This window comes from Pseudarthrobacter sp. 902506025 (genome assembly GCF_040702325.1).
Classification (GTDB): Bacteria; Actinomycetota; Actinomycetes; order Actinomycetales; family Micrococcaceae; genus Arthrobacter.
The window spans coordinates 1-56,492 of the sequence record NZ_JBFBKW010000010.1 but is presented as its reverse complement, the minus strand read 5'-3'; the positions used below and the strand labels follow the sequence as shown (position 1 = coordinate 56,492).

51 protein-coding genes and 2 pseudogenes (1 of these 53 running past the window's edge) are annotated in these 56,492 nt (G+C 67.1%); 26 read left to right on the top strand and 27 right to left on the bottom strand.

Features of this window, described 5'->3' with window-relative positions:
* Both AB0280_RS16880 and AB0280_RS16875 read left to right on the top strand, forming a co-directional pair.
* Positions 1-1,267 carry the 3' portion of an FAD-dependent oxidoreductase gene (locus AB0280_RS16880; protein WP_366367946.1) on the top strand. The gene continues 512 nt to the left of window position 1, outside the view, so the window shows 1,267 of its 1,779 coding nt (coding positions 513-1,779); the start codon falls outside the window, past its left edge; the stop codon is at positions 1,265-1,267.
* 4 nt (positions 1,268-1,271) lie between these two features.
* A complete protein-coding gene (locus tag AB0280_RS16875) occupies positions 1,272-1,751 on the top strand; it encodes a nucleoside deaminase (protein WP_366367944.1) in 480 nt (159 codons plus the stop codon).
* A gap of 27 nt (positions 1,752-1,778) precedes the next feature.
* Here AB0280_RS16875 and AB0280_RS16870 read toward each other — a convergent pair whose 3' ends face one another.
* The 4 genes from AB0280_RS16870 to AB0280_RS16855 form a co-directional block, all read right to left on the bottom strand.
* Positions 1,779-2,081, bottom strand: a complete 303-nt coding sequence (locus AB0280_RS16870; RefSeq protein WP_224025337.1) for a YciI-like protein — start codon at positions 2,079-2,081, stop codon at positions 1,779-1,781.
* A 131-nt stretch (positions 2,082-2,212) separates the two neighbouring features.
* Positions 2,213-3,505, bottom strand: coding sequence for an ArgE/DapE family deacylase (locus tag AB0280_RS16865; RefSeq protein WP_224025338.1), 1,293 nt, complete (start codon positions 3,503-3,505; stop codon positions 2,213-2,215).
* Positions 3,506-3,610: 105 nt separating this feature from the next.
* A complete protein-coding gene (locus AB0280_RS16860; RefSeq protein WP_366367942.1) occupies positions 3,611-4,942 on the bottom strand; it encodes an MFS transporter in 1,332 nt (443 codons plus the stop codon).
* Positions 4,943-5,111: 169 nt separating this feature from the next.
* A complete protein-coding gene (locus AB0280_RS16855; protein WP_366367940.1) occupies positions 5,112-6,305 on the bottom strand; it encodes a helix-turn-helix domain-containing protein in 1,194 nt (397 codons plus the stop codon).
* Positions 6,306-6,463: 158 nt separating this feature from the next.
* On the opposite strand from AB0280_RS16855, the gene AB0280_RS16850 reads away from it, so the two are divergent.
* Entirely contained in the window at positions 6,464-8,158 is a 1,695-nt protein-coding gene (locus AB0280_RS16850; protein WP_366367938.1) for an amidohydrolase, read from the top strand.
* Positions 8,155-9,408: a M20 family metallo-hydrolase gene (locus AB0280_RS16845; RefSeq protein ID WP_366367936.1), complete on the top strand. Its 1,254-nt coding sequence runs from the start codon at positions 8,155-8,157 to the stop codon at positions 9,406-9,408. The genes AB0280_RS16850 and AB0280_RS16845 overlap by 4 nt, the downstream gene beginning before the upstream one ends.
* A gap of 7 nt (positions 9,409-9,415) precedes the next feature.
* On the opposite strand, the gene AB0280_RS16840 is transcribed toward AB0280_RS16845, so the two are convergent.
* The 4 genes from AB0280_RS16840 to AB0280_RS16825 all read right to left on the bottom strand — a co-directional run bounded on the left by AB0280_RS16840 (position 9,416) and on the right by AB0280_RS16825 (position 13,518).
* The gene (locus AB0280_RS16840) at positions 9,416-10,204 is read right to left on the bottom strand and encodes a DeoR/GlpR family DNA-binding transcription regulator (RefSeq protein WP_366367934.1); all 789 of its coding nucleotides are present in this window, start codon (positions 10,202-10,204) and stop codon (positions 9,416-9,418) included.
* Positions 10,205-10,322: 118 nt separating this feature from the next.
* Positions 10,323-11,327, bottom strand: coding sequence for a 4-hydroxythreonine-4-phosphate dehydrogenase PdxA (pdxA, locus tag AB0280_RS16835; RefSeq protein ID WP_224025344.1), 1,005 nt, complete (start codon positions 11,325-11,327; stop codon positions 10,323-10,325).
* A complete protein-coding gene (locus AB0280_RS16830; protein ID WP_366367933.1) occupies positions 11,327-12,532 on the bottom strand; it encodes a four-carbon acid sugar kinase family protein in 1,206 nt (401 codons plus the stop codon). Before AB0280_RS16830 ends, pdxA begins: the two co-directional genes overlap by 1 nt.
* On the bottom strand, positions 12,529-13,518 hold the full coding sequence (locus tag AB0280_RS16825) for a 2-keto-3-deoxygluconate permease (RefSeq protein ID WP_307488641.1): 990 nt from the start codon (positions 13,516-13,518) through the stop codon (positions 12,529-12,531). Before AB0280_RS16825 ends, AB0280_RS16830 begins: the two co-directional genes overlap by 4 nt.
* Positions 13,519-13,704: 186 nt before the next feature.
* On the opposite strand from AB0280_RS16825, the gene AB0280_RS16820 reads away from it, so the two are divergent.
* Together AB0280_RS16820 and AB0280_RS16815 are read left to right on the top strand one after the other, a co-directional pair.
* On the top strand, positions 13,705-14,370 hold the full coding sequence (locus tag AB0280_RS16820) for a DUF3841 domain-containing protein (RefSeq protein ID WP_224025347.1): 666 nt from the start codon (positions 13,705-13,707) through the stop codon (positions 14,368-14,370).
* Between the two features lie 351 nt (positions 14,371-14,721).
* Positions 14,722-15,564 carry an esterase/lipase family protein gene (locus AB0280_RS16815; protein ID WP_366367931.1) on the top strand — a complete coding sequence of 281 codons (843 nt, stop codon included), beginning with the start codon at positions 14,722-14,724 and terminating at the stop codon, positions 15,562-15,564.
* Between the two features lie 84 nt (positions 15,565-15,648).
* Here the strand turns inward: AB0280_RS16815 and AB0280_RS16810 are convergent, their stop codons facing one another.
* Complete coding sequence (locus AB0280_RS16810; RefSeq protein WP_366367929.1) at positions 15,649-16,869, bottom strand: MFS transporter; 1,221 nt, start codon at positions 16,867-16,869, stop codon at positions 15,649-15,651.
* Positions 16,870-17,088: 219 nt separating this feature from the next.
* Between AB0280_RS16810 and AB0280_RS16805 the strand changes: the two genes are divergently transcribed.
* From AB0280_RS16805 to AB0280_RS16795, 3 genes are all read left to right on the top strand, one after another.
* Positions 17,089-18,354, top strand: a complete 1,266-nt coding sequence (locus AB0280_RS16805) for a S8 family serine peptidase (RefSeq protein ID WP_366367927.1) — start codon at positions 17,089-17,091, stop codon at positions 18,352-18,354.
* Between the two features lie 230 nt (positions 18,355-18,584).
* Positions 18,585-19,430 (top strand): hypothetical protein, encoded by an 846-nt coding sequence (locus tag AB0280_RS16800; RefSeq protein ID WP_307488637.1) that lies wholly within the window; start codon positions 18,585-18,587, stop codon positions 19,428-19,430.
* A 96-nt stretch (positions 19,431-19,526) separates the two neighbouring features.
* Positions 19,527-20,786: a S8 family serine peptidase gene (locus tag AB0280_RS16795; RefSeq protein WP_366367925.1), complete on the top strand. Its 1,260-nt coding sequence runs from the start codon at positions 19,527-19,529 to the stop codon at positions 20,784-20,786.
* 27 nt (positions 20,787-20,813) lie between these two features.
* Here the strand turns inward: AB0280_RS16795 and AB0280_RS16790 are convergent, their stop codons facing one another.
* Positions 20,814-23,042 (bottom strand): PKD domain-containing protein, encoded by a 2,229-nt coding sequence (locus AB0280_RS16790; protein ID WP_366367923.1) that lies wholly within the window; start codon positions 23,040-23,042, stop codon positions 20,814-20,816.
* A 355-nt stretch (positions 23,043-23,397) separates the two neighbouring features.
* A pseudogene (locus tag AB0280_RS16785) lies at positions 23,398-24,987 on the bottom strand (alkaline phosphatase D family protein).
* A gap of 188 nt (positions 24,988-25,175) precedes the next feature.
* Between AB0280_RS16785 and AB0280_RS16780 the strand changes: the two are divergent.
* Positions 25,176-25,958 (top strand): SDR family oxidoreductase, encoded by a 783-nt coding sequence (locus AB0280_RS16780; protein WP_366367922.1) that lies wholly within the window; start codon positions 25,176-25,178, stop codon positions 25,956-25,958.
* 16 nt (positions 25,959-25,974) lie between these two features.
* Here AB0280_RS16780 and AB0280_RS16775 read toward each other — a convergent pair whose 3' ends face one another.
* Both AB0280_RS16775 and AB0280_RS16770 read right to left on the bottom strand, forming a co-directional pair.
* Entirely contained in the window at positions 25,975-27,960 is a 1,986-nt protein-coding gene (locus AB0280_RS16775; RefSeq protein ID WP_366367921.1) for a S8 family serine peptidase, read from the bottom strand.
* Between the two features lie 329 nt (positions 27,961-28,289).
* The gene (locus AB0280_RS16770) at positions 28,290-29,609 is read right to left on the bottom strand and encodes a GAF domain-containing protein (protein WP_366367919.1); all 1,320 of its coding nucleotides are present in this window, start codon (positions 29,607-29,609) and stop codon (positions 28,290-28,292) included.
* A 142-nt stretch (positions 29,610-29,751) separates the two neighbouring features.
* Here AB0280_RS16770 and AB0280_RS16765 point away from each other — a divergent pair, with 142 nt between their 5' ends.
* Together AB0280_RS16765 and AB0280_RS16760 are read left to right on the top strand one after the other, a co-directional pair.
* The gene (locus tag AB0280_RS16765) at positions 29,752-31,542 is read left to right on the top strand and encodes an NAD(P)/FAD-dependent oxidoreductase (RefSeq protein ID WP_366367918.1); all 1,791 of its coding nucleotides are present in this window, start codon (positions 29,752-29,754) and stop codon (positions 31,540-31,542) included.
* Between the two features lie 24 nt (positions 31,543-31,566).
* A complete protein-coding gene (locus AB0280_RS16760) occupies positions 31,567-32,622 on the top strand; it encodes a 2,3-butanediol dehydrogenase (RefSeq protein ID WP_366367916.1) in 1,056 nt (351 codons plus the stop codon).
* Positions 32,623-32,703: 81 nt separating this feature from the next.
* Here the strand turns inward: AB0280_RS16760 and AB0280_RS16755 are convergent, their stop codons facing one another.
* Positions 32,704-33,111: a hypothetical protein gene (locus tag AB0280_RS16755; protein WP_366367914.1), complete on the bottom strand. Its 408-nt coding sequence runs from the start codon at positions 33,109-33,111 to the stop codon at positions 32,704-32,706.
* Positions 33,112-33,436: 325 nt separating this feature from the next.
* Complete coding sequence (locus AB0280_RS16750) at positions 33,437-33,739, bottom strand: hypothetical protein (protein WP_366367912.1); 303 nt, start codon at positions 33,737-33,739, stop codon at positions 33,437-33,439.
* A 46-nt stretch (positions 33,740-33,785) separates the two neighbouring features.
* Between AB0280_RS16750 and AB0280_RS16745 the strand changes: the two genes are divergently transcribed.
* From AB0280_RS16745 to AB0280_RS16730, 4 genes are all read left to right on the top strand, one after another.
* A complete protein-coding gene (locus AB0280_RS16745) occupies positions 33,786-34,166 on the top strand; it encodes a hypothetical protein (protein WP_366367911.1) in 381 nt (126 codons plus the stop codon).
* A gap of 45 nt (positions 34,167-34,211) precedes the next feature.
* Entirely contained in the window at positions 34,212-34,853 is a 642-nt protein-coding gene (locus AB0280_RS16740; protein WP_366367909.1) for a class I SAM-dependent methyltransferase, read from the top strand.
* A 70-nt stretch (positions 34,854-34,923) separates the two neighbouring features.
* Positions 34,924-37,650, top strand: coding sequence for a magnesium-translocating P-type ATPase (gene mgtA / locus AB0280_RS16735; RefSeq protein WP_366367908.1), 2,727 nt, complete (start codon positions 34,924-34,926; stop codon positions 37,648-37,650).
* A gap of 116 nt (positions 37,651-37,766) precedes the next feature.
* A complete protein-coding gene (locus AB0280_RS16730; RefSeq protein ID WP_307488625.1) occupies positions 37,767-39,446 on the top strand; it encodes a GAF domain-containing sensor histidine kinase in 1,680 nt (559 codons plus the stop codon).
* A 75-nt stretch (positions 39,447-39,521) separates the two neighbouring features.
* Here the strand turns inward: AB0280_RS16730 and AB0280_RS16725 are convergent, their stop codons facing one another.
* From AB0280_RS16725 to AB0280_RS16715, 3 genes are all read right to left on the bottom strand, one after another.
* On the bottom strand, positions 39,522-40,208 hold the full coding sequence (locus AB0280_RS16725) for a response regulator transcription factor (protein ID WP_366367906.1): 687 nt from the start codon (positions 40,206-40,208) through the stop codon (positions 39,522-39,524).
* 91 nt (positions 40,209-40,299) lie between these two features.
* Positions 40,300-40,614 carry a hypothetical protein gene (locus tag AB0280_RS16720; protein WP_307488624.1) on the bottom strand — a complete coding sequence of 105 codons (315 nt, stop codon included), beginning with the start codon at positions 40,612-40,614 and terminating at the stop codon, positions 40,300-40,302.
* 33 nt (positions 40,615-40,647) lie between these two features.
* On the bottom strand, positions 40,648-41,187 hold the full coding sequence (locus AB0280_RS16715; RefSeq protein ID WP_275180477.1) for a hypothetical protein: 540 nt from the start codon (positions 41,185-41,187) through the stop codon (positions 40,648-40,650).
* 319 nt (positions 41,188-41,506) lie between these two features.
* Between AB0280_RS16715 and AB0280_RS16710 the strand changes: the two genes are divergently transcribed.
* On the top strand, positions 41,507-42,208 hold the full coding sequence (locus AB0280_RS16710; RefSeq protein ID WP_307488623.1) for a hypothetical protein: 702 nt from the start codon (positions 41,507-41,509) through the stop codon (positions 42,206-42,208).
* Here AB0280_RS16710 and AB0280_RS16705 read toward each other — a convergent pair.
* The 4 genes and pseudogenes from AB0280_RS16705 to AB0280_RS16690 all read right to left on the bottom strand — a co-directional run bounded on the left by AB0280_RS16705 (position 42,135) and on the right by AB0280_RS16690 (position 44,130).
* A complete protein-coding gene (locus AB0280_RS16705; RefSeq protein ID WP_307488622.1) occupies positions 42,135-42,527 on the bottom strand; it encodes a hypothetical protein in 393 nt (130 codons plus the stop codon). The two genes, AB0280_RS16710 and AB0280_RS16705, sit on opposite strands and share 74 nt — an antisense overlap.
* Before the next feature lie 41 nt (positions 42,528-42,568).
* A pseudogene (locus AB0280_RS16700) lies at positions 42,569-42,835 on the bottom strand (tellurite resistance/C4-dicarboxylate transporter family protein); the annotation flags it as partial.
* Between the two features lie 78 nt (positions 42,836-42,913).
* Complete coding sequence (locus tag AB0280_RS16695) at positions 42,914-43,678, bottom strand: alpha/beta fold hydrolase (protein ID WP_307488621.1); 765 nt, start codon at positions 43,676-43,678, stop codon at positions 42,914-42,916.
* 41 nt (positions 43,679-43,719) lie between these two features.
* On the bottom strand, positions 43,720-44,130 hold the full coding sequence (locus AB0280_RS16690) for a TfoX/Sxy family protein (protein WP_307488620.1): 411 nt from the start codon (positions 44,128-44,130) through the stop codon (positions 43,720-43,722).
* A gap of 236 nt (positions 44,131-44,366) precedes the next feature.
* Between AB0280_RS16690 and AB0280_RS16685 the strand changes: the two genes are divergently transcribed.
* From AB0280_RS16685 to AB0280_RS16660, 6 genes are all read left to right on the top strand, one after another.
* Positions 44,367-44,852 carry a hypothetical protein gene (locus tag AB0280_RS16685; protein ID WP_366367902.1) on the top strand — a complete coding sequence of 162 codons (486 nt, stop codon included), beginning with the start codon at positions 44,367-44,369 and terminating at the stop codon, positions 44,850-44,852.
* A gap of 10 nt (positions 44,853-44,862) precedes the next feature.
* A complete protein-coding gene (locus tag AB0280_RS16680) occupies positions 44,863-46,089 on the top strand; it encodes an NRAMP family divalent metal transporter (RefSeq protein ID WP_366367901.1) in 1,227 nt (408 codons plus the stop codon).
* Positions 46,086-46,496, top strand: a complete 411-nt coding sequence (locus AB0280_RS16675; RefSeq protein WP_224025375.1) for a hypothetical protein — start codon at positions 46,086-46,088, stop codon at positions 46,494-46,496. The genes AB0280_RS16680 and AB0280_RS16675 overlap by 4 nt, the downstream gene beginning before the upstream one ends.
* Complete coding sequence (locus AB0280_RS16670) at positions 46,483-46,830, top strand: PRC-barrel domain-containing protein (RefSeq protein ID WP_366367899.1); 348 nt, start codon at positions 46,483-46,485, stop codon at positions 46,828-46,830. Before AB0280_RS16675 ends, AB0280_RS16670 begins: the two co-directional genes overlap by 14 nt.
* 203 nt (positions 46,831-47,033) lie before the next feature.
* On the top strand, positions 47,034-47,237 hold the full coding sequence (locus AB0280_RS16665) for a cold-shock protein (protein WP_015936345.1): 204 nt from the start codon (positions 47,034-47,036) through the stop codon (positions 47,235-47,237).
* Between the two features lie 408 nt (positions 47,238-47,645).
* Positions 47,646-48,599, top strand: a complete 954-nt coding sequence (locus AB0280_RS16660; RefSeq protein WP_366367898.1) for a plastocyanin/azurin family copper-binding protein — start codon at positions 47,646-47,648, stop codon at positions 48,597-48,599.
* A 65-nt stretch (positions 48,600-48,664) separates the two neighbouring features.
* Here the strand turns inward: AB0280_RS16660 and AB0280_RS16655 are convergent, their stop codons facing one another.
* Positions 48,665-49,399, bottom strand: a complete 735-nt coding sequence (locus AB0280_RS16655) for a FadR/GntR family transcriptional regulator (protein ID WP_159632624.1) — start codon at positions 49,397-49,399, stop codon at positions 48,665-48,667.
* Positions 49,400-49,589: 190 nt separating this feature from the next.
* Here AB0280_RS16655 and AB0280_RS16650 point away from each other — a divergent pair, with 190 nt between their 5' ends.
* From AB0280_RS16650 to AB0280_RS16640, 3 genes are all read left to right on the top strand, one after another.
* Complete coding sequence (locus AB0280_RS16650) at positions 49,590-50,135, top strand: gluconokinase (RefSeq protein WP_366367897.1); 546 nt, start codon at positions 49,590-49,592, stop codon at positions 50,133-50,135.
* 36 nt (positions 50,136-50,171) lie between these two features.
* Positions 50,172-51,575, top strand: a complete 1,404-nt coding sequence (locus AB0280_RS16645) for a GntP family permease (RefSeq protein ID WP_366367896.1) — start codon at positions 50,172-50,174, stop codon at positions 51,573-51,575.
* A gap of 116 nt (positions 51,576-51,691) precedes the next feature.
* Positions 51,692-52,519, top strand: coding sequence for an SDR family NAD(P)-dependent oxidoreductase (locus AB0280_RS16640; RefSeq protein WP_366367895.1), 828 nt, complete (start codon positions 51,692-51,694; stop codon positions 52,517-52,519).
* A gap of 120 nt (positions 52,520-52,639) precedes the next feature.
* On the opposite strand, the gene AB0280_RS16635 is transcribed toward AB0280_RS16640, so the two are convergent.
* From AB0280_RS16635 to AB0280_RS16620, 4 genes are all read right to left on the bottom strand, one after another.
* Complete coding sequence (locus AB0280_RS16635; RefSeq protein WP_366367893.1) at positions 52,640-53,029, bottom strand: hypothetical protein; 390 nt, start codon at positions 53,027-53,029, stop codon at positions 52,640-52,642.
* A 347-nt stretch (positions 53,030-53,376) separates the two neighbouring features.
* Entirely contained in the window at positions 53,377-55,077 is a 1,701-nt protein-coding gene (locus AB0280_RS16630; RefSeq protein ID WP_366367892.1) for a phospholipase C, read from the bottom strand.
* Between the two features lie 72 nt (positions 55,078-55,149).
* Positions 55,150-56,169, bottom strand: coding sequence for a DUF6454 family protein (locus AB0280_RS16625; RefSeq protein WP_366367890.1), 1,020 nt, complete (start codon positions 56,167-56,169; stop codon positions 55,150-55,152).
* Between the two features lie 140 nt (positions 56,170-56,309).
* The coding region (locus AB0280_RS16620; protein WP_366367888.1) for an integrase core domain-containing protein at positions 56,310-56,492 on the bottom strand (183 nt) is incomplete at its 5' end.

The following is a 56,492-nucleotide window of genomic DNA, read 5'->3' as shown; positions in this document are numbered from 1 at the left end:
GGGCATGGGCATCATGGCGGGACCGGACCTGTCCAAGTTCCTCTCCGCCTCGCAGGGGGACATCCGGGGGATCTTCCACGCCGGCTGGCGGGTGGGATTCCACCTCCTGGATCTCCTTGCCTACCGGCGCAACATGCAGCTGGTCAACGGCACCGCGCTCACCGGCCGGCTGCTCAAATCGGCGGACGACCTGGGCGTGGACATCCGCGTCTCCACCCCGGCCCGGCACCTGCTCACCGATGAGTCCGGGAAGGTGACGGGCGCCGTCGTAAGCTCCCCGCACGGCGAAATCCGGATCACTGCCTCCCGCGGCGTCGTCCTGGCCGCCGGGGGCTTTCCCAATGACGTCGCCCGCCGCAAAGCCCTTTTCCCCAAAACCCCGACCGGCCGGGAGCACTGGACCCTGGCGCCCAAGGAAACCACCGGGGACGGCATCACCATGGCCCAGGCGGTGGGTGCCCGCTTCGAGACCGGGGTGGCGTCCCCGGCCGCGTGGTGCCCGGTGTCGCTGGTCCCGTACCGGAACGGACGCACCGGCACCTTCCCGCACATCATGGACCGGGCCAAGCCGGGCAGCATCGGGGTGCGGCGGGACGGCAAGCGGTTCGTCAACGAGGCCAACGGCTACTACGACTATGTGGAAGGCCTGCTGGCTGCCACCCCCGAGGGCGAACCCGCAGAAGCATGGCAGATCGCCGACGCCCCATTCGTGCGCAAGTACCCGCTGGGCATGGCCAAACCGCTGCCGGTGCCGCTGTTCCCGTACCTGCGCAGCGGATACCTGAAAAAGGGCAAGACCATCGAGGAACTTGCCGTGGCCTGTGGCATCGACCCGCAGGCCCTGGCCAGGACCGTTGCGGACTTCAACGACAACGCACGCAGGGGGGTCGACCCGGACTTCAACCGCGGCGCCACCGAGTTCAACAAGTACGGCGGTGACCCCGGGAACACCCCCAACCCCTCGCTGCGTCCGCTGGAGAAGGGGCCGTTCTACGCGGTGAAAATCGTCCCGGGATCCTTCGGCACCTTTGCGGGGCTGGCGGCCGATGCCCGGGCGCGCGTCCTGGATACTGACGGGCACCCCATCGAGGGCCTCTATGTCGCCGGCAACGACCAGGCCTCGGTCATGGGCGGACACTACCCGGCCGGCGGGATCAACCTTGGCCCTGCCCTGACGTTCGGTTACATCGCCGGACGCGACCTTGCCCGCGCCACCCACTATGAGGACGACGGCGCCCCCGCGCAGAATCAGCCCGTGCAACAATGACGCCATGACCCACGAGCAGCCTCACGCCCTTGCGCCGGAACTGGACAGCGCCGACCTTCCCGCATTCGAAGCCGCCTACCAGGCAGCGCAAAAAGGCCTGGCCGAAGGTGGCATCCCCATCGGGGCTTCGATCGCGCGGGGCGGCGTGGTGTTTGCGAGCGGACACAACCAACGGGTCCAGAACGCGGATCCGATCGCGCACGGGGAAATGTCCGCACTGCGCAGCGCCGGACGGCAGAGGAGCTACCGGGACACCACGCTGTACACCACCCTGGCCCCGTGTGCCATGTGCGCCGGAACCATCATCCAGTTCAAGATTCCCCGCGTTGTGGTGGGGGAGGCGAGGACGTTCGACGGCGAACTGGAGCTTTTGCGGTCACGCGGGGTCGAGGTGGTGGTCCTGGATGATCAGCGGTGCGTGGACATGATGGCTGCGTTCCAGGCCGACAAGCCGGAGCTGTGGGCGGAGGACATTGCCGAGTAGCGCCGGTCCCGCGCTGGTGTGCGGTGGCTACGGGTGAACCGGTGTGGCGGCCTCGTTGCCCAGCACCGTGGTCCACGGGCTGGCACTCCAGGACGTCACCACGCCGTTGATGACGTAGGGGTCTGCGGCTGCGAAGGCTTTTGCGGCCTCGAGCGGGTTCTCGCCGGTGAAGATCAGCAACCCTTTGAAGGGGCCTTCGCCGATTGCGCCGCCGAGCAGGAGCTCGCCGCGTTCCACCGCCTCCCACCCCGCCCTGAGGTGGTCTGAGCGGTACTGCCCGCGGCTTTCGAGGTAGTCGTCCGCGTAGGTGTATTCAAGTACGGCGTGCATGCGTGTCTCCAGTCCGGTTAGTGGTTTCGTTCGCTGTAGAAGCAGCGTACCCACCGTGTGATGGCCGGAAACCGTGGCACCTCAGCCAAGACGGCGGAGCTTGTGGAGGCGGATGCTGTCGCCGTCGTGGTTCAACGCTCCCGAGGCGGGCCCGGCTTCTCGTCAATACCGCACCAGCCGGCAATGAACAGGGCGATGCTCTTGGTGATCCGGCGGATGGATTCGACCGAGACCCGCTCGTCGAACCCGTGGATTGCCTCAGAAACCGGGCCGTACACCAGCGCCGGCGTATCGGCATAGAGGGCGAAGACCCTGCCATCGAGGTAGCCCGGTGTGGTGAAGCTTTCCAGTTCCCGGCCGAAGACCTGCGAATGCGTGCGCTCGAGCATGGCCTCCGCCTCGCTCCCGGGCTCCAGCACATAGCCCTCCGAGAAGAAGCCTGTCTTCACGCCTACCGCATTAATCGGCGACGGACCGCGGCCCAAGGAAGTCAGGCACTCCTGGAGTTCGGACCAGGCCTGCTCCGCGCTGATGCCGGGGTAGATCGCCGCCCGCACATCGAACTCACACCAGGCCGGGACGCTGGAAGGCCAGTCGCCGCCCGCGATTCCACCGAAGTTGAAGTTGATGGGGTGGTCCAGGCCTTCGAAGTAGCGGTGCTGTCCGCGGTCCGCGTTCCACTTTTCCTCGACCTCGCGCAGCGCCGAGATCGCCGTATACGCCGCATCGATGGCGTTGAAGCCGGTGCCCATCTCGCGCGGATGAGTCGGGTTGCCGGTCACCCTGACTTTGAACCAGAGCACGCCTACATTGGCGCGCACCAGCATGTCCTCCTCGGGCTCGGGGATGATGACGGCGTCGGCCCGGTAGCCGCGCAGATGGGCGGACAGCGAGCCGTTGCCTGTGCATTCCTCCTCGATGACGGACTGGAAGTGGATGCGGCCAGCGGGCTCAAACCCTGCGGCACGGACGGCGTCAAAGGCGAAGAGGTTGGCAGCCAGGCCTGCCTTCATGTCGCCGGCGCCGCGGCCGTGCATCCATCCGTCGATGATCGGGGCATCCCAGGGGTAGCGGGACCAGGCCTCGGAGGGGCCTTCGGGGACCACATCGATGTGTCCGTTGAGGATGAGGGACCGACTGCGCTCGGTGGCCGGGCGGTATGTGCCCACCACGTTTGTCATCCCTTCATAGGACACCGTCACAGGCCCGAAGCCCTCATGGGCAGACAAGCCCTCGGCGTCCAGCTCCCACCGGTCCATTTCCAGGCCACGGCCGGCCATGGCCGCGAACATCAGGTCCTGGGCGCTCCCCTCCCGGGTGCGCAGCGACGGGTGTTTGACCAGGTCCTGGGTGAAGGACAGCTGCGCATCAAAGGCGGCGTCTACGGCGTCCAGGATCCGAAGGGTCTGGTCGTCACTAAGCATGTTCGTCTCCTAACAAACGGGGAGCCGTCCGCCGGACGGCTCCCCGAAGTGGTGGTGAGTTTCGACAGAGGGTGTAACGCGGTCTCCTGGCGGCGGCCGCGGTGCCTAGCTTTCGGCGACGAGCTTCTTGTCCTGGACGCGCAGGCGCTCACCCAGGAACCCACCAACTGCCGTGAGCAGGGAGATGATCGCCAGGATCAGGGCCGCGCCCCAGGACTGGTTGCCGGAGACACCCAGCATGGCGGTGGCCAGCAGCGGCATGAACCCACTGGTGGCACCGGCGATGTTGTAGCCCAGAGCCACACCGGAGTAGCGCAGCTTGGCCGGGAACAGGTCGGTCAGCAGGGCGCCGTTGACGGCGTAGGCCACCGCAATGAGCATGATACCGACGGTGATGGCCAGCGTGATCATCAGCGGGGATTTGGTGTCGATCATCGCGAAGAGGGGGAACGCGGCGACGGCGCTGACGATGCCGCCCCACATGGTGACCTTGCCAGGCCCGATCTTCTCGGCCAGCCGGCCCATGAGGAAAGTAACGCCGATCTGGGCTACCGCGGCAACCAGAGTCGCGTTGACCATGACGTTCCGGTCCACCTTGAGCGTGTTCGAACCGTAGCTGACGGCGAAGGTGGTGATCATGTAGAAACCGCCGACGCCGAGCAGCGCGGCGAGAACTGCCACGACCAGGCGGCCGCCGGCGTGGCGGAACACCTCGAAGGCCGGGACCTTGGCCGTTTCGCCCTGGGCAAGCAGGTCCTTGAAGATGGGGGATTCCTCCACCTTGAGCCGGATCCAGAGCGCGATGCCCAGCATGGGGAAGGCGATCAGGAATGGAATGCGCCAGCCCCAGGCGTCAAAGGCCTCGGACGGGAACAGCAGGACCAGCGAGAACGCGCCGGAGGCCAGCAGCGTCGCCACCGGAGAGCCGACCTGTACCAGCGCGGCGTACCGGCCGCGCTTCTCGACGGGTGCGTGCTCGACCGCCATAGTCACGGCGCCGCCCCATTCGCCGCCGACAGCCAGGCCCTGCACCAGGCGCAATACCGCCAGCATGATTGGTGCAGCCAGGCCGATGCTGCCGAAGTCCGGCAACAGGCCGATGAACGCCGTCGCCGCGCCGATCATGACGATGGTCGTGAGCAGGGCCGGCCGGCGTCCATAACGGTCACCGATATAGCCGAAGATCATGGCTCCGATCGGGCGGGCGGCGAAGCCGACGCCGAACGTGGCAAAAGAGGCCAGCAGAGCCGCGGTGGGGTCCATGTTGGTGAAGAAGAGCCGGTTGAAGACCAGGGCCGCGGCCGTGCCGAAGAGGTAGTAGTCGTACCATTCCAGCGCGGTCCCGACGAAGGCGGCACGGGCAATCTTTCCTGCGTCTTTGCCTGAGATTACCGGAGGAGCACCTACGGTGGAGGGGAGTGAATTTGAGGTGGTCACTGCGTGGGCCCTTTCGAGCGGGTTGAGTTTTGCGTCCCGGGTCCCGCGGCGGACGAAAGGCGATTGCCTGCACTGCTGCGGTGATTATTCGAGATTAGGTCAGTGATAAAGCCCTAAACAATGACAATATCCACCCACTTTTCCTCCGCCCGTTGGGCATCTTCACAAATCAGCTGGCAAACTCCTTATAGCGGCTAAGGGCGACGAGGGCCCGCGCGGCCTCTGCCGGCACGGTGAGGTCAAGGCCTATGACCTCATGCAGGCTATGCAGGCGGTTGACCACGGTGTTGCGGTGGCAGAACAACTCCTCCGACGTCTCCTTGATGGACCCCGTCCGCCCGTAGCTGCGCGCCACCTCCAGCAGGCGCTGACGTTCAAGAGGCGTGCACTTATCCAGTGCTTGCTTAATGGGTGAGGAGAAGCCCGGGAACTTCTGCTCCAGGAGGCCGCTCGCGATCCCCATCCATGCGTCCTCGAGTGTCGCCAGTCCTGTGCCCCGGCGCTTTTGCTGCGCCAGCACGAGGGCCGATGCTGCGGCGGACGGGACAGCATCCAGCCCGTCGACATCGGGTACGTACCCGGCAGGAAAGCCGGGTCCTTCCTCTTGCCAGGTTCGCCCCTTGCGTTGCTGCCTGAAGAGATACAGGACTCCAGTATTCTCGTACACATAAGTGCGGTGGTCCGACTCGAACTGCTGCAGGGCCTGGGCCACGGCGTCCAATGTAACCGCGAGCACTTCGAAGGTTCCTGTGGCCTGCACCCCGAGGGCCGCCGCAAGGTCCTGCACTCCGCGGGAGCCGCCCAGTTCAGCGTTGAACAGCCGGGAAAGCAAGCGCTGGCGGTACAGCTGCTTGTTCCGGGTCAGCCGGGCCTCTTCCTCGGCATACGCCTGCTGGATGCTGCTGACATAGCCTTCGACGGCGTCCAGGACCCGGTCCATGTTGGCCACCAGGACGCCGATCCCTTTGTCCCGGGCAACACGTTCCAACCCCTTCCACAGAACGCGGAAGTCGTTGCGGATGGCTTCAAGGAATGCGTCCAGAGGGACGCCTTGGCGGGCCCGGCGGGCTGCCACTTCACGGGGGAGGGCCTGCAGGTCCGGTGGGAGTTCCAATCCGGCCATTTGGTAGAGGAACATGTCCATGGTGTCCGCGGCGGTGCGGTAGACGTCCTCCTCGGGAACCAGGGCCTCACCATAGGAAATGGCGGAGAAGCGCTCGAGGAAGTCGTCCACCAGCAGGGACCGTTCCTTCCACAGACTCTCCAGCAGCTCTGTCCATTCCGGCTCTGTGGGCCGGCCTGGACGGAACTCCCTTATAGCCGAGGCGGAGAAGCGCGGGGTGCCCTGGTCAAGTGCTGTCATGGATCAATTTTATGCAAAAGCCTAAGCGATGCGCTAGAAACGGCGTTCGATGTCCATTGAAGGCAGCATTATTACAGCGTTGAATAGAGCGTAGTCCATCTCCCAGGCCTTGGTCCCAACCCCTCCGCCACATCCGGGGACCCTATCAAAGAGGATTTATGCCCGCCGATCTCCTGATTCGAAACGCACGCATCCTGACCCAGGATGCTTCCTGCCCCGCCGCGACAAGCCTGCTCATCCACGACGGCAAAATCCTCGAGGTGGATCCCGGCGCCGACCTGGCGGCCCTGGCTGTCCGCACCATCGATGCCGCCGGGACCACGATTGTCCCCGGGTTCAACGACGTCCATGCACACAGCGTGTGGTTCGGCCTCGGCCTGATGGAGGCAAATGCAGGGGCAGCGGCAAGCTTGGACGAGGTCTACCGGATCATCGCCGACGCCGCCGCGGGGATGGCCCCCGGAGAATGGGTGGTGGCCTCCGGCTACAGCCCGCTGCTTCTCGGCGGGCAACAACCGGACCGCGACCGGCTGGATGAGGCTGCCGGGGGGCGTCCGGTGTGGATCAAGCACTCCTCGGGCCACGCCTGCACACTCAATGGCGTGGCGCTGGAGCTCGTATCAGCCCGGGCCGATCTCTCCGCCCCGATTGACGGCGGGGCCGTCGTCGTGGGCGACGACGGCCGCCCGACCGGGCTGCTTGAGGAAAATGCCATGCGGCTGGTGCAGGACATCCTCCTGCCGTATCCGCTGGAGACCATTGCGCACGCGCTGGATCTGGCGACGTCGCACTACCTCGCCGAAGGTATTACGAGCGTTACGGATGCGGGCATCGCCGGCGGCTGGATTGGCTATTCGCCCCGCGAGTTCGCGGCCTACCAGAACGCCCGCGACAAGGGTCTTCTCAGCGTCAGGATGCAGCCGATGCTGGTCATGGATGCCCTCCACAACGTGGCGGGCCACGCCAACGATCCAGCCTCCAGGAGCCTGGACGCCGGAATCCGCACAGGATTGGGCGACGACTGGCTGCGGCTGGGACCGGTGAAGATCTTCAGCGACGGTTCGCTCCTGGGCAGCACGGCCTACATGACCGAGGACTACGTCGGCTGCACCCACAACCACGGCTACCTGCAAATGGACGCGGACCAGCTGCGGGAATCAGCGCTCGAGGCGTACCGGGCGGGCTGGGCAATTGCGATGCATGCCATCGGCGACCACGCCATCGACCATGCGATCGACATCATCACGGAGGCGCAGGAGACCTTTGGGATCAACTTACAGCCCAACCGGATTGAGCACGGCGGGGTGGTCCGCCCCGATCAGCTCGACCGGATTGCCGCGGCCGGCATTGTGTTGGTGCCGCAGCCGCACTTCATCACCGAGTTCGGCGACGGCATGGCCCAACTGCTGGGCCCCAAGCGCACCAATTGGTCCTACCCCGCCAAGAGCCTGCTGGAACGCGGTGTCACGCTGCCGGGAAGCTCGGACCGTCCCGTCTCCAACGGCAGGCCCCTGGACGTCATGCAGTCCTTCGTGGAGCGGCTGACCCCGTCAGGACAGGTCTACGGCCCGGACGAAAGGATCACCGCGGCTGAGGCCCTGGCCGCCTACACCACGGGATCAGCAGCCGCCACGGGCACCGGCCACATCAAGGGGCGCCTGGCCCCGGGGTACCTGGCCGACCTGGTGTTCCTGGACCAGGACCCCACCGCAGTGGCCCCCTCGGACATCGCCGCCACGCGGGTACTGGCCACCATGGTGGGTGGTCAAATCCGCTTCGGCAAGGAAAACCTACCGGCGCCGGTCCGCACCGCAGACCTTGAGGCAGCCCTGACAGGGAAGGAAACCCCATGAGCACCACCGACGACCAATTCCTCGCCGATTTCGCCACGATGTCCGGCTTCGGCGCGACGCCCGGCGGAGGAGTGGACAGGCAGGCCGGCACGGCGGCTGACCATGCCACCCGGGCCTGGTTCAGCCAATGGCTGGCCCGGCACGGCTATACCGAATCAGTTGACGAGGCAGGCAACCAGTTCGGTACCATGGAGCTGGTCCCCGGTGCCCCGTACGTGCTGGCGGGATCCCACCTGGATTCCCAGCCGCTGGCCGGACGGTACGACGGAGCCTACGGAGTGCTCGCAGCGGCGCATGCCGGCGCCCGCGTAGCTTCGGAAGCCCGGGACGGAAAGCTTGAGCCCACCTGCAACCTGGCCGTTGTGAATTGGTTCAACGAGGAAGGCAGCCGCTTCGCGCCCAGCATGATGGGAAGCGCAGTCTTCACCGGGAAACTTCCGCTGGGTGACGCGCTGGCTACTGCCGACTCGGCCGGCACCACCGTGGCTCAGGCACTGGCCGCAGGGCAAGGCGCCCAGGACGGGAACGCTCCGGTCCTCGCACAAGTTGCCCGCTACGCCGAGATCCACATCGAGCAGGGTAAGGAGCTGGAGGAGAGCGGTACCGAGGTAGGCATCGTGGACAGGACCTGGGCCGCCAGCAAGTACCGTGTCACGGTGGACGGAGCGCAGTCGCACACGGGCGCCACCCGCATGGAAGACCGCCGCGACGCCCTCTTCGGGGCCGCGCTGGTGATCGCCGCCGCGCGTGAACTGGCCGCGGAGTTCGAGCCAGGGCTGCTGCACACGTCCGTCTCCGAGCTGCATGTCCTGCCGAACTCGCCGGTCACCATAGCCCGGCAGGTGGTAATGAACCTGGACCTGCGCTCCCCGGACGAGTCCGTGCTGGGCCTCGCCATGGAACGCCTGGGAAAGAGGATCATCGACGCCGAGGCAGACTCACGCACTGAGATCCGCCTGGACCTCACCCACAACTGGGGAGTGGTGTCCTACCAGCCCAAAGGAGTGGACCTGGGCCGGGCAAGCGCAGAGAGCCTGGACTACAGCCACAGGAACGTGATGACCGTCGCCGGGCACGATTCGACCAACATGAAGGACGTAGTCCCCACCGTCATGCTCTTCGTTCCCAGCGTCGAAGGCATCTCGCACAACGAGGCCGAGTACACGCTCGACGACGATGCCCTGCGCGGCGTCGAACTGCTCACCGACGTCCTGCGGCGCCTCGTCCGGGGCGAACTGGAAGAGAACTAGCAGCGCGTCAGCCCGCGCTTGCCGCGGGCGTAACCGCTGCCACCTCAACCTCAACCCCGGCATCCCGGAACTTCTGCACCTGGGCGGGGTCGGCGCCGTCGTCCGTTACCAAAGTCCACGGCAAAGCCAAACGCGCCCAGGCGTGGAAGGGCCGCAGCCCCAACTTCGAGGAGTCGGCCAGAACGTAAACGGCACGGCCGCGCCGGGCCATCAGCTCCTTGAGCCGAGTTTGGGCATGGTCGGCTTCGCAGATGCCGTCCTCGGCGGTGACGGCGTCGGCGCCCAGGAACACCCGGTCAAAGCTCATCCGCTCCAGCGCCGCCTCGGCCAGCGGCCCCACGAAACTCTGGGAGACGCCACGGAGCCGGCCGCCCAGGCAGTCCACCTCGATGCCCTCCGAATCGGCCAGCTCCTGCAGTGTGTTGATGCCCGGCGTGGTCACGGACAGCCGATCGAACCCGCGCAGCTCGTGCGCCAGGGCACCCGCGGTGGAGCCGGCGTCGAGCAGGATGTTCTCACCCGGCTGGATTACGGACGCAGCCCAGCGGGCGATCGCATGCTTCTGCTCGAACGCCTCCCCGGTGCGCTGCCGCAGCGACGCCTCCGGGTGCGCGCCCATGGCCATCGCCCCGCCGTACGTCCGGGCCAGCCGGCCCTGCGAGTTCAGCAGCGCCAGGTCGCGGCGGATGGTGGACGCGGTCACCTCGAACTTGGCCGAGAGTTCCTCCACGGAGGCCAGGCCGGTGGTCACGGCAAGGTGGTAGATCTCCTCGCGCCGCGCGTTTGCGCTGAGCATTCCCGGTCTCCTTCCCGTGGGCATGGCGGTGGCAGTGCTACCCATGCTAGTGCTCGGCAGGGACGGCAACGGCCGGCCAACGCTTGCACGCTGACCGGCCGTCCTGTTCGTGCAGGAGCTAGAGGGCTTCGTCCCGTGCCGGTGCCAGGTCAACAGCTTGCCGCAGGGCCTCGAGCAGCGACTCGTGGTCCGCAATGTTCTTGCCGGCGATGTCAAAGGCCGTGCCGTGGTCAACGGACGTCCGCACCACGGGGAGCCCCACGGTGATGTTGACGCCGTTCTCCAGGCCAAGGACCTTCACGGGGCCGTGGCCCTGGTCGTGGTACTGGGCCACCACCAGGTCGAAGTCGCCGCGGCCGGCCAGGAAGAACAGGGTGTCCGCCGGGAGGGGACCGAAGGCGTTAATCCCTTCCGCCTGCGCTTTCTCGATGCCCGGCTGGATCTTCTCCGCCTCCTCGCCGTAGCCGAACAGCCCGTTCTCACCGGCATGCGGGTTGATGGCGCACACAGCGATCCGCGGGTTCTCGATGCCGGAGGTGCGCAGCAGTTCATACCCGCGCTTGATGGTCCGGTAGACCAGGTCCCCGTTGATCTTGGCGATGGCGTCGATGAGCCCGATGTGGGTGGTCACGTGGATGACGCGCATCTTCGGCGCGGTCAGCATCATGGACACTTCCTCGGTGCCGGTCAGTTCGGCGAGGAGCTCGGTGTGGCCGGGGAACTTGTGCCCGGCTGCGTGCAGAGCCGCCTTGTTAAGGGGGCCTGTGCAGATGGCGTCAACCTTACGGTCCATCGCCAGCTGCACGGCCTTCTCGATGAAGAGGTACGAACCGTGCCCGGCCGCGGCGGACAGCTCGCCCCAGGCGAGGTCCTCCGGGATGCAGTCGATGTCGAGGACGTCGATGGTGCCTTCCTGGAACAGCGCGTCCGACGGCTCGGCCACCTTCCGCAGGGCCAGCGGGCTGGCGACGATGTCCGCGGCGAGCTGCAGCCGGCGAAGATCGCCGATGACCAGCATCCGCGCCTTGGACCGGAGTTCGCTGTCCGCCAGGGCCTTGACGATGATTTCCGGGCCAATGCCGGCGGCGTCCCCCATGGTGATGGCTACGATCGGGCGTCCCATTACTTGGTACTCATTTCAGTCGTTGTGCTAGAGAAAAACTGTGTGGTCCTGGCCAGCGTGCCGGCATCGCCGAAGGCGCCGGCCTTGGTGACCAGGAGGGGGAGGGGCGCGGGCAGCAGGCTCATCACGACGCCGGGCTCAACCTCGCCCAGGACGGTAAAGCTGCCGACGCCGAGCGCCTTGAGGACCGCCGTCGCAGTCTCCCCGCCCGTCAGGATCAGGGCTTCGCAGTTCCCGATGCCGCCGGCAGTGGCCCTCGCCAGCGCTTCGGCCACGACCAAGGCCTGCGATTTGTCCACGGCACCCATCGGATTTGGCGTCAGCACGACGTCGGTCCGCAGCATCGCGGCCGCTACGTTCCGGGCAACCGTCGGGTCCTCCAGCGCCTGGTGGTCCAGCGTGATGTGCTCGGCACCTGCGGCGACAAGGGCCTCGGTCTGCTGCCGGGCGAGGCCGGAATAGCTGCCGATCACGGTCAGCGTCCGCTGTACGTGCTGTGCGTGGTCACGAAGGACATCGCGTCCTTCCTCGCGTGCGGCAACGTGGCCGGCCAGCCCGCCGGAACCCACCAGGAGGGCAGGAAAGTCCAGCAGGGCTGCCGCGGCGGCGATCTGCTGAAGGTCATCGTCAGAGACCGCGTCAAGTACGACGGCGTCAGTCCCGCGGTCCCGAAGGTCCTGCAGGTGCGCCGCCAGGTCCTCCGGGGTGCGTGCCGTTTCCCGGCCCACCAGTTCAGCGGAAAGACCTCCGGCGGCAACTGCTGCCGCCACGTCGCCGTCGAACCGTCCCTGCGCGTTCTGCGCACCGTTGACATGGACCATGCCGCGCAGGGTGGTCCTTCCCGTGGCCGGAAAGGCAGGGGCCACCAGGGCCAGGCCCCTGCCGCGGCCGTTACTGACGCTGGCCAGCGCTGCGGCAATCTCCGGGCCGAGGTTGCCGCGGAGCAGCGAGTCAATCTTCTTGAAGACCTGCCGGTCCTGCCCAAGGGCCTGTGCCACCGCGGCAGCCACGGCGGAGGCAGCCTCCTCCGCCGCAAGGTAGCGGCTCTCGGTGTTGACCGACAGGATGTCCGCCTCCGGCCACGTGGAGGCCAGGTCAAGGATCACGCAACTGCTGTGGGTGGGTCCGTAGGCTGCGGCGGCATCTGCCGCTCCCGTCAGGTCGTCGGCGATGATTGCCCAGCGCTTGGCTGCGGTGGCGTTCATACTGCTGGGGACACCTCGCGGGTTTCCACGGTCTGCTTGGCCTTCAGGCGCTTAGCGTACCAAGCGACCATGAGGGGGCAGCCGATGGCGGTGACCACCACGGAAGCTGCCACCAGCACGGTGGCGGGGCCGGCTGCGGCAGAGTAGGCCGGGTTGGCGGCGGCCACCAGCATGGGAACGGTGGCGGCGTTGCCGGCAGTGGTTGCTGCCGCGAGGCCGGCGATGCCCGAGCCGCCGGTCAGCTTGTCAGCGAAGAAGAGCACGGCGCCGCCGGCGATGAGCACGAACAGGCCCAGGCCGACGCCCAGCAGTCCGGCGTTGAGCACCTGGCCCAGGTTCAGGCCGAAGCCGAGGGCCAGGGCGAAGAACGGAATCAGCACCGGTGCCGCGGAGGAGAGGAACTTGCGCATGGCCGGGTCCAGGGCGCCCAGGATCGCACCGAGGAGCAGCGGGATGACGGCGCCCACCAGGGCCTGCCACGGGAAAGCTGAGAGACCGGCGACGCCGAGGGTCACCATGGTCAGGAAGGGCCCGGATTCAAGGGTCATCACGGAGTACGCCGCAACGTCCTTGGGCTTGCCGTACTGGCCCATGAGTGCCATGTACATGCCGCCGTTGGTGTCGTTGAGGGCGGCCAGGATGGCCAGGACCGAGAGGCCCGAGAGCAGTCCGCCGTCGATGGGAAGTTCACCCATGAACCTGCCGGCGATGACGCCGATGATGATGGCGAACAGGACCTTGCTGCCGAACAGCACGCCGCCCTTTTTCAGGATGTACGGGGTGGCTTTGATATCGATGCTCGCGCCCATGCAGACATAGAAGACCGCAAGGATGGTGGTGCCGCCGGTGAAGAGCGCGCCCGTGAAGGAGCCGAAGAACTTGGCGGAATCCGGGGCGAAGGTGCCGAGGACGGCGCCGATGAGCAGGGGGATCAGCATCATGCCGCCAGGAACCTTTTCCATAGTGGCCTTGATTGGGACAGACATAAAGCAACCTCATTGTTGTTTGGGGAGGGGGAGGTCGGGCGGGCCGCCCAAAAGCATGATGTAGATCATAGGCACTGCTGCGTGATTAGCGCAAGGCTACTTGCGCGAAACGCGCAATCCGGATGATTGGCGCACAATCTGGCCTCGCGCCGTCGCAATGTCAGGGGCAGCTTTTACGCTCTGCCTGTGCCGAAATTTCCTGTTGCCCGTTCCCGCGCTGACCGTGCAGTGCCGGCCGGCCGGGTGGGCTATGACCTGACCGCCAGCCGTCTCCTGCTCCACACCTTCCAGACCGAGGATGCTTTCGAGGAGCTCCTTTCGACCGGGCAGCTCCTTCCGGACCCAGATCTGGCGGAGCCGCTGTTCGCCGACGCCTATGCCTGGATGTTCCGGGAGATGGACCGCCGCCTTCCCACCAGCGGCGACGGCGCCCTTTGGTTCTGGGCGCGCACTACCCGTGAATACCTGGTTGACAGCTGCAGGCGCAACCGGGGAGACGTCCTGCTCACGTGCCGGATTCCGCGGGAACGGATGCTGCTCTCGCACCACTGGGACTGGCATTGCGCCCTCAGCGGCATTCCGCACGTGCTGGAACTGCCCGGTGAAAGCGATGATGACTACGAGGCACGGCGGGACCGGATCTGGGACGAAGTCGAAGACCGGAAGGGCGCAGCCGGTGTGCTTGGAAAGGGATTCCGGGACTGGCCCGAGGACGTGCGCAGGGATCTCGAACGGAGCTGGGAGCAGTTCCTCGACCCGTCAACCTACGGCAGGTGGGACACCGTGCAGGCAACGGCGCATGCTCTGTACGCCGAGGACGTCGTCAGTGCCGTGCGGCTGGACCCGCGGTAGGAGCCCGTCCGGTGCGCGAGTTCCCAAGGCACGCCTGAGCGCGGGCCGCGGGAAACCGGCGTCGTCGGCGTCACTGGGCGAAACTGCACGTTCGTGCAAACGCCTGTGGTCGCTTGGCCCGCCGCTGGCATGCCCCCATTTAGCTACTCACCAGTAACAATACGCGTGCTGTGGGTCACAGTTGCCGCGGAGGCTGCTGCTGGTAAGCCCGGGTTTTGGCCGCACGTTCGTGCACTTCCGCTGCGCAGGAGCAGCACCACTGCCAGCATGGAAAACCTCGGCCGGACCTGATGGACACCCCCAAGACCATCAGCCCGGCTTCCCCATAGACAGATGAACAAAGAGGTTTCCATGTCCTTGCTTAGCCGAGCCCTGTCCGTTGCCGCCGCAGCCGTCCTGAACTCATCCCTGATGGCCGCCCCCGCCCAGGCCGTCGACATCTCCCCGCCCGGGGCCAACGACTGGTCCTGCAAACCTTCAGCCGAGCATCCTTACCCGGTGGTGTTGGTTCCCGGAACGTTCGAGAGCATGGAGAAGAACTGGTCCACGCTCTCGCCGGACCTCAAGAGCCGGGGCTACTGCGTCTTCGCCCTCAACTACGGTGCCACCAACGGCGTTTACGCCACGGCCCCGGTCAAGGATTCGGCGAATGAACTTGCCCCGTTCGTGGACGCTGTCCGCTCCGCTACCGGCGCCAAGCAGGTGGACCTGGTGGGCCACAGCCAGGGCGGCATGATGCCCCGCTATTACATGGGCTTCCTGGGTGGCGCCAAGTACGTCCACCAGCTTGTCGGCATCGCACCGTCCAATCACGGCACCGAAGGCGTGATCCTTCCGCCGCCGGATCTGGTGCCCACGCCCGACTACACCGCCGCCGGATGCGCCGCGTGCGCAGACCAGCAGGCCGGTTCGCCGTTCATGCAGGAGCTGAACTCGATCGGCGATACCGTCGCGGGCCCTGCCTACACGGTCATTTCCACCACCCATGATGAAGTGGTCATCCCGTACAACAGCCAGTTCCTGAGCGGCAGCGCCCGGCAGGTCACCAACATCACTATCCAGGACAAGTGCCCGGCCGACGTCATCGAACACGACCAGGCGCCCAATGATCCCGTGGTGCACCAGCTGGTGGCCAATGCCCTGGCCCAGGCGTCCGGCCCGGCGGATCCCGCCTACCAGCCCGCCTGCATTTAGGCGTAAAGACGTACGACGGCGGGAGGCCGGCTCTGAAAGCCGGCCTCCCGCCGTCGTGGTGTCTAAAGCCCCGGCCGCGTTTGCTTAGCCGGCGTGTTCCGGCGCCGGGTTCCGCGTGGAAATGACCTGGGGTACGGTCACGAGCGCCACGACGGCCAAGGCGCCGGCGGCGGCGAAAGCGTAGAAGCCCCACGGGTACGCGATGCCCGCGGCCACCAGTCCGCCGGTCACGGCCGGTCCGGCGATGGCACCTACGCGGCCCACACCCGCGGCGAAGCCGAGGGCAGTGGCGCGCAGTCGCGCCGGGAACAGCTGGCTGACCCAGGCGTACACGAGCACCTGGGAGCTGAAGACGAACACTCCCGTGACGAAGACCAGGGCGTTGAGCAGGATGGCGTTGTCAACCTTGACGCTGAGGAGGGCAAGGCAGACCGCGGACAGGCCAAACCAGAGCAGCACGATCCGCTTGGTTCCGTGCTTGTCCGCCAGGATGCCGGCGATGATCAGGCCGGCCACGGCGCCTAGGTTCAGCACCAGGAGCAGCGAGATGCCTGCGCTGACGGGATAGCCGGCGGACGCCATGAGCTGCGGCAGCCAGGTGTTCAGGCCGTACACCAGCAGGAGCCCCATGAACGAGGCCGCAGCGATGGCCAAGGCCACCAGTGGGTACGGCTTCTTCGCCAGGTCGCGGACACTGCCCTGCTCCTGCTTCTTGGCCTCCCGTTCTGCCGGCAGGGTCTCGGGGAGCTTGAACCAGAGGAGGGGCACCAAGGCCAGGCCCGCAATGCCGCCCACCACGAACATGGTGCGCCAGTCCGGGATGACCATCAGCGCCAGGAAGGCCGTGGCCACTGCGCCCGCGTGGTAGCCGGTCATGGTCCGGGTGGTCGACTTGCCCGCGGAGCCGGCGGGGGCGTAATCGTTCATGTAGGCCAGGGCAACCGGGAGGCAGGCGCCAAGCCCCAGGCCGGCCAGCAGCCGGAACGTGCTGAACACTGCCACGTTGGGCGCCCAAATCACCGCGATGGTGAAGATGGAGAACCACAGGACACAGGCAACCAGCAGCTTGCGGTGCCCGAACCGGTCCGACAGCGGGGCAATGAACAGTGCGCCGAGCCCGACGCCGACGAGGGAGATGGTGGCGGCCAGCGTGGCGCCGACCGCGTCGAAGCCAAGCTCGCCGGTTTTGATGAGTGTGGGAATGACGGTGCCGAGCACCACCAGGTCGAAGCCGTCCAGGACCATGGCCAGCCAGCAAAGCCAGACCGGCCAGCGTGACGCGCGGGTGGAAGGAGACGTAGTCATGTAATCCTCTTTGATCAGGGAAGCGGGAGCGGCACGCCGCGATGCGAGCCCGGTCACCAGGGGGAGTGATCCACGGCATGCTTTCTCATGGGAGGCTACCGCGAAGTTCATTAAACGTACAAATGTTCGATCAGCGAACATGCCGGGCGAAACTCCTCTTGCCAGAGTTGCTTGTGGCAAGGCCTGTTCAGGTGTGGCCTGTGGGGCGCAAGATAAGCCATGAAAAAGATGCTTACCGCAGGCCTGGCTGCGATGGTCCTGGTCCTCGGCGCAGTCACGGCGGCTGCCCCGGGGAACGCCGCCCCGCCGTCCTCGCCCGTACCGGGACAAATCCTGGTCAAATTCCGGGACAACAGCGCCGCTGCCGGGGTCCTGGGCCAGCACGGGCTCACCGACGGGCCGGCGATAGGCAGCACCGGCGCCCACCTCATCACAGTGCCGGCGGGCAGGGAACTGCAGCTCGTGGCGGCGCTGGGCCGCAGCTCCGCTGTTGAGTACGCCGAACCGGACGAACTGGTTACTGCCGCCACGGCAGACCCGTACTTCGACCGGCAGTACGCCCTGCAGAACACGGGCCAATCCTTCACGAACACCGACGGAACGGTAACCGTCGCCGCGGGCACCACGGACGCCGATGTGGACGCCGTCGAGGCGTGGAACGTCACTATGGGAACCGGCGTCCGGGTGGCCATCATCGATTCGGGGGTTGCCGTCAACCACGAGGACATCTCATCCAAAGTGGTGGACCGGGCAAACTTCAGCGACACCCAGATCCTCGCCCCGGAGGATTACGACCAGTACGGCCACGGCACCCACGTGGCCGGCATCGTGGCGGCCACGGCGGACAACTCCCTGGGCGTGGCAGGTGTGTGCCCGGGCTGTTCCATCCTGGACGCCAAGGTCCTCAACAGCAGCGGGTCCGGCTCTTCCTCGGGCATTGCCAAGGGCATCGACTGGGCTGTCGGCAAGGGTGCCAAGGTCATCAACATGAGCCTGGGCCAGCGGGTGTCGTCACGGACCCTCGAAGCTGCCGTGAACAACGCCTGGAACCAGGGAGTGGTGATCGTAGCCGCGGCCCGCAACGCCGGTACCCAGGCCCAGGTCTACCCGGGCGCCTATCTGAACGTCATAGCGGTAGCAGCAACCGATAACAATGACGCCAAGGCGTCCTTCTCCACGTACGGCAAGTGGGTGGACGTCGCTGCCCCGGGGGTCCGGGTCTACTCGACCCTCCCGACCTACACGTCCGTCCTTGGTACGCAGAACAAGCTTTCGCCCGGCTACGACATCCTCAGCGGCACGTCAATGGCCTCACCCATCGTCGCCGCCACTGCCGCGCTTGTGTGGAGCACCCCATCGGGCACGTCAAACGCATCCGTCCGCGCCAAGGTGGAATCCTCAGCTGATCCCATCACCGGCACGGGTTCCTACTGGGCGCACGGCCGGGTGAACGCCTGCAAAGCAGTGGGCGCCGCGGGTTGTTGAGCGTGGCAGGCGGGGGTGCGGTCCCGCCGTCGTCCTCCCGCCGTCCGGTCCTGATTCCCGAAGGAGGCAACGGGATGCAGCCAGCGCTCCCTCGATCCAGGCGCTTTCGGCGTGCAGCAGCAACGGGCGCCGCCCTGCTGGCGCTCTGTGCCACGGGCTGCACCGGCACACCGTCTCCACCGGGCAGCGCGTCACCGGCGCCGGATATCCATATCGCCGCTGTGGGCGATATGAACCCCCCTGCGAACACTGACCCGGACAGCCCATCCGGCCGGAACGGTGCGGCGATCACCAAGCTGGTCAGGACCAACGATATTGACGCGTTCCTGGGGCTCGGGGACTTCCAGTACAGCACCGGACGCTGCGAGGACTACGTGAACTTCTGGAAACCGCTGTGGGGCGGCACCCTGCCCAGGATGTACTGGGTGTCCGGCCCGAACCACGACTGGGAACCCGGCCGCAACGAAGACCTGGACAACTTCATGAACGGCCAATGCCCGGGGTCCCCGGACAAGGCGGCCATCAACGAGGAACGCGGGTTCATCGCGAACGGCCAGCCGTACTCCAGGGATTTCGGGAAATGGCACTTCGCGTTCCTGCCCTCCGCGCTGTGGCGGTACGACACCGCGGAGGCCAAGGCCGCGACCGGCTGGCTGGACAAGGATCTTGCTGCTGCGGAGGCGGCGGGCCAGCACCTGGCAGTCGTGTACCACGAGCCGTACTTCACGTCGGAGACGAGCGAGCACCGGCGGACTGCCGCCCAGAAGCCGTGGATTGATGTGATGTGGAAGCACCGCGTCCGGCTGACCCTGTCCGGTTCGCAGCACAATTACGAGCGGTCCTGCCCCGTCAACAAGGCAGACCAGTGCGTCGATGAGGGGATGACCGCGTTCCAGGTTTCGACGGGAGGCATAGACCTGCGTCCTTTCACCAGCAGTCCGCCGTACATCGCAAAGCGGTTCAGCGACACCCACGGGTTCCTGCGGCTGACGCTTCATGCCGACGGTTCATTCGACTGGAACTTCGTGGCAACCACGGGGTCAGGGGAGGATTCGGGCACCCGCTCCGCGCCGTGACCACGCCTGGTGATCCTGCCCGGGAAGCGCGGCGGAGACCATCTTTGGGGCTTTTACCCCTAGCCGGACCGCCCGGCCCGGGCAAAGATAGCCGGCATGAGAAAACTATTCGCCGCCGGTCTCATGGCAGCAGCCATGGTGCTTGGTCCTGTCCCGCTGGCCCTTCCCGCCACCGCCGCGCAGGGTGCGCCTGCCGCGCCGGGGCACATCATCGTCAAGTTCCGCGACGCCGGTGCTGCCGCCAACGTCCTCCAGCGGCACGGACTCGCTGGTGGGTCCAGCATCGGCGGCACGGGCGCCCAGCTGGTCAGCGTTGCCGCGGGCGGCGAAACGCAGCTCATCGACGCACTAAGCGGGGATCCCGCCGTCGAATACGCCGAACCGGACCAGCCGGTGGGTGCCGCCACCTCTGACCAATATTTCCCCCGCCAGTACGCCCTGCAGAATGACGGCCAGTCGTTCACCAACACCGCCGGCGACATCACGGTTCCTGCCGGCACCAAGGACGCTGATGTGGACGCCGTCGAGGCGTGGAACACCACTTCCGGCAACGGCACCAAAGTCGCCGTCCTGGATTCCGGCGTCGCCAGCGACAACCCGGACATTGCCCCCAAGGTGGTGGCCCGCGCCAACTTCAGCAGCTCAGCCACCAGGGCCGGCGACCCCGTCGCGGAGGACTACTACGGCCACGGCACCCATGTGGCCGGCAACGTCGCCGCCACCGGTAACAACACCATCGGGGTGGCCGGCGTCTGCCCGGGCTGCACCATCCTGGCCGGCAAGGTCCTCAACGACAGTGGCGTGGGGTCCAGCTCCAGTCTGGCAAGCGGCATCGACTGGGCGGTCAGCAACGGTGCCAGGGTGATCAACATGAGCCTGGGAGTGCGGGCCTCGCGCACCCTGGAAGCCGCCGTCAACAACGCCTGGAACAAGGGGGTGGTCCTGGTGGCTGCGGCGGGCAACGGCGGCAACCAGACCAAGATCTATCCGGGCGCCTACCCCAACGTCATCGCCGTCGGAGCCACCGACAACAACGACGCCAAAGCCTCGTTCTCCACTTACGGCGCCAGCTGGGTGGACATCGCCGCGCCCGGCGTGAACGTCTACTCCACGTTCCCCAACCACCCGTTCGTCCTGGCAACACAGAACAACCGTTCGCAGGGCTATGACGTGGGCAATGGCAGTTCGATGTCCTCAGCCATCGTGGCCGCTGCCGCCGCCCTCGCCTGGAGCGCACACCCTGGCGCGACGAACGCGTCCATCCGGGCAGACGTGGAATCCACTGCCGACGATGTTCCCGGTACCGGCACCTACTGGGCATACGGCAGGGTCAACGCGGCCGCCGCCGTGAAGTAGCCCGGTGAAGCAGCCCGCGGCCGGAGACTAGCCCGCGGGCTTCAGGGCGGCCTGCCAGGCGGCAACCGCACGCGCCCCGCCCAGGGTCCAGGTGGCCGTCCCGACTGAACCTGCCGTGCCCTGGACCTTGTCCGCGAGCTCGGCGATCTGGCCACCGGCGGCCTGCCAGCGCTGGGTCCAGCCGCTGGGTGCCGACGACACTATCGGGGATGCGCAGTCGCAGCCCACGCCGCCGATCAGCATGGCACCGTTGGTGGCGGTTGTGACGCTTGGGGCGGTGATGCTGGTGGCGGTGTACGTGGCGTCCACGGCCGTCGCGACCGGGCTGTCAAGCGGCGCGGTGTTGTTCACGCCCCGGTAGCCGGTGATGCCGCCGCCCCACTTCACGGCGGTGCCGAGGGTCCACGAGTAGCTGGCAGGATCCGAGGCGCCCACCACGTGGTAGTAGACGAAGACCTTGGCACCGGAGGTGGACGAGCTGTTGATGCCGAGGCCGTTGACCAGCGGAGTCCAGCCCGCCGGGACGGATGCCATGGCCGGGTTCAGGTCCGCCGTGATGGCGGCGACCAGGACGTCGCCGGGCGCAGTACCGGCGGGAGCGCTGATGGAGACGGCGGAGGCAGCTGTTCCGGCGTAGGTGGTCACTGAGCCGACGGCGGTGATGCCGGCGGACGCTGTGGCTGCACTGACGGTGACGGTGGTGCTCGCCGAGCTGGAACCGGCGCTGTTGGTGGCGGTGAGCTTCACGGCGTAGGTACCGGCTGCCGCGTAGCTGTGGGTGGGATTCTGCGCCGTGGACGTGCCGCCGTCGCCGAACTCCCAGGCCCAGGACGTGGGCGTGCCGGTGGACGTGTCGGTGAAGGCGACGTTCAGCGGCGCGTTCCCGGAGGCGGGAGAGGCCGAGAAGGACGCCACCGGCGCTGTTACGGCCGGCCCCAGCGGACGGTCCGAGTACCAGTAGCGTTTGGCCACGTCGTCGCTGGCCATGACCACGATGCCCGTGGAGCTGTCCACCCCCCGCTTGGTGGTGGTCACATTGTTCATGCTGGACGACGAGGCGCTCTGGATGACGGGAGTCCCGCGGCCGGTGCCGAAGACCGGGTTGTCCATGGACGCCGTCTTCTCGTAGATGCTGCCGGCAACCCCCGAGTACGCGCAGCCGCTGACCGAGGTGGGCGGGGCGGTCTGGAACGCATGGACCAGGTTGTTCTGGGTGTCCAGGACAATCTGCGGCCTGCTGACGCAGTCACCGGTGGTGGAAATGGTCGATTGTGTGAAGGATCCCGTGCCCGGTTTGAAGACGAGCAGCAAAAGCTGCGGAAGGGTGGGATCACTGGAGATGTCGTTCAGGCTGGTTTTCACCGCGGCGAAGACCCGGCCGCTGGTATCCGACTGCAGGGACTTGATGTTCAGGTGGTCATCGGCCTGCCCCTGGCCGCGGATGGCCGGCTGGAAGTTCCAGGACGACGACGCGGTGGGGGAGGTCCCGTCCGTGCGCGAGGCCCACCATACCGAGCCGGTGAGCTGGTCGCTCCACATCACGCCGATCTTGTTCTTGTTGTAGGACACCACGGCGGAGATGTCGTCCGGTGCCGGGTGCGGGTTGGAGACCGGGAGGACGAACGGCGCAGCCCAGCTGGAACCACCGGGCGCCGAGTTGTTGACGTAGACCGTGTTGGTGAATCCGCTGGTGCTGTTGCCGGCCACCTGCGTCCACGTGGCCCAGATGGCGCCGGTGCTGTCCTCATCGATGGTCATCGATTCGCTGCTGTTGTTGGTGATGACCGTGGGGAACCCGGCGTCCAGCGTGTACTTCCCGCCGGCGTAGCTGTACCGGTAAAGGTAGGCGGGCTGTCCGGCGGCAGAGGGCACCGGGTTGGCGTCGGTGGAGACCGTGACCACGTGCGAGGCGATATAGAGGTGGCTGCCGTCCCACATGGTGTCCGCCAGGGTGCTGCCGCGGGTGTCATTGACCACGCCCGTGTTCACCCAGGCGGCGGTGGGGCGGTCCAGCCGATAGATGCTCCACGCGCTGCCGCTGGTCCACATGTCCGCCCACCAGGAGCCGTCATTCCACCAGAGCTTGCTCTGCGGCTTGTCCGACGTCGGCGGATTGGCGACGCCTGAATAGGTGATGCTGGGGGTGCCGTAGACGGAGTCGGCGGATGCCGGGGGAGACGCGACGAGGGCCATTCCGGCGACCAGTGCCAGGACCACCGCGTGCCGTAACCACCTGGGGGAAACTGCGATCTTCATGGCCGGCTCCTGGGCGCTGATGCTTTAGGCAGATTCTCTTTTCCGCTGAGGTCGTATTCGCCGGCCCAGCCCGGCGCGGACCCCCTGGGGGAACACGAAGGTACCCCTAGGGGACTAAGAGTAGGCTCCATTAGGTACCCCTACAAGGACACTCGGTACCTGTTTTTGTTGCCTGGGGCTACGGGTTATTCACCTGCCGGACTCTGCCACCAGGTGACTGTTGGGCGACACCGCCGGCTCATCATCGACGCGTTTGCGTCACTCTTGGCTTCGAGAGGAGCAGGAAACCCCGCAAATGAAGGGTGCTGCACCAGCAAGAGGCCCATAAGTCACGCAAACGCGTCCCCGCGGAAGGTCAGGCGCGCGGCTGCAGCCCCGGGACGCCGTCGCGGATCTCGAAGGAGGCCTTCGTGGAAACTGGGGCGCCCGGCGTCGTGACATGGTCCAGCACCCTGAAGTCCGCGGTCATGGCGTCCCTGGTGATGCGCGTGTTCACGTAGCCGCGGTTGTCGTTGTAGAACTTCAGGTGCGGGTTCCAGGCCATGGTGGCGTCCGTGGTGGAGCCGGTGCCGTCGCCGGTGGACGTGATGGAGGTGCAGACGAGCTCCGAGCCCACCACCGGGGAGGCAGGATCCTTGTAGTCCACCTTGACGTCGTTGGCCCAGTTGCGGTGCACATCGCCAGTGAGCACGACGGCGTTCCGGACGTTTGCGTCCACCCAGCCCTGGGTGATGCGGCGGCGGGAGGCTGCGTACCCGTCCCAGCCGTCCATGGACACGTCGTCGATCTCCGGTGCCTTGTTGCGGTCCCGCTCGGCGAAGAAGACCTGCTGGCCCAGGATGTCCCACCGCTGCGTGGAATTCCTGAATCCGTCCAGCAGCCACTTCTCCTGCTCGGCGCCGGTGATGGTCCGGTCCTCCGCCAGCCGCTCCGCCACGTTCTTCTTCCAGCCGTCGCCGGCCAGCTGGTCGTCGCGGTACTGCCGGGTGTCCATCATGTGGAAGTTGGCCAGCTGGCCCCACTGGATCCTCCGGTAGATCTTCATGTCCGGGCCGGACGGGAGCGACGACGGGCGGAGCGGCATGTTTTCGTAGTAGGCCTGGAACGCGGCGGCGCGGCGCTGCCGGAAGTGCTCGGTGCTGTCGTTGAGCTGGCCGGCGTCGTTGTTTTCGGGCACGTCGTCCGCCCAGTTGTTGTCCACCTCGTGGTCATCCCAGACCACTGCCCAGGGTGCGATGGCGTGCGCGGCCTGCAGGTCGGCGTCGGCCTTGTACTGGGCGTGCCGCTGCCGGTAGGTCTCCAGCGTGACGGTCTCGGGGCCCTCGTGGTCCCGCGGGTTGCCGCCGCCGATCACGTAGCTGCCCTTCTTGTACTCGTAGAGGTAGTCGCCAAGGTGCAGCACCAGGTCAGGGTGGTCTTCCGCGAGGCGGCGGTAGGCGGTGAAGTAGCCGTGCTCGTACTGGGCGCAGCTGGCGAACGCCATCGCCAAGGAGGCGGGTGTCTCGTGCAGCGCGGGGCTGGTCAGGGTCCGGCCCACGGGACTCACGTGCCGGCCGGCGCGGAACCGGTAAAAGTACTCGCGGCCTGCCTTCAGGCCCCGCAGTTCCACGTGCACCGAGTGCGCGGCCTCAGGACGGGCCTGTTCCACGCCGCGGGCCACCACGTTCCGCATGCCCTGGTCCTCGGCCACCTCCTACAGCACCGCCACAGGCCGCGACGGCATGCCGCCCAGCCCGTCCTCCGCCACGGGGTTCAGCGCCAGGCGCGTCCAGAGCACGAAGCCATCCGGCCACGGCTCGCCGGAGGCAATGCCGAGCATGAAGGGATCGGTGCGGAGGCCGGCGTCGTCAGCGGTGGAAACGGCGACGGCGGCATTCGGCAGGGCGGCGACCAGGCCGGCTCCAAGGCCGGCGGAGATGAGGGTTCTGCGGGAGATGTTGTCCATGGCTCCCACGCTATTTCCAGCCGTTGTACAGGTTTTGAGGAGGATATGAATGTGCGGTTAACGGCGTGACAAGGCTTGTTAATCGTGCCTTGCGCCCGCGGTGGACGGGCCTTTGGACTCTGGATTCCGCAGGGCCTGCCGGGCAGAGTTGGGGCCGACCCGTCCGGCCAGGGAAAGAAGGCACCACCATGCCCCGCACGTCCGTTATCACCGGTGCCGCGTCCGGCATCGGCAAGGCAACCAAGGAACTGCTCGAGCAGCGGGGCGAACGCGTGATCGGAGTGGACCTCCATGATGCGGAGGTGGTGGCTGACCTCTCCACCGCGGAGGGCCGCGCCGGCCTGGTGGACGCGGTACGAAAAGTCGGCGGCGGCAGGATCGATGCCATCTATGCGAATGCAGGCCTTGATACGCCGGTTCCCGCCACCGTGGCCGTCAACTTCTTTGGAGCGGTTGCCACCCTTGAAGGGCTCCGGCCGCTGCTGGCTGGGTCGGAGGCACCCCGCGCCGTGGTGGTCTCCTCCATGGCGGCCCTCTTTGCAACGGACGATGAGCTGGTGGCGCTGCTCACCGCCGGGGACGAGCCCGGTTCCTTGGCCCGGGCCGGGGTCCTGGCCAAGGAACCAGCCACCACCGGCGGCCTCATTTACTGCTCCACGAAGCTGGCACTGTCGCGGTGGGTCCGCCGGCAGGCTTCCACTGCAGCTTGGGCGGGGGCCGGGATCCCGCTGAACGCCGTGGCGCCCGGTGTCATCGCCACCCCCATGACCGCCGAGCTGATCGATACCGAAGAGGAGCGTGAGGCGCTGCTGACACAGGTCCCGATGCCGCTGAACGGCATCGCGGACGCCATCGTGGTGGCCCGCCTGCTGGCCTGGCTCAACAGCGCCGAGAACACGCACCTGTGCGGTCAGATTGTCTACGTTGACGGCGGCAGCGACGCTGTCCTTCGCGGGGACTCCGTCTGGTGACGGATGGGGCCGGCCCCTAGCTGATGGCGGTCATCACGTTCCAGCCCGGGCCCACGTTGATGCGCCAGCCGAAGAGGCCGTTGCCCTGGCCGGGGTAGGTCCAGAGGGTGCCGTCGGTGTCGCGGGCGACGAGGTCGGGTTTGCCGTCCCCGGTGAGGTCGCCTGCCGCGCTGATGGCGGTCATGACGTTCCAGCCGGGGCCTACGTTGATGCGCCATCCGAAGAGGCCGTTGCCGAGGCCGGGGTAGGTCCAGAGGGTGCCGTCGGTGTCGCGGGCGACGAGGTCGGGTTTGCCGTCCCCGGTGAGGTCGCCTGCTGCGCTGATGGCGGTCATGACGTTCCAGCCGTCGCCGACCTTGATCCTCCATCCGAAGAGGCCGTTGCCGAGGCCGGGGTAGGTCCAGAGGGTCCCGTTGGTGTCTCGGGCAACCAGGTCCGGTTTGCCATCTCCGGTGAGGTCGCCTGCTGCGCTGATGGCGGTCATGACGTTCCAGCCGTCGCCGACCTTGATCCGCCACCCGAACAGGCCGTTGCCGAGCCCCGGGTAGGTCCAGAGAGTCCCGTTGGTGTCGCGGGCAATGAGGTCAGGCTGCCCGTCTCCCGTGAGGTCGCCTGCTGCGCTGACCGCCGTCATGACGTTCCAGCCGTCGCCCACCTTGATGCGCCAGCCGAAGAGGCCGTTGCCCTGGCCCGGGTAAGTCCACAGGCTCCCGTTGCCGTCCTGTGCCAGGAGGTCTGCCTTGCCGTCACTGGTGAAGTCCCTCGCCACCGGAGCCGCGGCCGGGCCGGTAAAGAGCAGGCGGTTGGGGGTGCCTGTTGACACGTTGGTGACAGTGCCCTGGGTGGCGGCGGACGTAAGTTCCGCTGCCACCGCAGCCGGCGTCTGCTGCGGGTTCCGCGACAGGGAAAGCGCCGCAGCACCGGCAACGTGCGGAGACGCCATGGACGTGCCGCTCAAGGTCGCTACCGAGGTGGTGGAGGTGTCCCAGTCGGACTGGATGCCCACGCCCGGCGCGTACAGGTCAACGCAGCTCCCGTAGTTCGAGAAGCCTGCCTGCCGGTCCGAGGAATCGGTGGCGGCGACGGTCAGGGCCTCGGCCACCCGTGCCGGGGAGGTGGTGCAAGCGTCCACCGCGGCGTTTCCGGCAGCCACCACGGCTGTGACGCCGTCATTGATGATTCCCCTGATGGCGTCATCCAGCGTGGTGCTGGTGGGGCCGCCAATGCTGAGGTTGGCCACCGCGGGCGTGCCGGCGGCATGCTGGGACGCGATCCAGTCGAGCCCCGCGATGACGTCCGAGTCATACCCGGACCCGTCGCAGCCGAGTACCCGTACCGGAACCACGCTGGCTGATTTGGCCACCCCGAAGGTCTTTCCGGCGATGATGCCGGCGACATGCGTGCCGTGGCCGTTGCAGTCGCTGCTGCCCTTGCCGTCGGCGATGGCCGTCCAGCCTGCGGCCACCCGGCCGCCAAAGTCCGTGTTTTCCGCCAGGACTCCGGTGTCGATGACGTAGGCGCTGACGCCCGCGCCACTGGCAGTGGGCGTGAAGGTGTTCGAGAGCGGGAGCGCCCGCTGGTCGATCCTGTCCAGGCCCCAGGGCGGTGACTGCTGGGTGTCGGAAACCGAAACGGGCGAATCCGGCTCAATCAGGGAGATCCGGGGTGAATGTGCCAGGGCAGCCGCCTGCGCTTTGGTGGCGGTGATGGCCGCTCCCCGGACCGCTGCGGAGAACGTCCTGCCGACGCGGACCCCCTGGGACCGAAGGGACTGCGCCTCCGTTGCCACGTCCGAGCCCTTGGTGAAACTGACCAGGTAGCGGCCCTCGTCACCGGCCAAGGGGCCGGCCGCCTGCGTGCCACCGCTGACTGCGGGGGAGGGCAGGGGAGCGACGGTCGCCGCAGGGGTGAATGCCGTGGCCGGGGAAGCCGCCAGCATGACGGCAGCCGTGGCTGCCAGCACCGCGCCGGCGGAGCCCCTGAATCGCTTGGAAAATGACATGGGTGGCCTCCTAGTGACCGATCCATCCTGCGGTGAATAAACCTCGAGCGGTTCCGCAGGCCGTTCCGGGCACTGCAAAGGAGGCAGGTGTTGCCCACCGGCAGCGGGTACAACCGCCGGCAGTAAATTCGGTAGCCCCAAACATCCCTTGTGCTCCCCAGCTTTCGGCGGAAACGGAAACCATTCCCTGGTCCGCACTGCCCGTCCTGTCCAGGAGCCCCGGCTGAGCCCGGGGTCGGTTCTCCAGCGCAGGCATAGCGCCGGACGGTGTGGCCCCGGCCATTTTACAACTCCCCGGTTACGGAAGCGGCGGCCCCACCTTGGCGCGCTCAACCAGCGGGGCAGGACGCCCGGAAGGCCAGGTACCGCGGATCGCCGCGGCCCACCAACCGGCCCAGTGCCTCGACCGCGAGCGGGTCAACAGCTCCCATGTCCGTGGAAAGCCACTGAACCAGCAGCGAAGCGTCCCCGCCGGCCCGCACGGCCGATCCCACGGCCAGGTCCAGCTGGTCCCGCAGCAGCTGCACGGCAAGGGCAACCGACCGGCGCAGCAGGGGTGCCCGGTACGCTTCCAGCGCGTCCGCCACATGCCCGTCGCGCAGCAACCGCAGGACCCTCCCGGAATCGGAATGTCCCGCAAGGCCAGGGGCCAGGCGGTAGGGGTTGGACTCCACGGCACCGCCCAGCATGGACCGCACCCGGAACATCTCGGTCCGGATGGCTTGCGGGGTTCCGGCATCCCCATGAAGCTCGTAGGCCAACTCCTCCGCGGACCAGCCCTGCGACCGCGAATCCAGCAGCGCCAGGATTTCCGCCCGGCGCAGGGTCAGCGGCCTGCGGCTCCCGTCAGCGAACACCGCCGCGGGCTTGTCGCCGAGCAGTTCCAGCGACTCCACCGCCACGGACCGGGCTGCAGTAGGCGCAGGCCGCCGCGACGCACGCCCGGAAGACGCACCCACGGCAGACGCACCCACGGAAGAGGAGGCACCCGGGGAGGTGCCGCCGTCGGACGTTCCCAGCAAGGCCTCCGCCACCCGGACGGCGCACCGCACCATCCGCAGCGTGTCCGCGCTGATGGTGTCCAGCGGTCCCGAGACATCCAGCACGCCCAGCACCCGCCCCGTGGCCGGGTCCGTAATGGGCGCCGCCGTGCAGGCCCACTCGTGGTGCGTGCGCACCAGGTGCTCGGCGGAGAACAGCTGCACGGCGCCACCGGTGACCAGGGCCTCGCTGATGGCGTTGGTGCCGATGCCCGCCTCGGACCAGTCCGCGCCTTCGGAGAACTCCAGCGTGTCGGCCCGCCGGAGCACGGCCGGGCTGCCCACCCGCCACAGGATCTCGCCGCTGGCATCGGTGAGGACCAGCAGGTGGCGGCCGGACCGGGAATCATCGGCCAGGAGGTCGTGGAGCGCCGGCATCACCTGCTGCAGCCGGTGTTCCCGCCGCAGTTCCAGGACCTCGGACACCTCGTGCAGGTGCCGCGGGCTGTGCTGGTCCGGGCTGATGCCCAGGGCCATGGAGCGCCGCCACGACTCCGCCAGCGGCGTGGGGATCTCGGGCCGCGGGACACCGGCGATGACCAGCTCGTGCGCGCGCCGCAGCGTCCGTGCGTACCGCGCCGGGTCCGAAAACCTCTGGCCGTAGTCCACCGTTTCCTCCTCGCAGCCGGCTCCCTTGCCGGATCCGTGTAACGCCGCTGTTACCCCCGCCGCGTTCAACTGGTGATGCAGCTCACGCCCGCCCCAGCATATCGGGCAGGCGGAGCCCATGAAACAGCACAAAGGAGTGGAGATGACCCAAACACCCACGGCTGCCGCCCAGGCCTGGCTTGCCGGTCTGGATGAGGCGCTGCAGCGGCGCGACGTGGACGCCGCGCTGGAGCTCTTCGAGGACGACTGCTACTGGCGGGACTTCGTGGCGTTCACCTGGAACCTCAAGACGCTGGAAGGAAAGGCGGACATCCGCCGCATGCTGGAGGCCACCCTGGATCGCGTGCAGCCGGCCAACTGGGCGCTTGCCGAGGATGCCACCGGGGACACGGAGAACACGGAAGCCTGGATCACGTTCGAGACCGGCGCGGCCCGCGGCTACGGCCACCTCCGGCTCCGGGACGGCAAATGCTGGACGCTGCTGACCACCATGCAGGAGCTCAAGGGCTTCGAGGAAAAGAAGGGTCCGCGGCGCGAGCAGGGCGTGGCCCACGAGATCGTCCGCGGCCGCCGGTCCTGGAAAGAGCTCAAAGAGGAGCAGGAAGCGCGGCTCGGCTACGAGGAGCAGCCCTACTGCGTCATCATCGGCGGCGGCCAGGGCGGGATTGGCCTCGCCGCCCGGCTCAAGCGGCTGGGCGTGCCCACCATCATCGTCGAGAAGAACCAGAACCCCGGCGACTCCTGGCGCAACCGCTACAAGTCCCTGCACCTGCACGACCCCGTCTGGTACGACCACCTGCCCTACCTGAAGTTCCCGGACGACTGGCCCGTCTTCGCCGCCAAGGACAAGATCGGTGACTGGCTGGAGCACTACACCCGCATCATGGAGTTGAACTACTGGTCCGGCACCGAGTGCGTGGGGGCAGCGTACGACGACGGCACGCAGGAATGGGCGGTCAACGTCCTTCGCAACGGCGAACCGGTGACGCTCCGGCCGAAGCAGCTCATCTTCGCCCTGGGCGTCTCCGGCTACCCGAACATCCCGGTCTTCGACGGCGCCGGGTCCTTCCTGGGCGAGCAGCGCCACTCCTCCCAGCACCCGGGCGGCGGGGACTGGACGGGCAAGAAAGCCGTGGTGATCGGCTCCAACAACTCGGCGCACGATATCTGCGCGGACCTCTGGGAGCACGGCGCCGACGTCACCATGGTGCAGCGGTCCTCCACCCACATTGCCCGCAGCGAGTCCCTGATGGACCTGGCGCTGGGTGACCTGTACTCGGAGCGGGCGCTCGCGGCCGGCGTGACCACGGAAAAGGCCGATTTGCTGTTCGCCTCCCTGCCCATGCGCGTCCTGCCCGGGGCCCAGGTGCCGGTGTACCAGGAGATGGCATCCCGGGATGCCGGGTTCTACTCCCAGCTGGAGGCCGCCGGGTTCGACCTGGACTTTGGTGTGGACGGCTCCGGCCTGTTCGTGAAGTACCTGCGGCGCGGCTCCGGCTACTACATCGACGTCGGCGCCTCCCAGCTGATCATCGACGGCCGGGTGAAGCTGAAGAACGGGCAGGTCACCAAGATCACCGGCAATGCGGTGGTGATGGACGACGGCACCGAGCTGGAAGCGGACCTGATTGTCTATGCCACCGGGTACGGGTCCATGAACGGGTGGCTGGCGGACCTGGTCTCGCCCGAAATCGCGGACCGGGTGGGCAAATGCTGGGGATATGGCTCAGACACGCCTAAAGACCCTGGTCCGTGGGAGGGGGAGCTGCGCAATATGTGGAAGCCCACCAACGTGCCCAACCTCTGGATCCATGGCGGCAACCTGCACCAGAGCCGGCACTACTCCGCCTACCTGGCGCTGCAGCTGAAGGCCCGGATGGAAGGACTCGACACACCGGTCTACGAACTGCAGCCCAGCCACCACACCCGCTAGCCGCGTTTACAGCATGGAGGAATCATGAAGGCAGCACGTTTCCACGCCCGCAAGGACATCAGGATCGAGGACATCCCGGAGCCGGAACTCCGCGCGGGGGCGGTGAAGATCGACGTCGCGTGGTGCGGCATCTGCGGCACCGACCTGCACGAGTTCCTGGAGGGGCCAATCTTCTGTCCCGCGCCCGGGCATCCACACCCGCTGTCCCACGAGGAATCCCCGGTGACCCTGGGGCACGAATTCTCCGGGGCTGTGGCTGAAGTCGGCGAAGGCGTGGAGGGGCTGGAAGTGGGTGACAACGTCGTCGTCGAACCCTACTTCGTGGATGGGACCTGCGACATGTGCCTGGCGGGCAGCTACCACCTGTGCAGGCAGATGGGGTTCATCGGGCTGTCCGGCGGCGGGGGAGGGCTGAGCGAGAAGATCGTGGTGGACCAGCGCTGGGTGCATCCCATCGGCAACATCCCGCTGGATGAGGCGGCGCTGATCGAGCCGCTGTCCGTGGCGCACCACGCGGTGGCGCGCAGCGGCGTCAAGGCCGGCGACACCGCGCTGGTGGGCGGGTCCGGGCCGATCGGCCTGCTCACCGCGGCGGTCCTCAAAGGCATGGGCGTGACCACGATCATCAGTGAGCTCACCCAGGCCCGCAAGGAGAAGGCCACTTCCAGCGGGGTGGCGGACCACGTCCTTGACCCAAGCAAGGAGGACGTCCCGGCGCGGGTTCGCGAGCTCACCGAGGGCGCCGGGGCGGACGTCGCCTTCGAATGCGCGGGGGTGAACGCAGTGCTGGACACCATGCTCGACGCCGTCCGGCCCGGGGCCGTGGTGGTCAACGTGTCCATCTGGGGCGCGCCGGCCACCGTGGACATGCAGAAGATCGTGCTCAAGGAAATCGACCTGCGCGGCACCATCGCCTACGTCCGCGACCACCCCGCCGTGATCAGGATGGTGCAGGAGGGGAAGGTGGACCTCAAGCCGTTCATCACGGGCAGGATCGCGCTGGAGGACCTGGTGGAGCAGGGCTTCGATACCCTCATCAACCACAAGGACACGGCCGTAAAGGTGCTGGTGCATCCGTAAAGCCGGCGAGGCTGCGGGTGGGGCGTCGTCCCGCCCGCAGCCTTCCTGCTGCCGCAGCCGGCCGGCCCCCGTGCTTCCGCGTCAGGGGTCGGGAAGCTCCGCCGGATCGCAGGTGGCTGAATCCACCGGCGCCCCGATGTACAGGTAGGCCGGGCTTTTCGACTCGATACTGACGATTGCTCCGGCCGCATTCGCGCTGCGCGCCACCGTCCAGCCGCCCGGTGTTGGGTCTGTCCCTCCAAACGCAGGAAAGCCGTATTTTGCCAGGACGGGGTCGCCGGCGGAGAAAATATCCGCGAACCGGTGTGAGGGCTCCACTACGTCGGCGCTGCTGACCATCGTCCTGGTTGCGAAGAAGCACCTGCCGTCGGCCAGCTTGTTCACGCTGGCCGGCAGATGCACGGTCCAGCTGATGCCGGGGAGCTGTTGTTCCAGGGCGGCGATCAGCTCCGCACGCAGTCCGTCGTATCTGGCGAAACTTTGCGCCACAGGGGCTGGTGATTCTGTGACCGGCGGTTCACTGCTCTTTTCGGGCACAGGATGTTTGGGACCGGCACACGCCGCCGAAACCAGCGACCCCAGAACCACCACAAGTGCCAGCCGGTACTGCCGTGGTGTTGCCCTGCACGCCATCTTTCCCCCAAGTCACCTCCAGGCCCAAGCAGGCCCTACTGCATGCTTCCACACGTGGGCGGGAACCTGTGATGGGGAGACCTGCCCAAGACGCCAAAGGCCGGGCTCGGACTTTAGTCCCTGTTGTGGAGTAACCCCCAGGCGTACCTTGAGGGTGGGTTCCACAGCCCGGAACCCGCATTCAAGGGGGCATCATGACCAGGCCCAGGCTTTCGGCACTCAGCGTTCTCGGGCTCAGCGGCCTGATGGTCCTCACCGCCTGCTTCGGGCCGCCGGCGCCGGGCCCCACCACCAGTTCCGCGGCCCCCGGCCCCACGGCGAGCAGCGCCGGCCCCAGCACGACGGCGACCCCCACCATGACGGCGACCCCGACCATGACGGCGACCCCGACGACGCCGGGCAGCACCTCAGCCGCGCCCACCACCCCAGGTGCCGCGCCGCCGTCGTCCGCCCCGGCAAGCCCGCCGCCCACGCAGGAACCCACCCCAACGGGTCTGCCTGAACAAACCGGCCCGTTAACCATCTACTACGTGGCGGTAGGCGACAACGGCGTCTCGGGGCCCAGGATCGGGTGTGGTGACAGCCTGGTGGCCACCACCACGGCACCCGTCCGCTTCACGGACCAGGTGGGCCCCAGCGTGGGGACCCTGCTGGCCAATAAGAGCCGGGACGTGGGCCTGTCCGGCCTGGTCAACGTCCTGTACCAGTCGAACCTGACCTACCTTGGCGGCGAGCTGAACGGCAGCACCATCACCATCTGGCTCTCCGGGCAGTTCATGCTGGGCGGCGTCTGCGACATCCCGCGGGCCAAGGCGCAGCTTGAGTACACGGCCATGGCCGCCTCCGGGGCCACGAGCGCGCAGGTGTTCGTCAACGGCCGGCCAATAGACGAAGTGCTGAGCCTTAAGTAGTTGTGAAGGGTGGCTTGCAGAGAGCATCCCCGAGGAGGCAACCGCATGGACCGCCTGCAACACCCGCTTTTCGCCCGGGCCTTCGCACGCGCCGTCGCCGGCATGGACCGCCGCGGGGCCGCAGAGCACCGCCGCCGCATCGTGGCCGGGCTGCAGGGATCTGTGGTCGAAATCGGCGCAGGGGCGGGATCGTCTTTTCCGCTGTACCCGCCTGCCGTCACCCATGTCCTCGCCCTGGAGCCCGATGACTATCTCAGAAGCGTGGCGGAGAAAGCAGCAGCATCGGCCAGTGTGCCGGTCACCGTTGTGGCCGGCGCCGCGGAGCACATTCCCGCCCCTTCCGGAAGCGTGGACGCCGTGGTGGCAAGTTTGGTCCTCTGCAGCGTCTGGGACCAGGCCACCGCCCTCGCGGAGATCCGCCGCGTGCTCAAGCCCGGCGGAACCCTGGCCTACTACGAGCACGTCCGGTCCGCCCATGCGGTCCTGGCCAGGGCCGAAGACGTGCTGACCCCGGTCTGGGGACGGTTCATGGGCGGCTGCCATCTCAACCGGGACACCCTTGCCGCCGTCACCGCGGCGGGATTCACAGTCCAGGACAACCAACGCTTCGATTTTGCCGTTGCGCGGTTCAACCCGCCCATGGCCCACATCCTGGGAACCGCCATCAGCCCCGGGGCGCCTGATTGAACCGGCCCCGCCGTCGTACCCTTGCCTTAGGTTAAAACCACGAAGCCCACGCGTTCCGAACGGATCCGGCATGACAGACGTGAACGTCCAGGAGCGCAGCTCCCTCCAGCTGGCCATCACCGACGCCGCGAGCCTGACGGCGGAGCAGACGCTGGCGCGCCTGGGTTCCGGACCGGGCGGCCTCACCGGGGAAGAGGCGGCCGCCCGCCTCCAGCAGCTGGGCCCCAACGCGGTCCGAACGCACCGCGCCAACGCCTGGGCTGTACTGGGGCGGCAGTTTGCCAGCCCCATCCTCATTCTCCTGATCGTCACCGCCGGGTTGTCCCTCTTCCTTGGCGACGCCACCAACTCCATCGTCATCGGTGTGATCCTGCTGGCCAGCGTAGGCCTCGGCTTCACCAACGAGTACCGTGCGGAGCGGGCATCCGAAGCCCTGCACGACCGCGTAACGCACAGGGCCGTGGTGCTCCGCGACGGAACCACCGGTGAAGTGGACGTGACCGCCCTGGTGCCGGGCGACGTCGTCCATCTCTCCCTGGGTGCCATCATCCCGGCGGACATCCGGCTCCTGACCACCAACAATCTTCTCTGCGATGAAAGCATCCTCACCGGGGAGTCCCAGCCTGCGGCCAAGGAAGTTGCTCCCGTTTCCGCCGGTTCAGCATTGGGCGACCTCGCCTCCTGCGTGTTCATGGGGACGGTGGTCCAGTCCGGCGGCTGCACCGGGGTGGTGGTGGCCACCGGCGGCCGGGCCGAATTCGGGCGCATCGCACTCGGGCTGGGCGAGAGGCAGCCGCAGACCGAGTTCCAGCTGGGACTCAAGCGGTTCTCCTTCCTGCTGCTGCAGGTAGCCATGGTGCTCACCTCGCTGATCTTCGTGGCCAACCTGCTGCTGCAACGTCCGCTCATTGAATCCCTGCTGTTCTCGCTGGCAATTGCCGTCGGCATCACCCCTCAGTTGCTCCCGGCCGTGGTCAGCACATCCTTGGCCACCGGCACCCGGCAGCTGGCCAAGCGCAAGGTGCTGGTCAAACGCCTGGTATGCATCGAGGACCTGGGGGACATGGACATCCTGGTCACGGACAAGACCGGCACCCTGACGGAGGGCAGGATCAGCTTCACCGGTGCGCTGCCAGCCTCCCCGGAGACGTCCGACGACGGCCTGCTCACCTTGGGCCTGCTGGCCACCGAGACCGATTACGCGGAGGCCAAGAATTCCCCGGCCGGGCAGAACCCGCTGGACGCCGCCCTCTGGGACAGCCCCGGGGCGTCCGGTTTCGATCCGGGGCGCTTCGAGCGGGTGGACCTGATCGGCTTTGACCACCAGCGCCGCCGCACCACCGTGCTGGTCCGGGAGCACGCCGGCCCTGCGAAGCTGGTCACCAAGGGCGCCCCGGAGGACATCCTGGCCCTCTGCGGACCCACCCCGGCCGCCGTGCAGGCACTGCTGGACCAACAGTTCGACGCCGGCTCCCGGGTGGTTGCCGTGGCCACCCGCCCGGCCGCGGGGTTGGACAGGCTGGCGCCGGCGGACGAGCGGAACCTCACCCTGGCCGGTTTCCTCGTCTTCCTGGACCGGCCCAAAGCCAACGCCCGGCAGTCCCTGGACCGCCTGGAGGCACTGGGGATCTCGGTGAAGATCGCCACCGGGGACAACGCCAAAGTGGCGGAGAAGGTCTGCGCGGACCTGGACGTGATTTCCGGCGGCACGCTCACCGGCTCCCAGGTTGAGGCGATGTCCGAGACCGACCTCGCCGCCGCCGTGCGGACGGCCACGATCTTCGCGCGCGTTTCGCCCGAACAAAAGGCGCGCATCATCGGCCTGCTGCGCCTCAGCGGCGGCTCCGTGGGCTTCATGGGCGACGGCGTCAACGACGCCCTGGCACTTCACAAGGCGGACATCGGCATTTCCGTGGACACCGCAACGGACGTCGCCAAAGACGCGGCCGACGTCGTGCTGCTGGACAAGGACCTGGGCGTGCTGGCGGACGGCGTGATGGAGGGCCGGCGGATCTTCGCCAACACCATCAAGTACGTGCTGATGGGCACGTCCAGCAATTTCGGCAACATGTTCAGCGCGGCGGTGGCCTCCGTGGTGCTGAGTTTCCTGCCCATGCTGCCGGGCCAGATCCTGCTGAACAACCTGCTGTACGACTCCGGGCAGTTGGCCATTCCGGGGGACCGGGTGGACAAGGAACAGCTGCGGGCGCCGTCGCACTGGGACATCGCGTTCATCCGGCGGTTCATGCTGCTGTTCGGGCCGATCAGTTCGCTGTTCGACTTCGCGACGTTCGGGCTGATGCTGTTCGTGTTCGCTGCAGCGCCGGGGGAGTTCCGGGCCGGCTGGTTCATCGAATCCATCGCAACCCAGACGCTGATCATCTTCGCCATCCGCACCCGGCGGGTCCCCTTTCTGCGGAGCCGGCCCTCAGCGGGCCTCATCGCCGCCTCGCTGGGAGTTGTGGCCCTCGGCATCTTCCTGCCGCTGTCACCTGCGGCCGCAGTTCTGGGCTTCGACCCCTTGCCGGTGCCGTTCTTCCTGGCCCTGCTGGGCATGGTGGTGGTGTATCTGGTGCTGGTGGAGGCTGCCAAACAATGGTTCTTCGCGCGCGACGCCCAGCAGCTGCCCGCCCTGCCGCCGCCCGTCCGGCGCCGGAAGGATACGCACCACATCTCCCGGCGGGCCTTCCGGTTCAGCATCCCCGTCAAGGTGCCCCCTGTCCCGGTCCCTGCGTCGCGCAGAAACCTGTTGAAGGGCCGAAGGGCACAGCGGGGGACGACTGTCCGTAACCTTTAGGGCGCGCGGTGCCGAGGGTTGTTAGCATGGTGAAAAGAGACGCTGGGGGCTTTCCAAAAACGGATCCGGGGTGATGCAGCCCGCCGTGGATGCGTTCTATTTCGGAGCGTTTTTACATGTGGCGTGAACCAATTAGGCGGCGGACCCGGGAACTCCTGCGGGAGTTTGTAGAGCGGGCGGATGATCTTGTCCGGGCACAGGAACATGTCGAGGGGCTGCTCGGCGCAGTGGTCTCCATGACAGAGGACCTGAGCCTGGAAGCAGTACTGGACCGGCTGGTGCAGTCGGCGTGCGAACTGGTGGGGGCACGGTACGGGGCCCTGGGCGTCATCGGCGACGACCAGCAGCTCAGCCACTTCATCACCGTGGGCATCGATGAAGAGGGTGCCCGGGTCATCGGCGACCTGCCCACCGGCCATGGCGTGCTTGGCGAGCTGATCCGGGAACCCAAGCCGTTGCGGCTCCACGATTTGGGCGAGCATCCAATAGCGGTGGGGTTTCCTTCCAACCATCCGCCCATGAGCACCTTCCTGGGCGTCCCGGTCCGGGTCCGGAACGAGGTCTTCGGGAACCTGTACCTGACGGAGAAGATCGGCGACCAGGATTTCACCGGTGAGGACGAGGACCTCGCTGTCGCCCTGGCGGCGGCCGCCGGGGTGGCCATCCAGAACGCGAAGTTGTTTGATGACACCAGGCGTCGCCAGCGCTGGCTGGAAGCGGGCATGGAAGTCAGTGACCGCCTCAAGGACCAGCCACGCTCCGACACGGAGAACCTGGACATGATCGCTGAACGCGCCCTAAACGCCTCGGCTTCCGTCCTGGCCCTGATCGCCTCAGTGGGGCCGGACGGAATCATCAGGTGCCGGACCTCGGTGGGTGCCCAGTCGATGCCCGGCGGCCAGGAAATGCCTGCTGCCGCCGTCCTGTCCGAAGTCCTGGAAACGGGGGAGTCCAAGGTCCTGGCCGACCCGCTCCTGGTGTTCGATCCGACGTCGGCCGAGAAGCTGGGGCCGGTCCTGGTGGCTGCCCTGGGCAGCAACAGCGACGGCCACCGCGACAGCGTCCTGGTCCTGGCCAGGGCTGTTGGCGGAGCACGGTATACGGAAGTGGACGTTGAGCAAAGCGCCGTATTTGCGTCCCGGATAGGCCTGACGCTGGACCTGCTCAAGGCGAACCAGCTGCGGGAAGAGCACGCCCTGTTCATTGACCGGGAACGGATTGCGGCGGACCTGCACGACCTGGTGATCCAGCGGCTCTTCGCTGCCGGACTAAGCATCCAGGGCCTGCGGCGCTACACCGCGGATCCGCCTGCCCACGAGCGGCGCATTGCCGGGATCACAGCAGAACTGGACGACTGCATCCATCAGCTCCGGGACACCATCTACTCCCTGCAGGCCCGGGAGCCCGATAAGGAACTACTGAGCGGACGCGTGTTGCGCGCTGTCCAGGAGGCCGCAAACGCTTCCGGTTTCCTCCCCCGGATCCAGTTTTCCGGGCCGGTGGACGATGCGGTCGACGACGACGTCGCCGCACAGTTGCTGCCGGTACTCCACGAAAGCGTCAGCAACGCCGTCAGGCATTCGGGATCAGAGGACATCGCCATCCTGCTCGCCGTCCAGGATGGCGACGTGGTCCTCACAGTCCGGGATACCGGGCGCGGATTCAACGATCCACAGCGGATCAGCGGGTTGACCAACATGAAGAACCGGGCCACCCGTCTGGGCGGGGAATGCATCATCGACAGCGTCCCGGGCAAGGGCACGAGTGTGACATGGAGGGCGCCCGCTGCCGGCTGAGCGGGTTACTGGACCGTGGCCGGCTCAAAATGGTGCCTGCTCACGATGGTTCCGGGGTGGCGGTCAGGGGGGCGGTCAGTGCAGCAGCTCCCACGCTCGGGGGATGGGAGCGGGAATCAGGTGGCCCCGCCGCCGGAAGCCCAGTTTATGGAGCACGGAAGACACGTGGGTGGCCACGGCGGCGTCCGGCAGCACCATCTCCTGCCCGATCTGGGGGTTGGTCAGTCCGCGGGCCATGAGGGCGAGTACATTCCGTTCCGTCCGCGTCATGGCCTTCAGCCAGGGGGCCGAAGCGGTGGCGTACAGGCTCTCGGCCACGCGCTCCCTGACGCCGGGGCCGATGGGGGAAATGCCGGCGGCGGTGCTGCGGATGCAGTCGATCAACGCATCGCTGTCTCCGATTCGCTTGAGCACGTAGCCAGAAGCGCCCGCCAGGACCGCTGCCCGTACGGCGTGCTGTTCGTCCCAGCCGGTAAGGATCAGGCAACGCACCTCAGGAGCGGTGGAGCGCAGGTCGCGGCACACCTCGATGCCCGTGCCGTCCGGGAGCCTGTCATCCAGCACCACGATGTCCGGCTGCAGGACGTGGATCAGGCGCCGGGCTTCTGCAGCGGATCCGCTTTCGCCAACTACATCGAAGCCAAAGTGTTCGAGCAGGTCGCCAAGGCCTTTCCGGACCATTTCATGGTCAGTGAGGATGAAGACCCGGAGGGGCAGGATGGCGGACCAAGACTCGTCGGGGGGGGCTGCAGGTGTATTCATGAAGACGCTCTCATCAACTCGATGCCCTCCCCGGCTGCCCTTTCCCCTGCAGCCGCCCCTCCGGGAGGAACTTCATTAAATTATCGGGCACTTAGGGCCAGTCAATTCCCAGCGCCGTCCCGGACGAAGCCGGAACATCCCGGGGGACGCTGCAGACGGCGCAGATGGTGCTGTGCTCGGGCCCCGCTACCCATTCATGGGACTCCTCCAGCCGGTATTCATACCGCCCCCCGAGCTTCTGGAGCCGGTTCAGGGCCACGCTGGCAGTTTCCCACGAACCCCAGCGGCCCACCACCCCGCCGCTGTCCTTGGAAATGACATTGCAGCCGCCGTGCCCCAGCTCGGCGGCGTGGTCCAGGCCTCCTGGCGGTTCGTTGCCGGCGTGTACGGCCTTGTACTCGTCCATGGTTGCCAATGTTCCGTACCTCCCTGCCCAGGCTCAGGCGGCGTGCTGCTGCGGTCGGGTGAGGAAAACCTCCAGCGACTGAAGCGTGGCGACTGCGTCCTGGAAGGCGGGGTTGCGGTGCGGATGCAGCCGGTGCAGCAAGCCTCCGTTGTATTGGAGGCGGCGGCGTGCGGTGCTGACGGCGCGGACAGCGTGGTGGGGATCTTCAGGACGGCGCGGCAGGACGCTGTTCAGGCACTGGATCGAAGCAAGGGCGACGGCCAGGACGTTGGCATCCATTTGCTGGCCCGCGGCACGGTGCTGCCGCAGCTGGACGGCGAAACCGTCCCAGATCTCCCGTGCGGCCGCCCGGGCCACCTCGGTCCTGGCCCCGTTAGCGGAGAGTCCCCGGTCCAGGAACTCCTTGTACAGGGCGTCGAACCGGCCGGCCTGCTCTTCGGCCTTCTCCGTAGCGTCACGGTCCGGAGCAGATGCCGGGACGAAATTGGACGGGTGGAGGAGCATCGCCCGCCGGCGCGCGGCGTCCGCCTGCGACAGGGGAGCGGGACGGAAGGTGAGGATGTCAGCGGACATGTCGGCCCTTTCAAAATCCAGCCAGCTGGGTGCGGCTGCACGCCGGCGGGCATCCTTGACGGTGCCTCCGGCGGAAAGTCACTGGGGGTTTCACGGTGGAAAGCCGCTCCGGCCTCGCAATGTGAGGACCCGGACGGTGCCTTTACAAGGATGCCAATCCTCCCGGGCCCGCTATAGGGCTGAAGGTCCCGTCCTGGACGCGGGCCACCGGCGGTCACCGGGGCCGGGGGCTTTGTGCCCTGTTTCAGGCTCCGGGGCCGCCCTAGCCTGAAACAAACAGGGCGGTGTAAGGCCGCCTGCCGGATCCGGGAGGTACACGGTGAAATCGGCAAACGCAAGCATCATCGCAGGCGTGATCCTCATTGCCCTGGGCGGCCTGTTGCTCCTGGACCGGCTGGGCGTCATGGACACTGCTGCGTTCGTGGCGCCGCTGATTTTCGCGGCCGTGGGGGTGTTGTTCCTGTCCCTGTTCATCCGGCGCCGGGAGAACTGGTGGGCGGCCATCCCCGGGTCCGTGTTCCTGGGCCTGGCAGCTGTTGTCATCGCCACCGAGCTCACCGGAGGCGCCTGGGGCGCGGCCTTCCTGTTCCTCTTCATGGGTGCCGGGTTCGGGGCCGTGTTCGTGCGGGAACCGGGCAATTGGTGGGCGCTGATACCTTCCGGCGTCATGTTCACGCTGGCGGTCATCGTGGCCCTCCCGCAGGAACTGCAGGGTACGCCCACTGCAGCCGTCCTCTTCCTGGGCCTGGCGGCCACCTTCGGCGTGCTTTCCCTGGTCCCGGTCCGCGTTGATGAGGCCGGCAACCGCAGGGAACGGATGAAATGGCCGTTGATTCCAGCGGGCATCCTTGCCGTCATGGGCCTGATCTTCGTGCTGCAGGCCATGGCCGTGCTGATCCCGGTGGATTTCGCCTTCCCTGCAGTAATGATCGTGGCCGGCATCGCCCTCATGGTCTACGCCTACCTTGCCCACCGCGACGGCCGCCAGAGGGCCCACGGTCCCGGCCCGCGGGCAGGCTGACCCGGCACGCTGCGACCGCCAGCCACAGTTCGTCCCGGCCGATGGCTGCCACCAGGGGCAACTGGTCGGCGCGGCCCAGGTAGATCCCGGCTACGGCGTACATGCCGAGGGGGAAGATCACGCTCCACAGGCCCGGCTCGTAGGACAACGGCACGCGGTGGAGCACGTGGCGCCACCCGCCGGCGGCGAGGAGCACCGGGAAGAGCCACGGGGCGAAGGACCAGAACACCACGGAGGCGCCGGCCACCAGCCCGCGCGTTGCATCCACCATGGGCGCGCCTGCCATCTCCACGATCCGTGCGCCAATTCCAGTGTCCACGGCACGACGTAGCCGAGCACCACCCACGCGAGCACTGCGACCGCAAGCAGCACCGCCGTCGCGCCCTGCCATCCCGCCATGCCAAGGCGCGTCCCCAGCACGTTTGTTCCGGCGATGAACGTGAAGAATCCGAACGCCCGCCCGGGATCCATGAAGTCGCTGCGCATGTCGGCGGCGAACCTGGCCAGGCGGAACAGGCTGGGGACAAGAATCAGGAGGTAGGAGAGGGCGCACACCACCAGCAGCGCCATGGACAGTGCGTGGAAGCCCTCAAGCACGGGCCCCACGGAGATGATGCCGCTGGCCATGGTGAGCGCGAAGTAGCCGGGGGTGAGCGTCCGTCCGCGGGGCTCCGCAGAAACAGAGGAAAAAGTCCCAGCCGCCCGCTACGACGCTGCCTGTGCCCGTGCCCAGTGCGCCCCCAGCAGCGCGGCAACCCGCTCCGGCTCCGCACGGTGCGGCGGGTCGAAATGGTGCCGGCCGGGAAATACCTCCAGCCGGAAATCAGGGAAGACGCGGGACAGGCGCCCAGCGTTGTCCCCCTGCTCATCCGGGCTGCTCATGCCGCCCAGCACAAAGAGCACCGGCTTTCCGAAGGCCGCCAGCCGGCCGCGGTCCAGTTCGTAGGTGTTGAACGCATGCAGGAAGGCGCTGATCCCGGCCGGGCGCTTGGCCATCCACGGCGGCGGGGGACCCGGCGGCGGAGGCGGCAGGACGGCGTCGGGCTTCACCTGCAGCCTCATGAAGGCGGCCATGAATTCCTCCTGCGGCAGGTCGCGCAGTTCTCCGTACCGGTGCCACAGCCGGGTGTGCTCCGGGCTCCAGTCCCAGGTGCCTGCCCAGGCCGGTTCAAGCAGGGCCAGGCTCAGCAGCCGTTCCGGGTGCCGGGCCGTGAGCGCCAGTGCCGCTGCGCCACCACCGGAATACCCCAGCAGGTGGAAGGTATCCCAGCCGCGGGCGTCCGCCTCGCGGAGCACGCCGTCCGCTTCGGTGTCCAGGCTCCAGCCGGGCGGGGGAGCGTCGCCCGCGTAGAGCTCAAGGTCCTTGGCCACGGCATCAACCGTGCCACCCAGTGCCGCCAGCAGCGCGCCGTATGCGGGGCCGGCGGGGAGGACGCTGCCGGGCAGGAGGATGACCCGGAACGGTTCCATGGCTGGGGCTCCTTCCGACGGTACGCCAGGGGCGGACACGGTTACTTCGCCGCCGCTCCGCGTGCCCCGGCTTTGGTGGCCCGGGCCTTGGGCTCCTTGGCTTCCTTGGGCGGCAGGGTGGCGACGTAAGCCAGCGCCTTTTCGGCCCATGCCCGCGCCCGGGTGTCGTCGCCGTCGCCCTCTTCATTCCACACTTCCGGCAGTCCGGTGTAGCCACCCATGGGCCTGTCCGCCGGCCCGAACGGGACGGTCCGTTCGGATGACTCCAGCAGCTCCGCGTCCTCCCGGGAGAGCTTCACCCCGATGGTGGACCCGAACAGCCCGGCGAACATGTTGCCGTTGATGAACGCGCCGAGATTGCCGAACATCGGCTTCACCACAACTCCGGGATGGCTGGGGACCACACGGCGGAACCGCTCTTTTTCTTCCTCGGTTGCCTTGGGCATTTCCATGGCGTCACCTCCCGGTGGCAGGGTTTTTCCGCAGGTCTGGATGCAGGATATGCCCATTGGGTGCCGCCGTCGAGGGCTGGCCGCCACCCCTGCGCAGCAGGCAAGAATTCCGCCCCTGAGCAGGTCAAACTTCCCGCGCCGGTGCTATACCTGACCATAGGCAACTACTTTGTGGCTGCCTTGGGAAGGGCGAATTCCGAGGATCCGGGGGCTTCCCCGGAGGGTTGGAGGCGATGGTGCTGACAACTCCAGGGCCGGGCCCCGCCGGACGCAGCACACGGACGGGCCGGAAGCACCTGGGCGGACTGGTCCTCGCCGCGCTCGCCCTGCTCACCGGCTGCAGCGGCGGCACCAGCCAGTCGGTGTCCACGGCCCTCAAAGACAGTTCCTCCGCCGTCGCCACCGCCCGCATCGCACTCCGGCAGGACATGGACGGCAAACTGACCCGTGCCGCAACCTCCACCACGCTTGATGATGAGCTGAAGGAGATCCAGACCAGCCGGAGCACCGTCCTGAAGCTCTCCCCGGCCACGCAGGAGGAGCGCGAAACCCAGAAGCAGGCGCTGGATGTGCTGGACCAGTGCGCCGCCGGCTTTGCCACGGCACGCGCCGCGTTGGCAGCGAACGACGCCGGCGCCCCCTCCGTGTCCGACGGGGACAAGGCGCTCGCCGGCGCGCAGGACGCCCTCAAACAGCTCGAAGGCAAGGTGGGGTCCCCATGAAGGCTGAACCGTGAAGCGGCTCCTCGGCGTCGCGCTCGGGATCCTCACCGCCATCGGCGGGTTTGTGGACATCGGGGACCTGGTGACCAACGCCGTCGTCGGATCCCGCTTTGGCCTGTCCCTGGTGTGGGTGGTGGCTGTGGGCGTGGTGGGGATCTGCCTGTTCGCCAACATGTCCGGCCGGGTGGCTGCGGCCTCGGGCCGGGCTACCTTTGAGGTGATCCGCGAACGGCTGGGCGCGCGGGCCGGGCTGGCCAACCTCGCGGCCTCCTTCCTCATCAACCTGATGACCGTGACGGCCGAGATCGGCGGCGTTGCCCTGGCCCTGCAGCTGGCCAGCAGCGTGTACTACCTGCTGTGGATTCCCGTGGCGGCGCTGGCCGTGTGGCTGGTGGTCTGGCGGGTCAGGTTCACCATCATGGAGAACGTCACGGGCCTGCTGGGGCTGACCCTGATCATCTTTGCGGTGGCACTGTTCCTGCTGAAGCCGGACTGGGGCATGCTGGCCGGGCAGCTGGCGCCCGCTGTGCCGGAACAGGAAACGGTGTGGACGTACAGCTACTACGCCATCGCCCTGTTCGGCGCGGCCATGACCCCGTATGAGGTGTTCTTCTTCTCCTCAGGCGCCGTGGAGGAGGGGTGGACGGTAAAGGACCTGCTCCAGGAGCGGATCAACGTCCTGGTGGGATTCCCGCTGGGCGGCCTGCTGTCCGTCTCCATCGCCGCGTGCGCCGCCGTCGTCCTGCTCCCGGCCGGCATCTCGGTGACCTCGCTGTCCCAGGTGGTCCTGCCCGTCGCGGAGGGCGCCGGGAAGATCGGGTTGGCGCTGGTCCTGGTGGGGATCGTGGCGGCGACGTTCGGTGCGGCGCTGGAAACCACGCTCTCCAGCGGCTACACGCTGGCCCAGTTCTTTGGCTGGTCCTGGGGCAAGTTCCGCCGGCCCGCGGAGGCCGCCCGCTTCCACCTGGCCATGATCGTCTGTCTGCTGGTGGGCATCGCGGTCCTGGCTACCGGCGTGGATCCGGTCCTGGTGACCGAATACTCGGTGGTGTTCTCGGCGATCGCCCTGCCCCTGACCTACCTGCCCATCCTCATCGTGGCCAACGACCCCCAGTACATGCGCGAGCATGTCAACGGGCGGGTGGTCAATGTCCTGGGCATGGTCTACCTGGTGATCATCCTGGTGGCCTCCATCGCCGCCATCCCCCTCATGATCGTGACAGGAGCCGGCTCATGACATCCTCGCCCGACCCGCTGCTTCCCGCCCCGCAGGTGGCCGGGCGCGTCCTGGACGCCCAGTTGCACCTGCTGGACCGGCAGGTTCTGGATCACGACGGCGTCCCGGTCACCACCGTCGACGACCTCGAGTTGAGCGGGCCCGCGGTGGACGTGGAGATTGAGCCGGGGGCCGCGGCGCCGGTCGTCACTGCATTGCTGACGGGGGCGGTGCTGGGGACGCGCATCTTTGGCGGCAGGCCGCCGTCGTCCCGGCTGATCCGCATCCCATGGAAGGACGTGGCCGAGGTGGGCGTGGTGCTGCGGCTTGGCATCAGCGGGGAGTCGCTGGACGCGGGCTGGGTGGAGCGGTGGGTCCGGGACAAGATCATTGCGCGCATTCCGGGAGGCCGCCATGATCCTCGGTGACCTGCTGGGCACCCCCGTCCATGATGCCGACGGCGGGAGGCTGGGCCGGGTGGCAGACGTCCGGTTCGTCCTGGACGGCACCCCGCACCAGCTGATGGCGGAGCCGCGCGTGCTGGGGCTGGTCATCGGCCCGCACAGCACGGCCTCCTTCATGGGCTACGACCGGAACGGCCTCACGCGGCCCCGGCTGGTGGCCAGGATCCTCCGCTGGCGGCACCGCGGGTCCTTCCTGGTGCTGTGGGAGGACATCGCCATGGTGGGCCCGCGCTCGGTCCGGCTCCGCCCCGGGTTCACCCGCTACAGCGCGGCGCTGCAGCAGACTGCGAACGGATAGGGCGGAGTTGAAGAGACCCGCAATTAGGCCTGCGGCGGATCTCCTGTAGTGTTGACCCTGTTGTTGTGTTTATGCAGTTGGTAGTTCAGGCAGTACGCACGGTCGAAAGTCCGTGTTCTTCTGAAGTAGCGGTTTTTGAACACCCCACGCCGGAGGGCCCGAAAGTCGGGACGTTCCCTCCACCTTCACGAAGGACAAAAATAATGGCTACTGGTACCGTCAAATGGTTTAACGCTGAAAAGGGCTTCGGCTTCATCTCCCCGGACGACTCCTCGCAGGACGTTTTCGCGCACTACTCCGCGATCAACTCCTCCGGCTTCCGCTCCCTCGAAGAGAACCAGAAGGTTTCCTTCGACACCGAGCAGGGCCCCAAGGGTCCCCAGGCCACCAACATCCAGGCTCTCTAATTTCCTAGGGATCCGGGACCGTTAGGTTTCAAAAGCAGGGCTTGCCGTTTCACGGCAAGCCCTGCTTTTTTGTTAACCCGCGCCTTTCGTGGTCCGCTCCCAGGCCCTCGGTTTTTCCTCCTCGACAAAGTTCAGTTGAAGGAGCAATCTATTAGGTGCGTACGTACGCAGCGTGCCAACCCCACGCCCACGGCGGCGTTTGGAAAACTCCAACCAGCGCGGCACCAGTTGGGGTGGTGCATGTCCGGCACGATGCTCGGCCGGCCCGGCTGCCTGCGCTCCCCGGCATCGGCAGCCGGCACTTTCACTCCGATAATCAGTGGCCGGTTCGGCCCCATGAGCAGTGACTTGAATCGGCCATAGCTGTACACCGGCTGATGGCCGGTTGCCGTTCAAGGAAGCATTGCTATGAAGAGTAGTCGGGGAAGCAATTCCAGATTCAAGATACTGGCGTTTATCGTTGCCTTCGCTGTTTCGCTGCTGGCCTCAATGGCTGCAGCGGGTCCCGCCTCGGCGGGCCAGCCGGGCCACCGGACGTGGGAGGTCCAGGTGGGCTCTGAGTCCCGCAACCAGGCAATCCAGGGCATGCAGTTCCTCCCCTCCGAGATTTTCATCAACGAGCAGGACACCATCACATGGGAGGCCAACTCCGCGGAGATCCACACAGTGACGTTCCTGGCATCGGGACAGCCGCTGCAGCCGTTCAACCCGTTCAACAACGATGAGCTGTTGAAGCGCGGAGGGGATAGCTACGACGGGCATTCGTATTACAACTCGGGCCTCCTGGCCAACGTTGACGTGCCCGGCTTCCCGGACGCCAGGAGTTACAGCCTGTCGTTCCCGCGCGAAGGCGATTTCACCTACTACTGCCTGGTTCACGGCGCCGTGATGAAGGGGACGGTGCACGTCCGCGAGCAGGGGACTGACTATCCGTACAGCCAGGCCGATTACGACAAGTCATCGCGGGCCGAGGAGCGGTCCATCCTGCGCGACGGACGCGAGCTCACCGCTGACCTGGCGGACCAGGCCAACAGTCATAGGGTGATCGCAGGCGGTGACGACGGCGTTGCGATGGTCATGCGCTTCGTCCGGCCCACCGTGACGGTGCATGTGGGCGATACCGTCGTGTTCGCCAATACCGGCATGGACGCTCCCCATACCGTCACGTTTGGTACCGAACCGGCGAACATTTTCGCCCCGTCCGGCGACCCGACGCATTTCACCGGGGGCAACCTCAACTCGGGAATCATGTGGCCCGGCGCTGAGTTCGCGGTGACCTTCCAGGCACAAGGTACGTTCGAGTACATCTGTGCACTCCATGACTACATGGGCATGGTGGGGAAGGTGAAGGTCGTCGACTGACGCCTGATTCCACGCGGTCCGGTTGGGGCGGTTGCCCCGGCCGGACCGTTTGCGTGTCCCCGGTGTCAGTGCAGCCCCATCGCCTCTCGCACTTCATCGAGGATGTGGTGCATGGCCCGTTCCGCCACGGCAGTGTCTCCGCCGGCCACGGCAGCCGCCACATCCTCGTGTGCCTGCAGCGCCTCGGCCCGCGGCTTGAACGGCATAAGCCCTTGCCGGGTGCGGCTGGTCAGGACCTCCGCCACCATCCCCTCCAGCGCCCGGAACATTTCGTTGCCGCAGCTGCGCAGCAGCAGTTGGTGGAAGGCGATGTCGGCGGCCAGGAAAGCCTGCAGGTCCCCGGCTTCCCCCAGCCGGCGGAGGTCCCCGGCCAGGGACACCAGCTGTGCGCGTTCGGCGGCGCTGGCCCGGCGTGCGGCGCCGGCGGCGGCAATGGGCTCGACGGCGATGCGGAGCTCGGTCAGGCTGCTGTACTGCAATTCCCGCCGATCCGAGGCCAGCCGCCACCGCACCAGCTTCGGGTCAAAGACATTCCACAATGACGGGTCCTGCACCACGATGCCCACCCGCCGCCGGGAGTAGACCAAATTCATGGACTCCAGGACTTTCATGGTGTCCCGCGCGACGGTGCGCGAGATCCCGTAGTCCTGCTGCAGCCCTTCAAGGGTCAGCCTGCTTCCCGGCGCGAGGCGCCCGGAGGCGACAGCGACTCCCACCGCCTCAAGCACCCGTTCGTGCATGGCCGGGGAGGACCCGCCGTCGTGCATCTCATCGCCATCCTGGACTGTCGCCGTCGACATTCTCTCCCCGTTCGCTCACGCGCCGCTGCGCCCTCCAAGAATAGCGGGAATTGGGCCAAAGGTATGACTTGTGACACGAATAGATAGCATCTTTCAGGAGGAAAGGTGATACCTTATCGCTTGGCCCGTTGCAGGCGGGTCCACAACGAGCTTCTTCGAAAGCCAAAGACGTCTTCTCCGGAGGTATGACATGCAGTATCCAGCCACGCACCTTGTGGTCATGGGCGTTGCCGGTTCCGGCAAATCCACCCTGGCCGCGGCCCTTTCCCGTCAATTGGGCTGGGCATGCGCCGAAGCGGACGAATTCCATCCCGCCGCAAACATCGCCAAGATGAGCCAGGGCATCCCCCTGCAGGACGAAGACCGCTGGCCGTGGCTGGAGGAGATCCGTGACTGGATGACCGCCCAGGCTGCCGCCGGCAAGAGCACGGTCCTGACCTGCTCCGCGCTCAAGCGGGGATACCGGGACCTGCTGTCCGGCGCCCAGGGCCGCGTGGTCTTCCTCCACCTTGACGGCGGGGCGGACCTGATCAGCCAGCGCATGCAGGGCCGGGAAGGGCACTTCATGCCGCCCACGCTGCTGCCCAGCCAGCTGGCCACCCTGGAGCCTCTCACCCCGGAAGAGATCGCCGCCGGCAGCCTCCGCCTCGACATCTCGCACTCACCCGAAGAGCTGGTCGCCGCCGTCGTACAGGCCCTCAACCTCCCCACCGGCCAGGCGCCCGGCGCGTCCTGACCCCCCAAATCCCCAACCCTGTTTCAAAGGAGAACCATGACCATCGAAGGATGGACCCAGACGATGGGCGCAGGTCCACTGCTGCTCATCGCCGCGGCGGCAATTCTCGTGCTGCTGTTCCTGATCATCCGGCTGCGGATGCACGCCCTGATCGCCCTGATCCTCATCAGCCTCGCCACGGCCTTCGCCACGGGAATCCCCGCCAACAAGGTGGTTCCCGTCCTGGTGGACGGCTTCGGCACCACCCTGGGAACCGTGGCCCTGCTGGTGGGCCTGGGCGCGATGCTCGGCCGGATCGTGGAAACCAGCGGCGGCGCCAAGGTCCTGGCCGATTACCTGATCGGCATCTTCGGTGAAAAACGCGCCCCGTTCGCACTGGGCCTGGCCTCACTGATCTTCGGCTTCCCCATCTTCTTCGACGCCGGCCTGGTGGTCATGCTGCCCGTGGTCTTCGCCGTCGCCCACCGCCTGGGCGGGGGAGTGCTCCGCTACGGCCTGCCAGCCGCCGGTGCCTTCTCGGTGATGCACATCTTCCTGCCGCCGCACCCGGGCCCGGTCTCCGCTGCGGCCTTCTTCGACGCGAACATCGGCCTGGTGCTCATCGCAGGCCTCATCACCGCCATCCCCACCTGGTACGTCACCGCCTACCTCTACGGCCTGTACACGGGCAAGAAGCTGGTCCTCCCCGTCCCCGAAATCCTGGGCCACGCCAGCGCCGACGCCGAGGCGCACCCTCCCCGGTTCCGCACCATCATCGGGCTACTGCTCCTGCCGTTGGTGCTGATCTTCCTCAACACCGGCCTGAACACCCTGGCGTCCTCCGGTGCGCTGGATGACTCCGTCAAGAAGGAACAGTGGTTCCAGGTCCTGCGCACCATCGGTGAAACCCCGGTGGCCCTGCTGATCGCAGTGCTCGCGGCGCTGTTCGTGCTGGGCACCCGCCGGGGCCGCGACGCCGGCGCCCTGGAGAAGCTGCTCGAGTCCTCCCTGGGACCGGTCTGCTCCGTCATCCTTATCACCGGCGCCGGCGGCATGTTCGGCGGCGTCCTGCGCACCTCCGGCATCGGCAAGGCGCTGGCGGACGTGCTGGGCAACGTGGGCATCCCGCTGATCCTGGCCGGGTTCCTGATCTCCGCCATCCTGCGCATTGCCCAGGGCTCAGCCACCGTCGCGCTGACCACCACCGCCGGCCTGATTGCTCCCGCCGTGGCGGGTGGCGGCCTGAACGGCATGCAGATCGCCGCCATGGTCATCGCCGTGGCTGCCGGATCCGTGGTGGTATCCCACGTCAACGACTCAGGGTTCTGGCTGGTGGGCCGCTTCTTCGGTATGGACGTTAAGACCACCCTGAAGACCTGGACCGTCATGGAAACCCTCATCGGCGTGATGGGCTTCGCCGTCGCCGCCGTCATCTTCCTGGTGGCCGGCGCGGTGGGCTGACACCCTCCTGTCCGGGAGCACGGCGGGGCGGCTGGTGGGAACACCGGCCGCCCCGCCGTCGTTATGCCCCTTGGTGTGCCATGCCGGTGCGCCACCCGCCGACCAAAGGACACCCCTTGACGACTCCCCGCACGATCGTGATCACCGGCGCCAGCGACGGCATTGGAGCGGCAGCCGCAAGGACGCTGGCCCGGACAGGGGACCAGGTGGTCGTCGTCGGCCGTTCCGCCGGCAAGACCCGCGCCCTGGCCGGGGACATCGGCGCCGACCACTACCTGGCCGACTTCGCCGACCTCGCACAGGTCCGTGACCTCGCGGAGAAACTGAAGGCAAACTACCCGCGCATCGATGTCCTGGCCAACAACGCCGGCGGGATCATGGGCAAGCGGACGCTTACCGTGGACGGCAACGAGACGACGTTCCAGGTCAACCACCTGGCACCGTTCCTGCTCACCACCCTCCTGATGGACACGCTCACCGCCAGCGGCGCCAAGGTGATCAACACCTCCAGCGCCGCCAACAACTTCGGCAAGCTGGACCTCTTCGACCTCAACGCCGAGTACGGGTACAGCACCAACCGCGCCTACGGCACGGGCAAGCTCGCCAACATCCTGTTCACCTCCGAGCTGCACCGCCGCTTCCATGACCAGGGGATTACGACGGCGGCATTCCACCCGGGCGTGGTCCGCACCAACTTCGCGGCGGAGTCCGGAAGCCCGTGGCGGCATGCCTACACCACCCTGCTGAACCGCTTCATGCTCAGCCCGGACCAGGGCGCCGACACGATGCTTTGGCTCATCAACGGCACCGCGGGCATGGACTGGATTTCCGGGGCCTACTACGCCAAGCGCGCCCTGGCCAAGGCCAACGCCCAGGCCTACGACGCCGGACTGGCGCGCGGGCTGTGGGAGAAGAGCGAAGAGCTGGTCAAGGCCTTTGCCTGACCGCTGTGTCACTCACAGCCGACACCGTCGTGGTCTGCATCGAGTCCGTAGATGTCGCGACCGATGACCTGGACGGGGCCACGGACGTAAGCCGGCCCGTTGCCGCCTCCACCTGCGCAGTCAACGTCGGAGGCGATGGGAACGCAGCCCGAGTAGTTCGGGTCGCAGCCGGGGTTCGTTCCCGGCACGGGCTGCAGCCTCTGCTGCGGCCTTGTCCGCGGCATCCTTGTCCGCCGCGGCTTTGTCTGCGGCCGCCTTTTCAGCAGCAGCCTTCTCAGCTGCAGCTTTCGCTGCAGCTGCCTGTTCGGCTGCGGCCTTGTCGGCGGCCGCTTTGGCGGCAGCGGCCGCAGCCACTTTGTCGGAGACGCGCTTGGACACTGCGGCCTCCAGCCACACCAGCCTGCCTGACTCGTCCTTGGTGCACACATAGCTGCTTCCGCCGGAGACCTGCCGGGCGTCGATGGCCGTGCACGGGGTGTCCGCAACGGGCTTCGCGGCAGGCGTGGCCATGGCGGATTCGGTCGCGGGGCGGGCAGCAACGGACAGCGAGGCCTGTGGAGCAGCCGGTCAGCAGGAGGAGCACGGCGGCCGCGGCCCCCGCGCGCAATATCGGTTGCCGGGGCCCTGCCGCGGCAGGCGTCCCGTCCCCGCGGTACGCGCGAAAAGGCAAAGAAAAGTGTCGACTGGCAGGCATGTTTCCCCCAATGGCGTGCGCTGGATGCGATGGCACGGCCAGCGTAGCTTCGCGTACTGGCGGAGAACGGATTAAGCGCAAATCTTGAGCCATTCACGGAAAAAGCGCTGCCCGGCTCGTGCCGGGCAGCGCTCCTGCCGTTCTTGCTGTGCGGAGGGTGGGGTTACTGCCCGGCGGGGTGCCCGTTGTGGGTGATCGAGGCAACGGTCCCGGTCTGTTCGTTCAGCAGGACCTTGTCGTTGCGCTCATGATGGAAGTTGAACATTGCGTCCACTGACCCGGCCTTCGCATCAGCCGAGGAGTCGCCGATCTGGCCGGTGTGCCAGTTGTCCTCGATAAAGCGCAGGATGGAGGCCTGGTCGGTTTCGGTGTGGTCCACAAAGTTCTTCTTCGCATACGGGGAGATGACCACCAGCGGCTGGCGGGGGCCGGGTCCGCAGCGGTCGGCGTAGCCGCCGGCCACGGGGACGCCCTTCGCTGCGGCGTCCTGGCACCATGCGGCGTCGTCGGTGCCGGTGGAGGCGTTCTTGGGCTGCGCGGCGGCGTGGTCGTACCAGCCGTCGGAGTCGTCATAGGCGAGGACGACGGCGGTGTTGTCCCAGTTCTTGGACTGCTGGATCTGGTTGACGGTTTTGGCGATGAAGTTCTGCTCGTCAACCGGATCCGAGTAGGCGGCATGGCCGTCCTGGAACATGCCCGCTTTCAGGAAGGAGACGGCTGGCATGTTATCGCTGTCCACCACCTTGCTGAAATCGGTCAGGTCGTACTGGTGGTTGGCCTGGTCGTCGTGTCCGATTTCGGCGTCCGAGGCCGGGGCCAGGTGGTGCGGGTTGGCGGTGGAGGCGTAGTACTGGAAGGGCTGGTGGTGCGGGGAGTAGTCCACCACGGAGGCGCCGGCGGCGTTGGTGTGGCTGGCAAGGCATGATGCCGGGGTGCCATCGGCAGCCGCGGTGGTGGGGGCGAAGCCGCCCTGGAACCAGCCCCAGGACGTGCCCTGGGCGTTGAGCAGGTCGCCAATGTTCCTGCCGGTCATGCCGGCAAGGTTGTTGGTCTTGGCATGGCTGTTGTTGGAGCAGTCATCGTAGACCGGGTCGGGATCGTTGATCACCGTTCCGACGCCGTTTGCGTCGGGCTGCCGGACCGCGCTGCTTCCCGTGGCCGGCGTGGCGACGGGCTGGCCGGCGGCGGTGTATTCCTTGGCGCCGTGGGTCTGGCCCGAAATCAGGTTCAGCGCGCCGGGGGTGGACGGACCGAAGACGGTGCTGAAGTGGTTGTCGCTCATGGCGTAGTTCTGGGCGTAGTTCCAGATGCCGGTGACGGTGTTGCCGTCGTAGTAGTCCATGGTCAGGCCGGGGCGGCCGTACTGGTTGGTGCCGCAGGCGTCGCGGCTGGTGAACTGGACGAACTTGTCCATGAGGCCGCCGTTGTAGGCGTTCTGCTCGGCCTTGTAGCCGTGGTCCTGGTCGCAGGTGACGGCCTGCATCGGGGAGAGCCGCGCGGGCTGGATGGAGTTGGGGTTGTTCGGCGCCAGCAGGCCGGCGTTGGCCAGGGTATTGATGTCCTTGGGTGTGTCGTCCGCCGCCGTGAAGGAGCCGGCGGGGGAGCCTGATCCTTGAAGCGTCTCACCCGGGGTGTTTGCCGCCTTGGGGTAGGTGGCGAAGTAGTGGTCGAATGACACGTTTTCCTGGAAGAGGACCACGACGTGCTTGATGGGCGTCGCCGTGGCGTCCTGGGTGCCGGCGGCCGTGGCCGGGCCGGCGCTGACGCCGACCAGTCCGGCCGAAACTGCCGAAGCAGCCAGGACGGCCGCGCCGGTGGCCGCAGCAACTCTGTTTCTGGTGAATCTCGGTGCCGTAAAAGGCATGGGGTATCCAATCGTTCCTGCTCAGGGGCGCATCTGCCGCCGGACGGGGCAGGTGCAGGGAGGGTTCTGCTGCTACTTGGCGGGGGTGACGTCGGCCTCGTAGGTGAGGATCTCGGTGCCGTTGCCTTCGTCGCCGTTGTCGGGGGCCACCGTCATGCTCAGGTGGTTGCCGTCGGCGGTCATTTTGAACGGGTTGCGGGTGGCCACGTGCCCGGCAGTGGACCACTGCTGGAACGGGACCTCGCGTGTCACCTGATGGGACTTCAGGTCGATCATTGCCATGCCGCCCAGTTCATAGGTGGCCGCTGTCCCGCCGGCGGACGGAGTCTGCGGAAGGTTGGTCACTCCGCCGCAGAGCATCTTCGCATTGGGCACGTACTGGCAGTCCTGGTAGTCAATGAAATAGTTCGGGTTCTCCCAGGCGGCGAGTTCCTTGCCCTGCAGGTCCCATTCGGCGAACCGCCGGGAACCCCAGGTGTTGCCCACGAGGTGGCCGGTCTGCTTGTCCAGGACGATGCCGCCAAAGTGGTCTTTGACTTCAAACTGCTTGTGCACGTCCAGGGTCTGTTCGTCCACCTTGTAGATGATGGCGCTGCTGTCCGGCCGGTACTGGGCTACCGGAACCCACACGTTGGTGCCGTCGAAGTCGATGCCGCCCGGGTGGTACATGTCGCCCTCGCCCAGGATGATGTCCTTTCGCAGGTTGCCGGCCTTGTCCATGACGAACAGGTGGCCGATGCCCTTGCCAGGCGTGCGGTCGTACCCGCCCTGGGGAGTGGGGTACTTGACGGTGGGTTCGAGGATCTGCACGGCCGAGAGGAAGATGTGGTCCTGGCTGTAGGCGATTCCCTCGGTGTGGTACGTGGGGAAGTTCAGCTTCAGCTTGGACGTTTGCTGCCAGGCGGTGTTGCGGGTGACGGAGTCGAACGCGGTGGCCAGGTCAGTGTCCGTGTCGTGGTGGGTTCCGGCTGCGGGACTGGTGCCCTGCGCCGGGACGGTGGCCTGTGCTGCGACGGTTCCGCCGGCCGCGCAGGCGGCAACGATGAGGGAGGCGGCCAGTGTCAGGGCACGCCGGTTCGGTTTGGGGCTCATGGTGGGGGGCCTCTTAAGGTTGGGGTCTCAACAGGAGCTCTCAAGTTACTAATGGGTAATGAACCGGGAATGGCGGCCCGGTTAACGACTGCTGGCGCCCCGCTGACCTGTTGGCGCACGGGGCGGGTCCCTAGCTGTACTCAGTCAGTAGGTTGGTTGCACCTGCTGATGGGTGGTTTGCCTCCGAGGCTGCCGTGGGGCCGGTGGTTGTTGTAGAAGTTTAGCCATGGCTGCAGGGCGTCGACGCGGGCTTGGTTGGATGTGAAGGGTTGGCGGTAGGCCCAGCCTTCTTGGAGGGTGCGGTTGAAGCGTTCTGCTTTGCC

What these genes read in the sequence shown, in the direction of transcription:
- AB0280_RS16795 (WP_366367925.1), top strand. Translation starts at nt 19,527, where the DNA reads ATGAGAAAACTATTCGCCGCCGGTCTCATGGCAGCAGCCATGGTGCTT.
- AB0280_RS16845 (WP_366367936.1), top strand. Translation starts at nt 8,155, where the DNA reads ATGAGCACCACCGACGACCAATTCCTCGCCGATTTCGCCACGATGTCC.
- AB0280_RS16740 (WP_366367909.1), top strand. Translation starts at nt 34,212, where the DNA reads ATGGACCGCCTGCAACACCCGCTTTTCGCCCGGGCCTTCGCACGCGCC.
- AB0280_RS16875 (WP_366367944.1), top strand. Translation starts at nt 1,272, where the DNA reads ATGACCCACGAGCAGCCTCACGCCCTTGCGCCGGAACTGGACAGCGCC.
- pdxA (WP_224025344.1), bottom strand. Translation starts at nt 11,327, where the DNA reads ATGGGACGCCCGATCGTAGCCATCACCATGGGGGACGCCGCCGGCATT.
- AB0280_RS16665 (WP_015936345.1), top strand. Translation starts at nt 47,034, where the DNA reads ATGGCTACTGGTACCGTCAAATGGTTTAACGCTGAAAAGGGCTTCGGC.
- AB0280_RS16650 (WP_366367897.1), top strand. Translation starts at nt 49,590, where the DNA reads ATGCAGTATCCAGCCACGCACCTTGTGGTCATGGGCGTTGCCGGTTCC.
- AB0280_RS16630 (WP_366367892.1), bottom strand. Translation starts at nt 55,077, where the DNA reads ATGCCTTTTACGGCACCGAGATTCACCAGAAACAGAGTTGCTGCGGCC.
- AB0280_RS16815 (WP_366367931.1), top strand. Translation starts at nt 14,722, where the DNA reads ATGTCCTTGCTTAGCCGAGCCCTGTCCGTTGCCGCCGCAGCCGTCCTG.
- AB0280_RS16720 (WP_307488624.1), bottom strand. Translation starts at nt 40,614, where the DNA reads ATGGACGAGTACAAGGCCGTACACGCCGGCAACGAACCGCCAGGAGGC.
- AB0280_RS16730 (WP_307488625.1), top strand. Translation starts at nt 37,767, where the DNA reads ATGTGGCGTGAACCAATTAGGCGGCGGACCCGGGAACTCCTGCGGGAG.
- AB0280_RS16865 (WP_224025338.1), bottom strand. Translation starts at nt 3,505, where the DNA reads ATGCTTAGTGACGACCAGACCCTTCGGATCCTGGACGCCGTAGACGCC.
- AB0280_RS16830 (WP_366367933.1), bottom strand. Translation starts at nt 12,532, where the DNA reads ATGAACGCCACCGCAGCCAAGCGCTGGGCAATCATCGCCGACGACCTG.
- AB0280_RS16715 (WP_275180477.1), bottom strand. Translation starts at nt 41,187, where the DNA reads ATGTCCGCTGACATCCTCACCTTCCGTCCCGCTCCCCTGTCGCAGGCG.
- AB0280_RS16790 (WP_366367923.1), bottom strand. Translation starts at nt 23,042, where the DNA reads ATGAAGATCGCAGTTTCCCCCAGGTGGTTACGGCACGCGGTGGTCCTG.
- AB0280_RS16870 (WP_224025337.1), bottom strand. Translation starts at nt 2,081, where the DNA reads ATGCACGCCGTACTTGAATACACCTACGCGGACGACTACCTCGAAAGC.
- AB0280_RS16670 (WP_366367899.1), top strand. Translation starts at nt 46,483, where the DNA reads ATGATCCTCGGTGACCTGCTGGGCACCCCCGTCCATGATGCCGACGGC.
- AB0280_RS16645 (WP_366367896.1), top strand. Translation starts at nt 50,172, where the DNA reads ATGACCATCGAAGGATGGACCCAGACGATGGGCGCAGGTCCACTGCTG.
- AB0280_RS16780 (WP_366367922.1), top strand. Translation starts at nt 25,176, where the DNA reads ATGCCCCGCACGTCCGTTATCACCGGTGCCGCGTCCGGCATCGGCAAG.
- AB0280_RS16695 (WP_307488621.1), bottom strand. Translation starts at nt 43,678, where the DNA reads ATGGAACCGTTCCGGGTCATCCTCCTGCCCGGCAGCGTCCTCCCCGCC.
- AB0280_RS16810 (WP_366367929.1), bottom strand. Translation starts at nt 16,869, where the DNA reads ATGACTACGTCTCCTTCCACCCGCGCGTCACGCTGGCCGGTCTGGCTT.
- AB0280_RS16760 (WP_366367916.1), top strand. Translation starts at nt 31,567, where the DNA reads ATGAAGGCAGCACGTTTCCACGCCCGCAAGGACATCAGGATCGAGGAC.
- AB0280_RS16635 (WP_366367893.1), bottom strand. Translation starts at nt 53,029, where the DNA reads ATGGCCACGCCTGCCGCGAAGCCCGTTGCGGACACCCCGTGCACGGCC.
- AB0280_RS16655 (WP_159632624.1), bottom strand. Translation starts at nt 49,399, where the DNA reads ATGTCGACGGCGACAGTCCAGGATGGCGATGAGATGCACGACGGCGGG.
- AB0280_RS16725 (WP_366367906.1), bottom strand. Translation starts at nt 40,208, where the DNA reads ATGAATACACCTGCAGCCCCCCCCGACGAGTCTTGGTCCGCCATCCTG.
- AB0280_RS16850 (WP_366367938.1), top strand. Translation starts at nt 6,464, where the DNA reads ATGCCCGCCGATCTCCTGATTCGAAACGCACGCATCCTGACCCAGGAT.
- mgtA (WP_366367908.1), top strand. Translation starts at nt 34,924, where the DNA reads ATGACAGACGTGAACGTCCAGGAGCGCAGCTCCCTCCAGCTGGCCATC.
- AB0280_RS16675 (WP_224025375.1), top strand. Translation starts at nt 46,086, where the DNA reads ATGACATCCTCGCCCGACCCGCTGCTTCCCGCCCCGCAGGTGGCCGGG.
- AB0280_RS16625 (WP_366367890.1), bottom strand. Translation starts at nt 56,169, where the DNA reads ATGAGCCCCAAACCGAACCGGCGTGCCCTGACACTGGCCGCCTCCCTC.
- AB0280_RS16775 (WP_366367921.1), bottom strand. Translation starts at nt 27,960, where the DNA reads ATGTCATTTTCCAAGCGATTCAGGGGCTCCGCCGGCGCGGTGCTGGCA.
- AB0280_RS16805 (WP_366367927.1), top strand. Translation starts at nt 17,089, where the DNA reads ATGAAAAAGATGCTTACCGCAGGCCTGGCTGCGATGGTCCTGGTCCTC.
- AB0280_RS16660 (WP_366367898.1), top strand. Translation starts at nt 47,646, where the DNA reads ATGAAGAGTAGTCGGGGAAGCAATTCCAGATTCAAGATACTGGCGTTT.
- AB0280_RS16765 (WP_366367918.1), top strand. Translation starts at nt 29,752, where the DNA reads ATGACCCAAACACCCACGGCTGCCGCCCAGGCCTGGCTTGCCGGTCTG.
- AB0280_RS16800 (WP_307488637.1), top strand. Translation starts at nt 18,585, where the DNA reads ATGAACCCCCCTGCGAACACTGACCCGGACAGCCCATCCGGCCGGAAC.
- AB0280_RS16690 (WP_307488620.1), bottom strand. Translation starts at nt 44,130, where the DNA reads ATGGAAATGCCCAAGGCAACCGAGGAAGAAAAAGAGCGGTTCCGCCGT.
- AB0280_RS16840 (WP_366367934.1), bottom strand. Translation starts at nt 10,204, where the DNA reads ATGCTCAGCGCAAACGCGCGGCGCGAGGAGATCTACCACCTTGCCGTG.
- AB0280_RS16855 (WP_366367940.1), bottom strand. Translation starts at nt 6,305, where the DNA reads ATGACAGCACTTGACCAGGGCACCCCGCGCTTCTCCGCCTCGGCTATA.
- AB0280_RS16825 (WP_307488641.1), bottom strand. Translation starts at nt 13,518, where the DNA reads ATGTCTGTCCCAATCAAGGCCACTATGGAAAAGGTTCCTGGCGGCATG.